This window comes from Oceaniovalibus sp. ACAM 378, from assembly GCF_008085915.1.
Taxonomy (GTDB): domain Bacteria; phylum Pseudomonadota; class Alphaproteobacteria; order Rhodobacterales; family Rhodobacteraceae; genus Oceaniglobus.
This window is the reverse complement of the sequence record NZ_VSJK01000018.1, coordinates 57,672-98,518: the sequence shown is the minus strand read 5'-3', so window position 1 is coordinate 98,518 and position 40,847 is coordinate 57,672. Positions and strand designations below refer to the sequence as shown.

The 40,847-nt window shown below is 61.5% G+C and carries 33 protein-coding genes; 19 read left to right on the top strand and 14 right to left on the bottom strand.

Annotated elements, in window-relative coordinates; all coding sequences use genetic code 11:
- Positions 1 to 75 precede the first annotated feature (75 nt).
- The 6 genes from FQ320_RS20375 to FQ320_RS20350 all read right to left on the bottom strand — a co-directional run bounded on the left by FQ320_RS20375 (position 76) and on the right by FQ320_RS20350 (position 7,480).
- Entirely contained in the window at positions 76 to 471 is a 396-nt protein-coding gene (locus FQ320_RS20375) for a hypothetical protein (RefSeq protein WP_187394004.1), read from the bottom strand.
- A gap of 113 nt (positions 472 to 584) precedes the next feature.
- Positions 585 to 1,391, bottom strand: coding sequence for an alpha/beta fold hydrolase (locus FQ320_RS20370; RefSeq protein ID WP_148475168.1), 807 nt, complete (start codon positions 1,389 to 1,391; stop codon positions 585 to 587).
- A 198-nt stretch (positions 1,392 to 1,589) separates the two neighbouring features.
- Positions 1,590 to 2,753, bottom strand: coding sequence for an integrase arm-type DNA-binding domain-containing protein (locus tag FQ320_RS20365; protein ID WP_148475167.1), 1,164 nt, complete (start codon positions 2,751 to 2,753; stop codon positions 1,590 to 1,592).
- A gap of 160 nt (positions 2,754 to 2,913) precedes the next feature.
- Positions 2,914 to 3,936, bottom strand: a complete 1,023-nt coding sequence (locus FQ320_RS20360) for a DUF2235 domain-containing protein (RefSeq protein ID WP_255509638.1) — start codon at positions 3,934 to 3,936, stop codon at positions 2,914 to 2,916.
- A complete protein-coding gene (locus FQ320_RS20355; RefSeq protein WP_148475166.1) occupies positions 3,923 to 6,229 on the bottom strand; it encodes a xanthine dehydrogenase family protein molybdopterin-binding subunit in 2,307 nt (768 codons plus the stop codon). The genes FQ320_RS20360 and FQ320_RS20355 overlap by 14 nt, the downstream gene beginning before the upstream one ends.
- Before the next feature lie 111 nt (positions 6,230 to 6,340).
- Positions 6,341 to 7,480 (bottom strand): type III PLP-dependent enzyme, encoded by a 1,140-nt coding sequence (locus tag FQ320_RS20350; protein ID WP_148475165.1) that lies wholly within the window; start codon positions 7,478 to 7,480, stop codon positions 6,341 to 6,343.
- A 237-nt stretch (positions 7,481 to 7,717) separates the two neighbouring features.
- Here FQ320_RS20350 and FQ320_RS20345 point away from each other — a divergent pair, with 237 nt between their 5' ends.
- From FQ320_RS20345 to FQ320_RS20320, 6 genes are all read left to right on the top strand, one after another.
- On the top strand, positions 7,718 to 8,149 hold the full coding sequence (locus FQ320_RS20345) for an Lrp/AsnC family transcriptional regulator (RefSeq protein ID WP_148475164.1): 432 nt from the start codon (positions 7,718 to 7,720) through the stop codon (positions 8,147 to 8,149).
- A gap of 105 nt (positions 8,150 to 8,254) precedes the next feature.
- Positions 8,255 to 11,386 (top strand): valine--tRNA ligase, encoded by a 3,132-nt coding sequence (locus FQ320_RS20340; protein WP_148475163.1) that lies wholly within the window; start codon positions 8,255 to 8,257, stop codon positions 11,384 to 11,386.
- Positions 11,387 to 11,469: 83 nt separating this feature from the next.
- Entirely contained in the window at positions 11,470 to 12,579 is a 1,110-nt protein-coding gene (locus tag FQ320_RS20335; protein ID WP_148475162.1) for a pyridoxal phosphate-dependent aminotransferase, read from the top strand.
- A gap of 130 nt (positions 12,580 to 12,709) precedes the next feature.
- The gene (locus FQ320_RS20330) at positions 12,710 to 13,708 is read left to right on the top strand and encodes a putative zinc-binding metallopeptidase (RefSeq protein ID WP_148475161.1); all 999 of its coding nucleotides are present in this window, start codon (positions 12,710 to 12,712) and stop codon (positions 13,706 to 13,708) included.
- 101 nt (positions 13,709 to 13,809) lie between these two features.
- Complete coding sequence (locus FQ320_RS20325) at positions 13,810 to 17,205, top strand: DUF2126 domain-containing protein (RefSeq protein WP_148475160.1); 3,396 nt, start codon at positions 13,810 to 13,812, stop codon at positions 17,203 to 17,205.
- 496 nt (positions 17,206 to 17,701) lie between these two features.
- Positions 17,702 to 19,021: a cytochrome-c peroxidase gene (locus tag FQ320_RS20320; protein ID WP_148475159.1), complete on the top strand. Its 1,320-nt coding sequence runs from the start codon at positions 17,702 to 17,704 to the stop codon at positions 19,019 to 19,021.
- A 6-nt stretch (positions 19,022 to 19,027) separates the two neighbouring features.
- Here FQ320_RS20320 and FQ320_RS20315 read toward each other — a convergent pair whose 3' ends face one another.
- Entirely contained in the window at positions 19,028 to 20,596 is a 1,569-nt protein-coding gene (locus tag FQ320_RS20315; protein WP_255509637.1) for a CRTAC1 family protein, read from the bottom strand.
- Between the two features lie 156 nt (positions 20,597 to 20,752).
- Here FQ320_RS20315 and FQ320_RS20310 point away from each other — a divergent pair, with 156 nt between their 5' ends.
- The 5 genes from FQ320_RS20310 to xylA all read left to right on the top strand — a co-directional run bounded on the left by FQ320_RS20310 (position 20,753) and on the right by xylA (position 26,751).
- A complete protein-coding gene (locus tag FQ320_RS20310) occupies positions 20,753 to 21,784 on the top strand; it encodes a substrate-binding domain-containing protein (protein ID WP_148475158.1) in 1,032 nt (343 codons plus the stop codon).
- Positions 21,785 to 21,906: 122 nt separating this feature from the next.
- Entirely contained in the window at positions 21,907 to 23,229 is a 1,323-nt protein-coding gene (locus FQ320_RS20305; protein ID WP_148475157.1) for a sugar ABC transporter permease, read from the top strand.
- 20 nt (positions 23,230 to 23,249) lie between these two features.
- Positions 23,250 to 24,011 (top strand): ATP-binding cassette domain-containing protein, encoded by a 762-nt coding sequence (locus FQ320_RS20300; protein ID WP_148475156.1) that lies wholly within the window; start codon positions 23,250 to 23,252, stop codon positions 24,009 to 24,011.
- The gene (gene xylB / locus FQ320_RS20295; protein WP_148475155.1) at positions 24,008 to 25,447 is read left to right on the top strand and encodes a xylulokinase; all 1,440 of its coding nucleotides are present in this window, start codon (positions 24,008 to 24,010) and stop codon (positions 25,445 to 25,447) included. Before FQ320_RS20300 ends, xylB begins: the two co-directional genes overlap by 4 nt.
- Before the next feature lie 2 nt (positions 25,448 to 25,449).
- Entirely contained in the window at positions 25,450 to 26,751 is a 1,302-nt protein-coding gene (xylA, locus tag FQ320_RS20290; RefSeq protein WP_148475154.1) for a xylose isomerase, read from the top strand.
- Positions 26,752 to 26,835: 84 nt separating this feature from the next.
- Here xylA and FQ320_RS20285 read toward each other — a convergent pair whose 3' ends face one another.
- Genes FQ320_RS20285 through FQ320_RS20275 form a run of 3 tightly spaced genes read right to left on the bottom strand, consistent with a single transcriptional unit; the run spans position 26,836 to position 28,825 of the window.
- The gene (locus FQ320_RS20285; protein ID WP_148475153.1) at positions 26,836 to 27,285 is read right to left on the bottom strand and encodes a carboxymuconolactone decarboxylase family protein; all 450 of its coding nucleotides are present in this window, start codon (positions 27,283 to 27,285) and stop codon (positions 26,836 to 26,838) included.
- On the bottom strand, positions 27,282 to 27,935 hold the full coding sequence (locus tag FQ320_RS20280) for a GntR family transcriptional regulator (RefSeq protein ID WP_148475152.1): 654 nt from the start codon (positions 27,933 to 27,935) through the stop codon (positions 27,282 to 27,284). Before FQ320_RS20280 ends, FQ320_RS20285 begins: the two co-directional genes overlap by 4 nt.
- Entirely contained in the window at positions 27,932 to 28,825 is an 894-nt protein-coding gene (locus FQ320_RS20275) for a hydroxymethylglutaryl-CoA lyase (RefSeq protein WP_148475151.1), read from the bottom strand. The genes FQ320_RS20280 and FQ320_RS20275 overlap by 4 nt, the downstream gene beginning before the upstream one ends.
- A gap of 110 nt (positions 28,826 to 28,935) precedes the next feature.
- Here FQ320_RS20275 and FQ320_RS20270 point away from each other — a divergent pair, with 110 nt between their 5' ends.
- The gene (locus FQ320_RS20270) at positions 28,936 to 30,165 is read left to right on the top strand and encodes a CaiB/BaiF CoA-transferase family protein (RefSeq protein WP_148475150.1); all 1,230 of its coding nucleotides are present in this window, start codon (positions 28,936 to 28,938) and stop codon (positions 30,163 to 30,165) included.
- A gap of 220 nt (positions 30,166 to 30,385) precedes the next feature.
- Here FQ320_RS20270 and FQ320_RS20265 read toward each other — a convergent pair whose 3' ends face one another.
- Complete coding sequence (locus FQ320_RS20265) at positions 30,386 to 31,279, bottom strand: UTP--glucose-1-phosphate uridylyltransferase (RefSeq protein WP_148475149.1); 894 nt, start codon at positions 31,277 to 31,279, stop codon at positions 30,386 to 30,388.
- A 319-nt stretch (positions 31,280 to 31,598) separates the two neighbouring features.
- Between FQ320_RS20265 and FQ320_RS20260 the strand changes: the two genes are divergently transcribed.
- The 3 genes from FQ320_RS20260 to ggpS are packed head-to-tail and all read left to right on the top strand — an operon-like array spanning position 31,599 to position 35,008.
- Positions 31,599 to 32,738, top strand: coding sequence for an NAD(P)H-dependent glycerol-3-phosphate dehydrogenase (locus tag FQ320_RS20260; protein WP_255509636.1), 1,140 nt, complete (start codon positions 31,599 to 31,601; stop codon positions 32,736 to 32,738).
- Entirely contained in the window at positions 32,735 to 33,499 is a 765-nt protein-coding gene (locus FQ320_RS20255) for an HAD family hydrolase (protein ID WP_148475147.1), read from the top strand. The genes FQ320_RS20260 and FQ320_RS20255 overlap by 4 nt, the downstream gene beginning before the upstream one ends.
- Before the next feature lie 9 nt (positions 33,500 to 33,508).
- Positions 33,509 to 35,008: a glucosylglycerol-phosphate synthase gene (gene ggpS, locus FQ320_RS20250; protein WP_148475146.1), complete on the top strand. Its 1,500-nt coding sequence runs from the start codon at positions 33,509 to 33,511 to the stop codon at positions 35,006 to 35,008.
- A gap of 3 nt (positions 35,009 to 35,011) precedes the next feature.
- Here the strand turns inward: ggpS and FQ320_RS20245 are convergent, their stop codons facing one another.
- A complete protein-coding gene (locus tag FQ320_RS20245; RefSeq protein WP_148475145.1) occupies positions 35,012 to 36,064 on the bottom strand; it encodes an AbrB family transcriptional regulator in 1,053 nt (350 codons plus the stop codon).
- A gap of 26 nt (positions 36,065 to 36,090) precedes the next feature.
- On the opposite strand from FQ320_RS20245, the gene FQ320_RS20240 reads away from it, so the two are divergent.
- Together FQ320_RS20240 and FQ320_RS20235 are read left to right on the top strand one after the other, a co-directional pair.
- Positions 36,091 to 36,471 (top strand): sulfite exporter TauE/SafE family protein, encoded by a 381-nt coding sequence (locus FQ320_RS20240; RefSeq protein WP_148475144.1) that lies wholly within the window; start codon positions 36,091 to 36,093, stop codon positions 36,469 to 36,471.
- A gap of 217 nt (positions 36,472 to 36,688) precedes the next feature.
- Entirely contained in the window at positions 36,689 to 37,495 is an 807-nt protein-coding gene (locus FQ320_RS20235; RefSeq protein WP_148475143.1) for a lytic transglycosylase domain-containing protein, read from the top strand.
- A gap of 51 nt (positions 37,496 to 37,546) precedes the next feature.
- Here FQ320_RS20235 and FQ320_RS20230 read toward each other — a convergent pair whose 3' ends face one another.
- Together FQ320_RS20230 and FQ320_RS20225 are read right to left on the bottom strand one after the other, a co-directional pair.
- The gene (locus tag FQ320_RS20230) at positions 37,547 to 38,248 is read right to left on the bottom strand and encodes an HAD family hydrolase (protein ID WP_148475142.1); all 702 of its coding nucleotides are present in this window, start codon (positions 38,246 to 38,248) and stop codon (positions 37,547 to 37,549) included.
- Positions 38,245 to 38,523, bottom strand: coding sequence for a DUF3572 domain-containing protein (locus FQ320_RS20225; RefSeq protein WP_148475141.1), 279 nt, complete (start codon positions 38,521 to 38,523; stop codon positions 38,245 to 38,247). The genes FQ320_RS20230 and FQ320_RS20225 overlap by 4 nt, the downstream gene beginning before the upstream one ends.
- Before the next feature lie 95 nt (positions 38,524 to 38,618).
- Between FQ320_RS20225 and FQ320_RS20220 the strand changes: the two genes are divergently transcribed.
- Together FQ320_RS20220 and FQ320_RS20215 are read left to right on the top strand one after the other, a co-directional pair.
- On the top strand, positions 38,619 to 40,088 hold the full coding sequence (locus FQ320_RS20220; protein WP_187394003.1) for a diguanylate cyclase: 1,470 nt from the start codon (positions 38,619 to 38,621) through the stop codon (positions 40,086 to 40,088).
- Between the two features lie 350 nt (positions 40,089 to 40,438).
- Positions 40,439 to 40,840, top strand: coding sequence for a DUF983 domain-containing protein (locus FQ320_RS20215; protein WP_148475139.1), 402 nt, complete (start codon positions 40,439 to 40,441; stop codon positions 40,838 to 40,840).
- Positions 40,841 to 40,847 lie beyond the last annotated feature (7 nt).

Sequence of the window (40,847 nt, the reverse complement as noted above, 5' to 3'; positions counted from 1 at the left end):
GAAGGCGGATAGAAAAATCTGCATGAGGATGAGGACTCCGTGAACGCAATCCCCAATTCAGAATCCATCTCGCCCTCACAGGCAAGAGCGACCGTTCACGCCTTCAGTTCCAAACGCGATTCCCCTGTCCATGCTCACAGACATAATGGCATAAGGTGAAGACCCGACAAGAACTTTGAACGCTTCACTTACGCGCCGCTTAGCTACCAGTTCATGTTCAAATGCTTGGCGGTGCTCGTTTTGGAACATGCTGAAATGGGCATTGACCATGCGACCGTCGGACAGGGTTGCACTACCATTCATATATACAGCAACACGTGTGCCGTCGGGTCGTTCAAGCTCTATGGAAATTTCCGAAAAGTAACCCTGCATGAGCAGAAGCGGCCGCAGATGAGTTTCGAAATAGATCCGGCCTGCTCTCGACAAAATATCGGCGAAACGAACGCTTTCGCCTTGCCCAGCAGCATCCATCGCCAGCCACCTTCTTAGCGTGACATTGGACTTTTGGATATGACCCGCCCCATCCATGACCACAAGACCACAAGGCCATAAATCAGGATGCATCAGGCCATCGAAGCCACTGCTCACGCGGCAATACGCGGCCGCACAAACTCAGCGAGCGCCTCTGTCGTTGCTTCAGGATAGCTGATATGTGGGCAGTGGCCCGTTGCTTCCAGTACTATCAACTCAGCGTTCTGCATATTGTCCGTCAGCCAAGTCCAGACAGATGGTGGCACCAAAACGTCGTCTTGACAGTGCAACACCAAGGTAGGCTGCGCAATAGCCTTCACGTCGCTGCGATGGTCGCTGAGAAACGTGACCCTTGCAAAATGTTTGGCGATGGCTGGATCAGTTTGGCAAAAGCTATCCGTCAATTCCTTGGCGAGTTCCGGGCGATCTGATGCCCCCATGATCTGCGGTGCCATCTCGTGCGCCCACCCCAGATAATTCACGTCAAGAACATCGAGCAGGCCAAGAAGATCGCGCTGCTCGAATCCGCCTACATAGGGGTTATCGTTGGCATAACTGGGCGACGGGCAAATCATAACCAGTCTCCCGATCAAATCCGGACGACGTGTCGCGGCCAGTCCAATAGTCATCGCGCTCACAGAGTGGCCGACCGCGACCACATCCTTCAACTGAAGTTCTTCCAATATTGCGATCAGGTCATCCGCATGGCCATCCAAGGTGGCATAGCGGACCATGTCATAATGCGTTGCTGCAGACTTCCCGTACCCCATGAGATCATAGGTAACGACGCGAAAATCCTTTTCAAAGGCTGGGGCTACTTTGCGCCACATGCCACTGTCACAACCGTAACCATGCAAAAATACGATAGCCTTATCGCCGGACCCGGTGATGTTGACTGCGCAACGTTCGACTGTAGACATCCTGCTCTCCATTCGGTCCCATGGAAAATATATACGGCGTCTCCATACCGCAAACATAATTAAGCGCCAAGAGTTATTCTTGTTGATGAAGTGAATTCAACAAACAGCCCGAATGCACATAATGCTATGTTGCAGCGAATGTCTCCTTCCCGCCCTTCCTTCCGGCGTCCTCAAAGCACCGGACACGGGGCGACCTTGTCACATCCTAACGATTAGATAATCTGCCCATGCGGACATGTAGGGTCTGCGCCGCTCCAAATAATCAGCACGGTTATAGGCATCCTCCACCTCATTGACGACAAAATGTCCCAAGCAGGCCTCAGCTACTTCCCGCGAACACTCTGTGCGGTCAGACAGCCAAGTCCGCATTGTGGCGCGGAACCCGTGTGGTCGGGCTTCAAGGCCACGGAAGACCATCAAGTTGCGCATCGCCATTTTGTTCAGTGATCCGTCTCGACTGTTGGGATAAAGATAACCACCCTGCTCGATCGCGCGCGCCAACTCGATCACTCGCAGCGCTTCCATGGACAACGGCACGCGGAAGGGTTTGCAGAATCCCTTCCGGCCTTTCACATGCTCGCTTGGGACCGTCCAGATATCGCCTTCAATCTGCTCGAGACGCATGTTGTTGATCGCGTCCGAGCGAACTCCGGTCAGCATCAACATACGGAGTGCCAGTTCGACAGGCACGAGATCGCTAAGCGATTGGTAGAACGAGGGCGCATCGGCCCAGTCGAGAGCCGCGATATGCGTGACTTGGTGCCGCGGTGCGCCAAGTAAGATCCGCGCCTGCTCGACGATACTGAGATTCACGTCGAAGCCCTCGGCGGTAGCATATGTCAGGATCAGCTTCAGTCGGGACAGCGCCTTCTTCGCTGTTACGGGCGAGGTCTCCCAAACATGGGAGAGGGCGTGCTTGATGTCATGTTGGTCAATCTTCACGACAGGAATCATACCCAGATGCGGCAGAAGATGATTCTTGATCGGACTAAACCACGAGCCATCCGCGCCATCATGTTTCAGAGTCGATCGATGAGCTTCAAACGCAGCTTGCGCCAAGATATGAAACCGGCCTGCCTCCGCGCTGGCCAGATTTCTTTGCCGTTGCTTGATCTTGACGGGATCATCGCCATTTACCACGATCCGCCGCATTTCCTCTGCTGCTTTCCTGGCGTCTGCGAGCGAGAGGAGTGGATAGGCGCCCAGTCCCATTTCACGCTGTCGCCCATACAATGAAAACCGAAAGCTCCACTGGGCGCCGCCGTCCTTCCTCTTGAACAGCCAAAGCCCCTGACCGTCGCAATGCTTTCCTGATGGCAGCGATCTCAACTGCGCCACCGTATAGAATTTTGATTTTGCCATATGCCTACCTCCGAAATATCTACAAACTCAACTGGCACTGCCCGGAAGCTACCGAGCCGCAGTGAGACGCTACCTCGCTAAAATTAAAGCCAGATTTAAAATCTCGGCCTTCTATGAGATCGCGTGATACGGAAGTGATACCCCTCCGGCGGGAGTATTTTTACAAAGAAGAAGACGACGGGATCGATACAGGCTGGGCGGTGGGATGTATCTGCTCGCTGGCATCAACCCCGAAGGGACGGCGTGCACGGTTCAGGAACAGTTTTGCCCAACCGCGGACCAATCCGGCCGAGGGTGCGTCTGGGTCGGTGGGGAACCGGCTGCGCCAATCGTCAGGCAGCGGGAGCTGGCATTCGGCGGCGTTTTCCAGCATCCAGACCAGAGGAATGTTGGCCAGCGGGCGACAGGCCGACAGGCAGTATTGATGGCCTCCGATGTCGCCATGGGTGCCACGAAACCACATCTGCACGCAGGTTGCTTTTTGCTCTGGCGTGGTTTGCCACAAGACCGGTTCATAGGCGCGGCGGGTTTCGTTCAGTGCCAAGGCATGAAACGCGTGGCGCGTGGTGCGGCCAAGGTCGTGATTGTGGAACGCATGGTGCGGCTGGGAATAGCGCCAGAGCAGGGGCGCGCGCAGGCCAAGCGCCTTGACCGTATCGAACACACCGATCATTTCGACCTGAACGCCTTCGTGGCAATAGGCGGCGGAAAAGGCGCGGGTCACCTCGGCCTCGGGCGCTTTGCGGTACAGGCGATAGGCGGCGGTGATCGTGCGCACTGTCGCCTGATCGCTGCGCACCAGCCCCACCCGGTCGATCACTCCGGCCAGCGAACGCACCGCATAGGCGCCACGGGAAAAGCCAAACAGGAATATCCGGTCGCCCGGCCGCCAGCGCGACGCGAGCGCGCCATAGGCCCGCTGAATCTGTGAGTTCAGACCGCGCCCGATGATCACGTTGCGAACCTGGCGCCAGCTGTCCCACTGCAGTCCCGGTTCGTATCGCACGGAAAGGTCGGTGCGTGGGGTCAGTTCATCCAGCAGTTTCCAGATCAGACCGGCATTGGTTTCGCACCCCGGCTCCAGCGATGACATGGTGCCGTCCAGTATGACCACATGATCGACCGGCCCACGCCAGGACGCAGGACCGGTCTGATGGATGCGGCGTTGTTTATTCCGCCGCAATCCTTGCCCCACCCGCTTGGTTCAGGACTTGCCAGACGCGATGTGGCGTGAACGGCATGTCGATCTGGCGGATGCCCCGGTCCCAGACCGCGTCCAGCACCCCGTTGGCCACCGCCGCAAGCGCGCCAACGGTTCCCGCCTCGCCGCAGCCCTTCATGCCAAGAATGTTGGCCGTCGAGGGTACCGGTTGGGTGGAAAACGCAATCATCGGCAGGTCGTCGGCCCGGGGCATGGCGTAATCCATGAAAGTGGCGGTGAGCAACTGCCCTTCGTCCGAAAACACCACCCGCTCGGTCAGCGCCTGTCCGATCCCTTGTGCCACCCCGCCGTGCACCTGACCTTCGGCCAGCATCGGATTGATCAGATTGCCGAAATCATCGACCACCGTGTATCTTTCAACCGTCACCACGCCGGTTTCCGGGTCGATCTCGACCTCGGCCACATGAGCGCCGTTGGGAAAGGACCGCCCGGGCAATTTGGCTGTTTCGGTGATTTTCAGCAGGTCGGCGCGCCCCTTGTTCCGGGCCATGGCCGCAACTTCGAGCATGTCGGGGGTTTCGTTGCGCCCCGTGGCACGGAAGCGTTCGTCGTCAAAGCTCACATCCTCGGGGGCGACACCCAATTCATCGGCCAGAAACGCGCCGAACTGGCTCACCATCTTTGCCACGGTGGACAGTGTGGCGTTGTTCTGCGTGGTGACTGATCGAGATCCACCGGTGCCACCGCCATGGGGAATACGATCGGAATCGCCCTGCACCACACTGATTGCATCCATCGGAATTCCGGTCTGATCGGACAGGAATTTGGCATAGACGGTTTCGTGGCCCTGTCCGTTGCTCTGGGTGCCGACAAAGATCAACACGGTGCCGTCGTCCTGAAATTCGACCGCTGCGGTTTCGGACGGATCGCCGAGAATCGATTCGATATAGTAACACAGCCCCTGCCCGCGCAACTGCCCCCGGGCTTCGCTGTCGGCGCGGCGCGCGGCAAACCCGGCGCGGTCGGAATGTTCCTCGGCGCTGGCCAGAAGCCGGTGGAAATCGCCCACGTCATAGGTTTCGCCGACCGGCGTGTCATGGGGGAAGGCATCGGCGGGAATAAAGTTTTTCCGCCGGATTTCCCAGGGATCGACGACCAACTCGCGGGCGGCGTAATCGATCATCCGTTCCAGTGCGAAAATCGCCTCGGGGCGGCCAGCGCCGCGATAGGCATCGACTTGGGTGGTGTTGGTGAACACGCCGGTGGCCTGCATCCAGATCGTCTGAACGTCATAAACACCGGTCAGGACGCGGGAAAACAGCTGTGTCTGGATGAATTGTGCGAAAGTGCTGGAATATGCGCCCATGTTGCACCGGGACGTGATGCGATAAGCAGTAATCTTGTTATCGTCGTCAAACGCCAGTTCCGCCTGACTGACCAGATCGCGACCCGCGTTGTCGGACAGCATCGATTCCGTCCGCTCGCCCATCCAGCGGACGGGGTGTTTCAACTGTATCGCCGCCGCCGCAAGCATCAGGTATTCGGGATATGCAAAGCCCTTCATCCCGAAACCGCCACCCACATCGGGGGTGGTAATGCGCACCTGTTCGGGCTTCAGATCGAACGTCTCGGACATGTCGGTTTTGAGCCCCCAGACGCCCTGCCCGTTGAAACAGACATGCAGCCGGTCATTGGCCCATTCGGCATAGGCTCCGCGTGGTTCCATCGAATTGCAGATCACCCGGTTGTCGTCAATCGACAGGCTGACGGTCTTCGCTGCGGCCTTGAATGCGGCTTCGGTTGCGGCCTCGTCGCCCATGCCCCAGTCGAAAACCACATTGTCGGGCGTGTCATCGTGAAGCGTCTGTCCGCCCGGTACGACGTCCAGTTTGACGGGCAGATCGGTATAGTCGAATTCGATCAGTTCGGCCGCATCCCGGGCCTGCGCAAGAGTTTCGGCGACAATGAATGCCACCGGCTCGCCCACGAACCGCACCCGGCCTTTGGCGAGGAACGGACGTTCGGCGCCCGAGCCCTTGGTGCCATCGCGATTCTCGACGCGCGAAAATGCCATCGCCAGTCTGGCACCCATGGTTTCGATATCTTCAGCCGTCAGCACAAGACGCACGCCGGGTGCCGCGCGGGCGTCGGCGACATCGATTCCGTCGATTTCGGCATGGGCCACAGGACTGCGAAAAACGAACCCGTACAACGCGCCTTCGGGTGCAATATCGTCGACATAACGCCCACCCCCGGTGAGGAAACGTACATCTTCGACCCGCTTGGCGGGCTGCGATTTGCCGAATGCGTCCATGGTGTTCTCCTGCGATCGTCGCGCTATTCTGTCGTCGCAGACACTAACGGCAGCCGGGGCCATGTCCAGCCCCGCCTGCCGCTGATTTCATTTCACGCGCGCGGACAGGCTTCAGTGCAGCGCCATGACGGTGACGATCTGGAAGTTGCCAAAACCGTTGAACCGGGTCACCGTGGCGGTGGAATAGGCGCCGAGCCCGTGAAATATTACATGATCGCCCTCGATCATATCCCCCGGCAGCACCAGCTCACCCGGCAGCCGGTCGACACTGTCACAGGTCGGGCCAAAGACGATGCGTCCGGTTCCTTCGCCGGTGCGATGCTCGCCCTCGGGCGAACGCACTTCGACGCGGTCGATGATGCCGATCAGCGGCAGTTCCGCCAGCCCACCATAGACTCCATCGTTCAGGAAAACATGCTCATCGTCGCGAATCGCACGCACCTGAGTCGAAAGGGAATAGGATTCGGCCACCAGACCGCGCCCCGGCTCGCACACCAGATCAGGGCGTTCTTCGCCAAAGGCTTCACCGGCCACCCGGTCGATCAGCGCAAAGATCGTCTCAAGCTCGGGTGCCACATCGTTCAGACGATGCGACGGAAAACCACCGCCCACGTTCAGCCGCGATATCCGGACACCGGCGTCATCCGCGATGCGCGCCGCCGTGCGGATATAGGCATCCCAAGCCATCGGATCGGTACACTGCGTGCCCGGATGGAAGGTCAGCGAGGCGACGAAACCCATGTCCTGCGCGGCCTTCAGCAACTCCGTCGCCTTTTCGGCGGTCGCGCCGAACTTGGCGCCAAAGTTATAGGCCGCACCGTTCACCGGCAGCTTGAACCGCACGGCGATTTCGGCCCCGGCAGGAACGATCTCGTGCAGTTTGGTCAGTTCAGAATGGCTGTCGACGCTGAACGATGTCACGCCCAACTCGACGGCGCGGGCAATTTCGCTGCGCGACCGGACGGGGTTGTTGTAATGCATGGCAGCCCCGGGCGCGATGCGGCGGATCAGGTCGATTTCAAAGATCGAGGCGACGTCATATCCCCGGATACCGGCAGCGGCCAGATTGGCCACCACCATCTCGTCGGGGTTGGATTTCACCGCATAGGTCACAAGCCCTGGAAAACCCGTCAGAAACCGTTTCGCCGTCGCCTGAAGAACCATCGGCGCAAAGAACAGCACCGGATCGTCCGGCTGTTCGCGGGTCAGAAATTCGGTCGGATTTGAAAAGATGGTTTTCGAAAGGCCCATGGTCCTGTCTCCTCAAGCATTTGGAGCCGCGTTTCTCTTGCCCTTCGGATCATTTTGACCCGTCAGTTGGGAGGTGCCTGCAAAGGTTCACCACACCAGGTCAGGTACGAAACGCGCGCCCTTAACTCCTGAGTTCTGTGGCGTCATATGCTGGTTGCTTTTACCGATGAACAGAGTTGAACTGTGCAGAAACGTCGTTAATATGCGCGGTCGGACGGGCGAATTGATGGGAATCTCATGGACGAACTCGATCAGCGCCTGTTGGCCGCCCTTGTGGGCAATTCCTCGACCTCCACATCGCAACTTGCGCGTCGATTCAAGGTTGCGCGTTCCACCGTTCAGGCGCGGATCGAACGGCTGGAAAGCACCGGAGTGATCGCCGGATACACGGTCAAACTGGGCCGTGCCCTTTCGCTGAAACGGGTGCGCGCCACCGTCCTTGTGCAGTTGGAACCGCGCACCGTGGCCGCCGTTATCGCGCGCCTGCGTGACATCACCGAGATCGAGACGGTGCACAGCACCACGGGACGGATAGATCTGATCCTGCAACTGGCCGCCGAGACAACCGAAGATCTGGACCAGACGCTGGACCGGATCGTGGCGATCCCCGGTGTGCGCGACACCGAAAGCCTGATCCATCTGTCCACAAAGGTCGACCGCCCGACCTGACTCCGCGGCTGATTCTTCACCGTGCAGGTCCGCCCGCCGCGAACCGCTCTTTCCCTTGCCGTCCCGCTTCGCTATTTCATTATTAACGCGAAAAGGGGACAGCAGATGCCGATGGAAAAGACATTCCAGCCAAATCAGGCCGAAGACCGGCTTTATGCCGCCTGGGAAAAGGCCGGCTGCTTCGTCGCCGGCGCAAATGCCTCGCGCGCCGAAACCTTCTCGATCATGATCCCGCCGCCGAACGTCACCGGCTCGTTGCACATGGGACATGCGTTCAACAACACACTTCAGGACATCCTGATCCGCTGGCACCGCATGCGCGGCTTCGACACGCTGTGGCAGCCGGGCACCGATCACGCAGGCATCGCCACCCAGATGGTGACCGAACGTGTCATGGCCGCAACTGGCGAGCCTGACCGGCAGACAATGGGCCGGGAAGCCTTTGTAAAGCGCGTCTGGCAGCAAAAGATTCTGTCGCGCGGCACAATCATCGGTCAGTTGAAAAGCCTCGGCGCCTCCTGCGACTGGTCGCGCGAGGCATTTACCATGTCCGGCGCACCGGGTGCCCCCAAGGGGGAAGAAGGCAATTTCCACGACGCGGTGATCAAGGTTTTTGTCGATCTGCACGAAAAAGGGCTGATCTATCGCGGCAAACGTCTGGTCAATTGGGATCCGCATTTCGAAACCGCGATTTCTGATCTCGAGGTGGAAAGCACCGAAGTCGACGGCCACATGTGGCACTTTAAATATCCGCTGGCGAATGGCGCAACCTATGAATACATCGAAAAAGACGCCGACGGGAACGAAATCCGGCGCGAAACCCGCGATTATATTGCAATCGCCACCACCCGGCCCGAAACCATGCTGGGCGACGGAGCGGTGGCGGTTCACCCCTCGGACGAACGCTATGCCTCCCTCGTCGGGCAGTTGTGCGAAATCCCCGTGGGGCCAAAGGCACACCGCCGGCTGATCCCGATCATCACCGATGAATATCCCGACCCCACCTTTGGCTCGGGCGCGGTCAAGATCACCGGGGCCCATGATTTCAACGACTATGCAGTGGCCCAGCGCGGCAACATCCCGATGTACCGCCTGATGGACACCCGCGCCCACATGCGCGCCGATGGTGCATCCTATGCCGAGTGCGCCGCCCGGGCGCAGGACATCGCCAGCGGTGCGGCGTTCACCGGAGCCGAGGTCGACACGCTCAACCTCGTTCCCGACGACCTGCGCGGCCTCGACCGGTTCGAGGCCCGAAAGCAGATCGTCGCGCAGATCATCGCCGATGATCTGGCCGTCATGGTGCGTGTCGAACCCCGCGACGACGATGGCGCGGTCTGCTTCGCCCCCGAAGGCGATGAATGGCTGCCCCTGATCGAGAACAAGAAGATCATGCAGCCCTTTGGTGACCGCTCGAAAGTGGTGATCGAGCCGATGCTCACCGACCAGTGGTTTGTGGACACCGCAAAGATCGTCCAGCCCGCCATCGATGCCGTCCGTTCGGGCGAGGTGACAATCCTGCCTGAACAGGACCGCAAGGTTTACTTCAACTGGCTCGAAAATATCGAGCCATGGTGCATCTCCCGTCAATTGTGGTGGGGGCACCAGATTCCGGTCTGGTACGGGCTGGATCTGCACACTTCCTCTTTCCACGACGACGGGGACAACGCACTCGACGAGGTCGAACTGCTGTCGCTGCTGACCCGCGACCATCTGATCCACTCGGGCCGCCGCCACCATTGTGCGGTCGACATCGCAGCCGTGGCCGACAAGTTCCGCGACGATCTGGCCGCGCTGCCCAGCCCGCTCTTTGCCGCCCGGGTGGTCGAAGTCGCCAACCGGGACGAGGCGGTGCACCGGCTTGCCGCATCTCTGGCCGAATACAACGTCAGCCAAGACCCCACAAAGCTGGCCTATCCGGTGTGGCGTGACCCAGACGTGCTTGACACATGGTTTTCCTCCGGCCTCTGGCCGATCGGCACACTCGGCTGGCCCGAAAACACCGAAGCGTTGCAAAAGTATTTTCCCACCTCCGTCCTGATCACCGGTTTCGACATCATCTTTTTCTGGGTCGCCCGGATGATGATGATGCAATACGCAGTCGTGGGGCAGAAACCTTTCGAAACGGTTTACGTCCACGCGCTGGTGCGCGACGAGAAGGGCAAGAAGATGTCGAAATCCCTCGGCAATGTGCTTGATCCGCTTGACCTGATCGAAGAATACGGCGCCGATGCGGTGCGTTTCACGCTCACCTCCATGGCGTCCATGGGCCGCGATCTAAAGCTGTCGACCTCGCGCATCGCGGGCAACCGCAATTTCGGCACCAAACTGTGGAACGCTTTCCGTTTTGCCGAAATGAACGAAGTGCCCTTCGGTTCTGTTCACACGCGGAGTCAGGACGACGCGAAAAAGACGGTCAACCGTTGGATTGTCGGAGAAACCGCCAAGGTCCGGGCCGAAGTCGACGCAGCCCTTGAATCCTATCGTTTCAACGATGCCGCCAACGCGCTGTATGTCTTCGTCTGGGGCAAGGTCTGTGACTGGTATCTCGAACTGTCCAAACCCCTGCTGCTTGACGGCACCGCAGAAGAGAAAACCGAGACCCGCAAGACCCTCGCCTGGGTGCTGGACCAATGCCTGATCCTGATGCACCCGATCATGCCCTTCATCACCGAAGAGCTCTGGGGACTGGCCGAGCGGCAGAAAATGCTGATCCATGGCGACTGGCCCACCTACGGCGCTGAATTGATCGATGAGAACGCTGATAGGGAAATGAACTGGGTGATCTCGCTGATCGAATCGATCCGTTCGGTTCGCGGTGAAATGAACGTTCCCGCCGCGCTCAAGATTGATTTGCTGCAACTTGATCTCGACGCGGCCGGGGCAACCGCCTGGCAGAACAACGCGCCGATGATCCTGAAACTGGCCCGGATCAACAGTCTGGCCAATGCGGCCGCTGCCCCCAAGGGCAGCGCGACGATCACCGTGGCAGGTGGCACCTTCGCCTTGCCTCTGGCCGATATCATCGACGTTTCAGCGGAAAAGGATCGGCTGGTCAAAGCATTGGGCAAGGTCGACAAAGAGCTGGCAGGGCTGAACGGTCGCCTGAAAAACCCGAAGTTCCGTGAAAACGCCGCCCCCGACGTCATCGTGGAAACCGAAGCTCAGGCTGCCAACCGGGCCGAAGAGCAGACCCGGCTGCAAACCGCACTGACGCGCCTTCAGGAAATCGGCTAACCCGGTTTCTTCTTTGTCCAAATACTCCCGCCGGAGGCATCCGCCCCCACCACCCGCGCCATCCATGTAAAAGGGCCACTGCCATGTCCGCTTTTCTGACGCCCCATGTGGCCAGCCTTCCGGCCACGGTCCCTTTCGTCGGCCCTGAAGCGCAGGAGCGGCAGCGTGGCCGCCGATTTGCCGCCCGTATTGGCGCGAATGAATCCGTGTTTGGTCCCTCTCCCCTCGCCCTTGCCGCGATGCAACGGGCGGCGGGCGAGGTCTGGCAATACCCTGACCCCGAGAATTATGACCTGCGGCAGGCGCTTGCCACACTCCACGCAATCGATCCGGGTCATATCCAGATCGGCGAAGGAATCGATACGCTGCTTGGGTATCTGTGCCGGATGACTGTGGCGCCGGGGGTGAACGTGGTCACCAGCGACGGCGCCTATCCGACCTTCAATTATCATGTCGCTGGCTATGGCGGCACGCTGCACAGGGTGCCCTACCGCGACGATCACGAAGACCTTGCGGGGCTGCTCGCCATGGTGCGCGAACACGATGCACGGGTGCTGTACCTCTCCAACCCCGACAACCCCATGGGCACCTGGCACAACGCGGAGCGGATTACCGATCTGGTGGCGAACCTGCCCGATACCTGCCTGTTGCTGCTTGACGAGGCCTATGTCGAATGTGCCCCGGCCGGGACCGCCCCGGACATCGCACCCGACACCCCGAATGTGATCCGTCTGCGCACTTTTTCAAAGGTTTACGGCATGGCGGGGGCACGGGTTGGCTATGCCATCGGGCCGCGCGACCTGATCGCCAGTTTCGACCGGATCCGCAACCATTTCGGCATGACCCGGATCGCGCAGGCGGGCGCTTTGGCCGCCCTGCAAGATCAGGAGTGGCTGGCCGGTGTCATTTCCGACATCGCCATCGCTCGCGACACCATTGCCGGTATTGCCCGCGCCCATGGCCTTACCCCCCTGCCCTCGGCGACGAATTTCGTCACTGTCGATTGTGGCCGCGACGGAGCCTTTGCCCGCCGGGTTCTGGCGGGGCTGATCGACCGTGACATCTTTGTCCGCATGCCGTTTGTTGCGCCGCAGGACAGGTGCATCCGCATCGGCTGTGGGACGTCGTGGGACATGGCGCTGCTCTCCGAGCATCTGAGCGGTGCGCTCGCCGACGCATCGTCCGAAGTCTGAATCGCGGGTGGGTCATGCAAGCCCTGTGCCAAGGCTTTGCCTTGCACCTGCGATCCAACCCTCCACCGCGCGCTTGCGCGCCTCGCTGCCGAACCCCATCTGATACAGACTCGATTTTGGGATCCAGAATATGAAACGCTTTTCCTGCCCAAGCTGTGGCAACGAAGTTCATTTTGACAACGCGGCCTGCGTCGTCTGCGGCAGCGCCTTGGGCTATCTGCCCTCTGCTTTTGACATGGTCACGCCGGTGCACCCCTGTGCCAACGCTGAACCCGCCGGGTGCAACTGGCTGGTCGAGGATGGCGAGCTGTTCTGCGCCGCTTGTCGTCACAACCGCACCGTTCCTGATCTGAGCAACGACGAGAACCGCACCCGCTGGGCCGCCATCGAACTGGCCAAGCGGCAGTTGTTCTATTCGCTGCACCGCTGGGGGCTGCCCACCCCGGTCGGTGATGCGCCCCCCGCACTCGTGTTCGATTTTCTGGCCGACGAAATCGCCAAGGACGGCAGCGCGAAACCAGTCCTGACCGGCCATGCCAATGGGTTGATCACGCTGAACATTGCCGAAGGCGACGATGCCGAGCGTGAGGCGCGGCGCGCCGCCATGGGCGAACCTTATCGCACGCTGGTCGGGCATCTGCGCCATGAGATTGGCCATTTCTATTGGGACAGGCTGGTGCGTGACAGTGCCCAAACGGACCGGTTTCGCGCCCTGTTCGGCGACGAACGCGCGGACTATGGCGAGGCTCTGAAACGTCACTATGAGAACGGCCCGCCCGCCGACTGGCGGCAGAACCACATCACCGCCTATGCCGCCGCCCACCCGTGGGAGGATTTCGCCGAAACCTGGGCGCATTGGACGCATATGGTGGACGGGCTGGAAACCGCCTGGGCCTATGACATGGGGCAGCCGGGCGTGCGGTTCGACCCTTACGGCGCGCCCGATGCGCAATCCGTGATCGACGCCTGGGTGCCTGTGTCGATTGCCGTCAACGCCATCAACCGGTCATTGGGGCAGCCTGACCTTTATCCCTTTGTCCTGTCGGCGCCGGTGATGGACAAGCTTGATTTCATCCGGGACCTGATCGCGCCCCACCGGTCCACAACAAACGGGCCCACAACAAACTGAGCGTTGACCATAGCCCGCAGGCCTGTGCCATACTGCGCACGACACGGGCTTGCACGCTCGATCCGCAAGACCAAATGCCACAGCGCAGCAAGGGGTAATTCATGGCGATTCATGCCAGCATCTATCACCTGACCCATTACCGATACGACCGCCCGGTCACTCTGGGGCCACAGGTGATCCGCCTGCGCCCCGCGCCCCATTCGCGCACCCGGGTGATCTCGCACTCGCTCAAGGTGTCTCCGGGCGGGCATTTCGTGAACCACCAGCAAGATCCCTATGGCAACTGGCTGGCGCGCTTCGTGTTTCCCGAACCGGTGCGCGAGTTGAAGATCGAAGTCGACGTGACCGCCGACATGTCGGTCTATAACCCGTTCGATTTCTTCGTCGAGGCCAGCGCCGAGTTCTGGCCGTTTGAATATCCCGAAGAAATTCGCCCCGATCTGTCGATCTATATGACGCCCGAACCTGCAGGGCCGCATCTGTCGGCATTTCTGGCCGGGGTGTCGCGCGAAAAGATCCATGTGAATGACTTCATCGTCGCACTGAACCGCCGTCTGGCTGATGAAATCGGCTATGTCATCCGGATGGAGCCCGGCGTGCAGACCCCCGAGGAGACATTTGAGTCTGGCAAGGGGTCGTGCCGCGATACGTCGTGGGTGTTGGTCCAGGCCCTGCGCCATCTCGGGTTGGCGGCGCGTTTCGTGTCGGGCTATCTGGTGCAGTTGAAACCCGATCTGGTGGCGCTGGACGGCCCGGTGGGCACCGACAAGGATTTCACCGACCTGCACGCCTGGGCCGAGGTTTATCTGCCCGGCGCGGGCTGGATTGGGCTGGACCCGACCAGCGGGCTTTTGGCCGGTGAATCGCATATTCCGCTGGCCGCCACACCGCATTATCGCAATGCAGCGCCAATTTCCGGCGTGGCCAGTTTTGCCGAGGTCGAATTTGACTTCGACATGTCAGTGACCCGGGTGGCCGAACATCCGCGCATCACCAAACCGTTCTCCGATGCGGCATGGGCCGACCTGAACGCGCTGGGGGCCAAGGTCGACCGCGCTCTGGCCGACGGCGACGTCCGGCTGACCATGGGCGGCGAACCAACCTTTGTCAGCATCGACGATTTCGAGGCCGAGGAATGGAACACCGGCGCCGTTGGCCCGACGAAACGGCAGTTCGCCGACGATCTGATCCGCCGGCTGCGCGAGCGTTTCGCGCCCGGAGGCTTTTTGCACTACGGTCAGGGCAAATGGTATCCCGGTGAAACCCTGCCGCGCTGGACGTTTTCGCTGTACTGGCGCACCGATGGCAAACCGATCTGGCAGAACCCCGACCTGATCGCGATCGAACCGCGTTCGGATACCGCCGATGAGGACGGAGCCGGAACGGCGACGCCCGAAGAGGCCGCGACGCTGCTGGCCGACATGGCCGAAACCCTTGGTGTCCCCGGTGAAAACGTCACCGCGGCTTACGAAGACCCCGGCACCTGGATCCTCAAGGAAAGCAACCTGCCCGACAACGTCACACCAGGCAATTCCATGCTGAGCGACCCTGAAGAGCGTCAGCGCATCGCGCGGGTGTTTGACCGTGGCCTGACCACACCATCGGGATATGTCCTGCCCGTCCAGAAACCGTCGATGAAACCGACACCAATCCAGCCATGGCAGGCGCAATCCTTTTCGGGTTGGCAATCGGAAAAGTGGAAGACGCGGCGCGGTCACCTGTTCCTCGTGCCGGGTGACAGCCCGGTCGGCTATCGGCTGCCGCTGAACGCCCTGCCCCATGTGCCTGAATCGCGCTATCCCCATGTCATCCCGCAGGATCCGTTCGATAGCCGCCCGCCGCTCCCTGATCATACCTCTTCCGCGCGATCACCCAGCGATGCGGAACGCGCGGAAACCCGACAGGCCCGCGCATCGTTCACCGCGTCCGAGCCGCATCAGGACCGCGTCGAACAGAAGATCAGCGAGCTTGAGGGAGAGGTCCGCACCGCCGTTTCCGTCGAACCGCGTGACGGGCGGCTGTGCGTCTTCATGCCGCCGGTCGAGCGGCTGGAGGATTATCTGGAACTGGTCGCGGCGGCCGAAGCAGCGGCGGCCCGACGGGGTGTCGCGGTTCATATCGAAGGCTATGGCCCGCCAGACGATCCACGTCTGAACGTGATCCGCGTCGCGCCAGACCCCGGCGTGGTCGAGGTCAACATCCATCCCGCCGCGAATTGGGACGAATGTGTCGCCACCACCGAAGCAGTATACGACGAGGCCCACAAGTGCCGCCTTGGCGCCGATAAATTCATGATCGACGGGCGTCACACCGGGACCGGCGGCGGCAACCATGTGGTCGTCGGCGGTGCAACTCCCGCCGACAGCCCGTTTCTGCGGCGTCCTGATCTGCTTGCCTCGCTGATCCTGTTCTGGAACCGGCATCCATCGCTGTCCTATCTTTTCTCGGGCATGTTCGTCGGACCGACGTCTCAGGCGCCCCGGATGGACGAGGCGCGGCAGGATGCGCTGTATGAACTTGAAATTGCGCTGGCGCAGGTGCCGCTGCCCGGGCAAGGCACAGCCCCTGCGCCCTGGCTGGTGGACCGGTTGTTCCGCAATCTGCTGGTCGATGTCACCGGCAACACCCACCGCGCCGAAATCTGCATCGACAAGCTGTATTCGCCCGACGGACCCACCGGGCGGCTGGGGCTTGTCGAATTTCGCGGCTTTGAAATGCCACCCGATCCGCGCATGTCTCTGGCGCAACAACTGTTGCTGCGCGCCATCATCGCGCGGATGTGGGCAGATCCGATCAAGGGCCCGCTGACCCGCTGGGGCACCACTCTGGCCGACCGGTTCATGCTGCCGCATTTCATCTGGACCGATTTCCTGGACGTGCTGCGCGACCTGTCCGATCACGGATTCGACCTGTCGCCGGACTGGTTTCAGGCGCAGGCCGAATTCCGTTTCCCGTTCTGCGGCCAGGTTGAATACGAAGGAGTGCATCTGGAAATCCGCCAGGCGCTGGAACCCTGGCACGTTCTTGGCGAAACCGGCGCCATCGGTGGCACCGTGCGTTATACCGACAGTTCGGTAGAGCGCATGCAGGCCAAACTGACCGCCGCCGACCCCGAGCGTTTTATCCTGACCTGCAACCGCCGCCCGGTTCCGATGACCGCCACGGGCATCGCCGGGCAAAGCGTCGGTGCGGTGCGGTTCAAGGCGTGGCAACCACCGCTGGCGCTGCATCCGGTCCTGCCCGTCGATGCGCCGCTGACCTTCGATATCTTCGACACCTGGACTGGAAAATCACTCGGCGGCTGCATCTGTCACGTCGCCCATCCGGGCGGTCGCAGCTATGATACCTTCCCGGTGAACGGCAACGAAGCCGAGGCCCGCCGCCTGTCCCGATTCGAACCGCACGGGCATACCGCCGGCAATTGGCAACCTCAGGTTGAACGCGCTCATCCTGAGTTTCCTATGACGCGAGATCTTCGCCGAATGCCAAATTATTAGGCGGTTTATTGACATTCAACATGGACAAGCCGTCTCGGTGACGCCAAAATTTTATGACCGGATCCAGAGATCTGGGGGCGTGCGTCGTGGGAGGAGACTCGACGCCGCCCAGCTGCCCCATTAGGTGCGCGGCTGGGCGAAATGTCGCCAGCGTCGCCCCCGGTCAGGGCTCGGAGAACGAGTTCGACCGGGGCGATGAACTTTTCAGAACGCATCGATGATCCGCCATCTTACAGTCTGACGCCGGGATCGAAGCGCTCGAGTTTGCCGCCCGAAACGGCGCGCCATCCGAACCACCGACCGGCAAACTACGGCGCCGAACATGTCACCCGAAATCCACGTCTCTGCTGTTGAACTGTGACGGGCAACCGTTCCGTGTAATGCTTGGCGACGCGGAACTTGTTTCGGCGCAGTCCGGCATGCAGAATGCGATCAATGCCCCTTTGCGGGTGACGGATCTGCCACGTTGCGCCTGTGCGCGCCTTGAAAGTGTGCCATGAGATTGCTTTGCCTTGCTCTTGCCGCCCTGCCCGCCGCCACCTTTGCGGGTGGCCCGAGCGATCACTGGCCTGCCCCCGTCACTGATGATCTTTATCTGCCGGTGGACCGGGCCGAGGCCGAGCTGGGCCGCCTGCTGTTCTGGGATCCAGTCTTGTCCGGCAATCGCAACATTTCTTGCGCCACCTGCCATCACCCCCGATTCGCCACCGCCGACGGTCTGGCGCTGGGTGTTGGTGAGGGTGGCATCGGGCTTGGCCCCGACCGCCGCGCCGACCCCGACAATCCGCCCGAAGAACGCATCCCGCGTAATTCGCCCGCGCTGTTCAATCTGGGTGCGCGGGAAATGACAGTTCTGTTCCACGATGGCCGGGTGCAGGCAGATGCATCGCGGCCTTCCGGCATGCGCACCCCGATGGAAGACGAAATGCTGACCGGGTTTTCGGGGGTTTTATCGGCACAGACAATGTTCCCCGTGCTCAGCGCCGACGAAATGGCCGGGCATTATTCCGAAAACGATGTGGCGCAAGCGGTTCGGCTGGGGATGATCACCGGGTCGCACGGCGCTTGGGATATCCTGTCGGCCCGGGTGGCCGCAATCCCCGAGTATCGTCAGCGGTTCGATCAAGTCTATCCGGAGATTGCAGCGGGGCGCGACATCGGGTTCACCGATATTTCCAACGCCATCGCGGCTTTTGTCGCATTTGAGTGGCGGTCGGACGGGTCACAGTTCGATGCTGTGCTGCGTGGCGAGCGACAGCTCGACGGCACTTCGGCCAAGGGTGCCGAACTGTTTTTCGGCGATGGAGGCTGTGCCGCCTGCCACTCCGGCCCCTTCCAGACCGATCAGGGATTTCATGCCATGGGCGTGCCGCAGTTCGGTCCGGGCAAGGCGGCGCGGTTCGAAAACCACACCCGTGACGAAGGCCGGATGGAGGTGACGGGCAATCCCGCGGACGCCTTTGCCTTTCGCACGCCATCGTTGCGCAATGTCGAATTCACCGGGCCCTATGGCCACACGGGAGCATTTGCAGAATTGTCGGATTTTGTACAGTTTCACGCTGATCCTGTGGCAAAAAGCAACGATATTGTCGTGAATGTCCATCTTCCGAAAGACATTGACCCCCGGGACACGCCGGTCGATCCGGTAATGCAGGCGGAAATCCTGAGCGCAGTCACCACCCGCCCTGTCACGCTGGACGACGCCGACATTGCCGCGCTGGTTGCGTTTTTGCGCACCCTTTCCGATCCGGTCGCGCTCGCAGGTCGGCTTGGCATCCCCGGTGCGGTGCCCAGCGGATCGCCCATCGACCGCTGAACCGGGTCAGCGCGACAGCGTGATCCGGCTGTTCGCCGCGACATCCTGCCATGGACCGGGAGCACCGTTCAGGATCAGCCGAACAGCCGCGCCGCGCAGCGTTCCCAGTCCGAAATGATGCAACCCCGCCTGACCGCTCGCATGGCCACCGCCCACGGTGATCTCGCGAGACTCAACCCGCCCATCCGGCAGGCGCAGTTCAAGAAAACCACCGACGCCATGGGTGTTGGGCGGCCCGGCAGAAACTTCAACCTGCAACCAGCCGCCCACCGGATCTGTGACGTTTTCATGGATCTCAAGCGGCGCACGGCGGTTCACCACCACAAGATCCAGCCGCCCGTCGAGGTTCAGATCATACAGCCCCGCCCCCCGGCTGCGATGCGGACTGGCCACGCCCGCCTCTGCGCCGCGATCGACAAACGGGCCGTCAGGCGTGCGGATCAACAGGTTGTTGGGGTCTTTCGCCGCATTGCCCGGCATCTGATCGACGTTGCCCTTTGCCACGAACAGATCGGACCAGCCGTCATTGTCCACATCGCCGAATTCGGCGTGCCACCCGGTCGAAGGCCGCCCGTCGTCTCCCGTTGACGGGCGCTGCACATAGCTGCCGAAACTGTAAGGCACGTTTTCATAGACCCCACCGGGGAGCGCGAATTGCAACAACTGATCGCCCATCGAAGTCAGCATCACTTCGGACAGACCGTTTCCGGTAATATCGCGGCTGGCAATGCCCATGCCCCACAGGAAAAGGTCCGGCCACCCGTCATCCGGTCCCAGAAAACGGCCCGCTGCCATGTCGTACATCTGTTCCGATCCGCCGCGCACGTAATAGTGTCGGTCATTGCTGATCCGCAGATCGGCGCGGCCCTGCCGTTTCCAGTCGGAAAACAGCATCGACAGCGCACAGAACCCGGGCGCAAGGGTGGTCGCGTCATATCCCCCTGCAATGGGCCGCATCAGCACATTGGTGTCGCAGGTCCCGAACGGCCCCTTCGGATTGCTGCGGTCGACGTAATTGCCAAAGACGAGCACCGGGCGATCCGCGCCCGCCTCCCATGTTGCGGAAAACGCTGTGGTCCAGCCTTGGCCCGGGTCGATGCCCCATGCCTTGGTCGCGTCCTCAAAAGTGCAGTCACCGCGTCCGCGCAGCATGACATTCGCCCCCGCCCGCAACACTGCCAGATCAAGCAGACCGTCGCCGTCAACGTCCAGCGGATAGGCCCCGGGGACGCCGGTAAGCGGAGTTAAATCGCCCAAACCAAAGCGGATCGCACCGCCAGCCAGCGACCGATTGATCAGCAGCGTCGCGGGATTTTCGCCGCCAGCGACAAACAGATCAGCGAAACCATCGCTGTTGCAATCGAATATCGCCACACCACCGCCGACGAAATGCTCCCATCCGCCGTCATAGATGTGCTGCACCGGCAGGTCCGCCGATCGGTCGATGAATCGCACCCCGGCCACAGCAGGCGCTGCGGCCGCAGAGAGCGCCAACAGACACAAGACCGCCGCGCGGACCACCGCACCAGGGGCCGCCTTTGGTTTCCCGGTACCCGCAACGTCTTTCTGTGTCACCGCAAATGCCCTTCTCCGCTCGCGGCACCGTCGCGCACTTTGGATCGCGCCGCAAACTATCTGTTTTGACAGGTGAAATGAATCTCGCCATGGTGAGTTGGCAAACACTGCAACTGACTGCCGCCCGAGAGCGGTGGCAGCATCCGGGAGGAAACCATGCGCCTTACGCTTATGGCAGCCGCTGCGCTGTCCACATCACTTACATCCATGGCCTTTGCCGACGCCCATTCGATGACCGTCGGCGTCAGCTGGTCGAACTTTCAGGAAGAGCGCTGGAAGACCGACGAAGCCGCGATCAAGGCCAAGCTTGAGGAATTGGGCGCAACCTATATCTCGTCCGACGCACAGGCCTCTGCCGCAAAACAATTGACCGATGTCGAGGCGCTGATCGCACAGGGTGCGGACGCGCTGATCATTCTGGCCATGGATAAAGACGCCATCGGCCCGGCGCTCGACCAGGCCGCCGCCGAGGAAATCCCGGTCGTCGGCTATGACCGTCTGATCGAAGATCCGCGCGCCTTTTACCTGACCTTTGACAACAAGGGTGTCGGCAGCATCATCGCCGAAACCGTGCAGGGTGTTGCGGGCGATGGCAATTATGCGATCATCAAGGGCGATCCGGGCGATCCCAACGCGCAGTTCCTGCTGGACGGAATGATGGAAGTCATCGGCGGCGCTGTCGATGGCGGCAGCATCAAGATCGTCGGCGAGGCGTTCAGCGACGGCTGGAAGCCGGAAAATGCCCAGAAAAACATGGAGCAGATCCTGACCGCCAACAACAATGATGTTGACGCGGTTCTGGTCGAGAACGACGGCATGGCCGGTGGCGTCATCGCCGCATTGGCCGCACAGGGTCTGACCATTCCGGTGGGCGGACAGGACGGCGACCTTGCCGCGCTGAACCGGGTTGCACGGGGCACACAGACCGTTTCGGTCTGGAAGAACAGTCGCGATCTGGGCGGTGCCGCTGCCGAAATCGCCGTGGCGATGGCAAAGGGTGCCGCACTTGGCGATATCGAGGGTGCCGAAAAGTGGTCGGGCGGGGAAAAGGGTGTTGAGATGAACGCGATCTTCCTCAAGCCGACGCCGATCACCAAAGAGACGCTAAATCTGGTCATTGATGCCGGTCACATCTCCAAGGAACAGGCCTGCGAAGGCGCGGCGGACGACGTCGCCGCCTGCAAGTAAGACGTGCGCGGCGCGGCGATCCCTTGTCGCCGCGCCACATCTGATTTCCCCGGACCGAACCTTGCGCGCCACCGCATTCAATCGCACGCACAGTCGATCCCCGCTATGCTGGACCCAACCTCATGAGCGATTCCGTCTCACCGCCCGCCGATCCGATAAAACCGCGGGATGGTCTGCTGACCCGTTTCCTGAAGGCGACCGAGCTTGACACCCGTCTGATCGGCATGGTCGGAGCGCTGGCGCTGATCTGGGTCGGGTTTCACCTCTATGGTGCGCTGGTCAATAATTTCGGCGCTTTCCTGACCCCCCGCAACCTGTGGAATCTTTCGGTTCAGACATCGTCCATCGGCATCATGGCGACCGGCATGGTTCTGGTCATCGTGACGCGGCACATCGACCTGTCTGTCGGGTCAATTCTGGGCTTCTGTGCCGTGGTGATGGGGATGTTGCAGGTGTATATCCTGCCACCGATCCTTGGCCTTGGGCATCCGATGATCTGGATCATTGCCGTCGTCGCCGGGATGGTCACCGGTGCCTGTGTCGGCGCGTTACAGGGCGCACTTATTGCCTATTTGAAAATTCCGGCCTTTATCGTCACCCTCGGCGGGCTGCTGGTCTGGCGTGGTACGGGGTTTCTGATCGCGCGGGGCGAAACGATTTCGCCGGTTGATCCCACATTCGCCCTGCTGGGCGGCGGGCCATATGGAGCGATCGGTGCGACCGGCAGTTGGATCGTCGGCGCGCTGGCCTGTATCGGCATCGTCGCGCTGAGCCTGAACGGGAGACGCCAGCGGCGCAAGTTCAAGTTCGCCCTGCGCCCGGTCTGGGCCGATGTGTTTCTGGCGGTTCTGGCCTGTGGTGTGGCCATTGGCGCAGTGCTTTTGGTGAATTCCTATCCCTGGCCAAAGGGAATCGTGCGCCAATATGCACAACGAGAGGGGATCAAGGTGCCCGAAGAGGGGATCTTCATCAGCCACGGTTTCGCCATTCCGGTGCTGATCCTGATCACGGTCGGCATTCTGATGACCATCCTGATGAACCGCACGCGTTTTGGCCGCTATGTGTTCGCCATCGGCGGCAACCCCGAGGCGGCGGAACTGGCCGGAATCAACACCCGGATGATGACGGTCAAGATCTTCGCGATGATGGGTTTTCTGGCCGGGCTGTCGGCGGTCGTCGCCAGTGCGCGGCTGAATTCGGCCACCAACGCCTTGGGCACGCTGGACGAACTTTATGTCATCGCCGCAGCGGTGATCGGTGGCACCTCGCTGGCCGGGGGGATCGGCACGATCTATGGTGCAATCCTTGGCGCACTGGTGATGCAATCGTTGCAGACCGGCATGGTGCTGATCGGCTTTGACGCCGCCATCCAGCAGGTTGTGGTCGGCTCGGTCCTGGTGCTGGCCGTGTATCTCGACATCCTGTATCGCGGCAAATCCAAGTGAGGCCGGAAATGGAAACTGAAATGACTGACAGATCCGGAACCCCGCTGGTCGAGTTGCGCGACATCTCGATTGCCTTTGGCGGCATCAAGGCGGTCGATCGTGTCTCTGTCGATCTGTATCCCGGCGAGGTCGTGGGCGTGCTGGGCCACAATGGCGCAGGCAAATCGACGCTGATCAAATGCCTCTCCGGTGCGTATCAGGCGGATTCGGGCGAGATTTTCGTCAACGGCGAAAAGGCGGTAATCAAAAATCCCCGCGATGCGCGATCCTATAACATCGAAACGATCTATCAGACGCTGGCCTTGGCCGACAATCTGGATGCCGCATCGAACCTGTTTCTGGGGCGCGAGCTGGTCACGCGGCTGGGGTTCGTGGACGATGCGCAGATGGAGGCCGAGACGCGCAAGATCATGTATCGACTGAACCCGAACTTTAAAAATTTCGCTTCACCCGTGTCGGCGCTGTCCGGCGGACAAAGGCAATCGGTGGCCATCGCGCGGGCGGTGTATTTCAACGCGCGTATCCTGATCATGGACGAACCCACCGCCGCTTTGGGACCGCAGGAAACCAAGATGGTGGGCGAGCTGATCGCCGAGTTGAAACGTCAGGGGCTTGGCATCTTCCTGATTTCCCATGATATCCATGACGTGATGGAGCTGTGCGACCGGATCTCCGTGATGAAGAACGGCCAATTGGTCGGCACCGAAAACGTAGCAGATGTGACCGACGACGATATCCTCGGGATGATCATTCTGGGCAAGAAACCTGAAAGAGTGGCATGAGCAGTTATATCGGACTCGACCTTGGCACCTCATCGCTCAAGGCGATCCTGATCGACGAAGATCAGCGCGTTCTTGCAGAACATACCGTGCCACTGACGGTGCAGCGGCCCCACGACGGCTGGTCGGAACAAGACCCGGCAAGCTGGTGCAGCGCGGCTGTCGAGGCCCTGCGCGCCCTGCGAGAACAGAACGATTGCCGCGATGTTGCGGGGCTGGGTCTGTCGGGGCATATGCACGGCGCGACGCTGATCGACGGCGACGATCAGGTGCTGCGCCCTTGCATGCTGTGGAACGACACACGCTCAGCCGAACAGGCGGCGGCAATGGACGCCGATCCGCAATTCCGCGCGATCACCGGCAATATCGTGTTCCCCGGATTTACCGCGCCCAAGGTCGATTGGGTCCGCGAAAACGAACCCGACACTTTCGCGCGCATCGCCAAAACACTGTTGCCCAAGGATTATCTGCGGCTATTCCTGACCGGCAACCATGTCTCCGAAATGTCCGACGCAGCCGGAACCGCATGGTTCGACACCGGCGCGCGGGATTGGTCCGACGAGCTGCTCACGGCTTGCCACCTGTCACGCGGACAGATGCCGGACCTTGTGGAAGGCTCGGCGCCATCAGGGAACCTGCGCGACAAGCTGGCCGTGGACCTTGATCTGCCCGCGATAACCGTCGCCGGGGGGGCGGGTGACAATGCCGCCGCTGCCATCGGTGCGGGCGTGGTGCAGGACGGCGGCGCGTTCCTATCGCTTGGCACATCGGGCGTCTTGTTCGCCGCCAACGCAGGATACCGCCCCGATCCGGCCAGCGCCGTGCACAGCTTTTGCCATGCGGTGCCGGACACATGGCATCAAATGGGCGTGATCCTTGCCGCGTCGGACGCGCTGCAATGGTTGTCACGCCTGACCGGGCAATCCGCCGCCAAACTCACCGGCGATCTGGGGCCGCTGACGGCACCGACGCGGACCTTGTTCCTGCCCTATCTCGGGGGCGAAAGGACGCCGCACAATGATGCGGCGATCCGTGGACAGTTTCTGCATCTGGACCACGCCACCGATGCCAAAGCGGCAACCCGCGCCGTGCTGGAAGGCGTCGCCTTTGCCTTCGCCGACTGCCGCGATGCACTGGCATCGACCGGCACGCGGATCGACCGGGCGCTGGCGCTGGGTGGCGGGGCCAGATCGGATTACTGGCTGAGCGCCATCGCCACGGCGCTTGATATCACGCTGGACGTTCCCGAGGCGGGGGATTTCGGCGCGGCCCTGGGCGCCGCACGGCTGGGCATGATGGCCGCAACCGGGGCCGGCGCCGAGATCGCGACCCCGCCCCCCATCGCCCACAGCATCGCGCCCGACCGCGCGCTGACACAGGCTTTCACCGATCAAAATGCGCGTTACCGCGCGGCCTATGACCTGCTTAAGGACCACTGAACATGAGCTTTTTCGACGGTATCGCCCCGGTTTCCTTTCAAGGTGCCGACAGCACCTCAGACCTTGCCTTCCGCCACTATGACCCGGACGAATTGGTCATGGGCAAACGGATGGAGGATCACCTGCGGTTCACCTGCGCCTGGTGGCATTCCTTTGCCTGGCCGGGTGGCGATCCGTTCGGTGGCCAGACATTTCAACGTCCGTGGTTCAAGGAGGACGACCTCGCAGCGGCCAAGGTAAAAGCCGATGCCGCCTTCGATCTGTTCGATATTCTCGGCGTGCCATTCTTTTGTTTCCATGACGCCGACATCCGCCCCGAGGCCGACAGTTTTGCCGCAACCGCCCGCAATCTGGCAGAAATGGTCGATTACATCGGCGAAAAGATGGAAACATCGAAAACAAAACTGCTCTGGGGCACGGCGAACCTGTTCACCCACCGGCGTTTCATGTCCGGGGCGGCCACCAACCCCGACCCGGATGTCTTTGCCTGGTCGGCGGCCACGGTAAAAACCTGCATGGACGCAACGATGAAACTGGGTGGGCAGAACTATGTCCTGTGGGGCGGGCGCGAAGGTTATGAAACCCTGCTGAACACCGACCTGACCCGTGAAGCGGAACAGGCCGGAGCGTTCCTGTCGAAGGTCGTGGAGTACAAGCACAAGATCGGTTTCAAGGGCGCAATCCTGATCGAGCCGAAACCTCAGGAACCGACCAAACACCAATACGACTATGACGTTGCCACCGTTTACGGCTTTCTGAAACGGTTCGGACTTGAGAATGAGGTGCAGGTGAACATCGAACAGGGTCATGCAATTCTGGCCGGGCATTCGTTCGAACACGAACTTGCCATGGCCGCGTCGCTTGGCATTTTCGGCTCCATCGATATGAACCGCAACGACTATCAGTCCGGCTGGGACACCGATCAGTTTCCCGACAACCCGCGCGAGGCGACGCTTGCTTATTACGAAGTGCTGCGCGCTGGTGGATTCACGACGGGGGGCACCAACTTTGATGCGAAACTGCGGCGCCAATCGCTGGACCCTATCGATCTGGTCGCAGCGCATGTGGGCGGCATGGACGTTTGCGCCCGCGGGCTGAAGGCAGCGGCGGCGATGCTGAGCGACGGCGTGCTGGAGGATGCGCGGGCGGCGCGCTATGCCGGATGGACCACCCCCGAGGCGCAGGCGATGCTGGGACAGTCGCTGGACCAGATTCACGACGCGGTCGTGACCGCCGACCCACGCCCTGAACCGCGTTCGGGACGACAGGAGAGTCTGGAAAACGTCGTGTCGCGATATATCTGACCAGCATCCTGACCGGAGGGGAGACGAATTTTCGAAGAAAATTTGGGCCTCCGGCGGGAGTATTTAGGCAAGGAGAAGCCGGGGTCAGTCTTTGTTCGACCGGTCCGGCCGTAATTGGAAGGCAACGCTTGCGCGATTCCAAGAATTGATCGTCGTCACGACGAAGGTCAACTCGCACAGCGCCCGATCATCGAAGGACGCGCTTACGGATTCGTAAATATCGTCAGAAACGCCATCCTTTGGCAGGTCGGTCAGAGTTTCGGCCCAGAGCAAGGCTGCCTTTTCGCGGGTGTCGAACAGCGGTGAGTCGCGCCAGACCGCAAGGTGATGCAGCCGCGTGTCGGTTTCGCCGAAACCCTTTGCGTGGCGGATGTGGGTATCGACGCAAAAGGCGCAGCGGTTCATCTGTGAGACGCGGACGTTGACCAGTTCGCGCGTGCGGTCGTCGATGCCGGTGTCGCGCAGCGTCCGGGTGAAGGCCATCAAACCGCGGGTCAGATCGGCGGCGACGCGGGTATAGTCTGGCCGGGTCATCCGCGGCCCCGGGCGGCGGTTTTGGCGGACATGATATGGGCCGACATGACGTGCTCGGCCCAGGTTTCCGAGCGCGCCGCAATCGCATCGGTCAGTTCGATATGGTGACGCAGCGACCGTTTCAGATCGTCGGCCGAGTATACCTCATAGGTTCGCGCCACCAGCCCCACATCCACGGCAAGACTGAGCAGCGCCTGCAATCGGGGCGCGCGGGCGGCCTCGGCCACTGTGCGGTGGAATCTTTCGTTGGCCCGAGCGATGATTTCGTAATCCATCGGTGATTTCGGCGGCAGCGCCGCCGCCATTTCGGTGCAGGTGTCGCGCAGCGCCGAGATCTGGTCGATTGTTGCAAAAGTAGCAGCACGACGGGCTGCATAGCCTTCCAAACGGCAGCGAATGTCGAAAACCTGCTCGATCTCGTCCTGCGGGAACTGCGCCACACGAGTGGTGTAGCCTTGCTGTTTCTCGACAAACCCCTCGAGAATCAGGCGGCTGATCGCCTCGCGGACCGGGGTGCGCGAGAGGCCCAGATCGGCTGCGAGACGTTGCTCGGTCAGGCGTTCGCCTTCTTCCAGTTCACCGGTCAGAATTGCACGGCGGATCGAGAGATATGCCTGCTCGGCCGCCGGTAGTTTGGGCGTTTCCGTCATGCAGCCGCATTCGGAAACCCGCCTGCCTTCATCACCATTCCCGGCACTTCATGCCCCAGTTGAGCCTGCAGCCATTCGGCGGTTTCGATCGCGAGGTCCAGATCCATGCCGGTTTTGACCCCCGACCTGTGGAGCATGTAAAGCAGATCTTCGGTCGCGATGTTGCCGGTGGCGCGCGGCGCGAATGGGCAACCGCCGACACCGCCAAAGGACGCATCCAGCGCCCGTGCTCCGGCCTCGATCCCGGCCCAGGCGTTTGCGATCCCGGTGTTGCGGGTGTTGTGCAGGTGCAGGCGGATTGGCATGTCGGGAAAGGCACGACGCACGGCCCCGACCCGTTCGGTTACGTCGCGCGGGGTGGCGACGCCGATCGTATCGGCCAGCGCGATTTCCACCGGGTTTGCGGCCACGCAGGATTCGACCACCTGCATCAGGCGGGCCAGCGGCACTTCGCCTTCGAACGGGCAACCGAAGGAGGCAGCGATGGTCACCGCAATGCGGATCGGCTGGGGTTCGGCAGCGATTTCGCGGAATGCCGCGATGCTGTCTTCGGTCCCGACACCTTGGTTCTTGCGGCTGAAGGTGTCCGAGGCGACGACGACAAAGTTCGCCTCGTCCAGCCCGGTCGCCAGCGCCCGGTCAAACCCGCGCCGGTTCAGCGTCAGGCCGATGTGTTTGCCAGTGCCCCGTGCCAGCGCATTTGCCACGGCCTCGGCATCGGCCATCTGCGGCACCCGTTTGGGATTTACGAAACTGGTCACCTCGATCCGCCCTGCCCCGGCCTCGGTCGCGCGGCGAATCAACTCAAGTTTTGTATCCGTAGACAGCAAAGTCTTTTCATTTTGTATGCCGTCACGCGGAGAAACCTCGATAATTTCGACATGATCCATAAAATTCGCCAAACCTGTTTGATTTTTGCATACAGTCTTTTACACCATATGGACAGGATTCGCGACGGGTCAATCCCGTGGATCAGACCGTGGTTCAGGAAGGAACGCCCATGACGGACAGCAGGAACGACGCCGGAAACGACAACAGGCAGGGGCCGTTAACGGATTTGCGGGTGATCGAGATGGGTCAGCTTTTGGCGGGGCCGTTCTGTGGTCAGCTTTTGGGCGATTTCGGTGCCGAGGTGATCAAATGCGAGCAACCCGGCGTCGGTGACCCGATGCGCCAGTGGGGTCGCGAAAAGCCCCATGGTAAATCCCTGTGGTGGCCGGTGGTCGCGCGCAACAAGAAGTCGGTCACGATCAACCTGCGTAGCCCTGAGGGGCAGGAGATGGTGAAGGCACTGATCAAGGACACCGACATCCTGATCGAGAATTTCCGCCCCGGAACCATGGAGCGCTGGGGGATGGGCTACGACGAACTGTCCGCCATCAATCCTCGCCTGATCATGGTGCGTGTCACCGGTTTCGGACAGACCGGCCCCTATTCCAAACGTGCCGGATACGGTGCCATAGGCGAGGCGATGGGCGGTCTGCGCTATGTCGTCGGCGATCCGTCGAACCAGCCATCGCGCATGGGCATTTCCATCGGTGACGAACTCGCCGCCGTCCATGCCTGTATGGGTGCGCTGATGGCGGTTCACGCCCGCGAACGCACTGGCCGGGGTCAGGTCGTCGATTCAGCGATCTATGAATCCGTGTTGAATATGATGGAAAGTCTGGTGACCGAATACGACGTGGCCGGATATGTCCGCGAAAGAACCGGCGCGATCCTGCCCAATGTTTCGCCCTCGAACGTGTTCGATACGGCCGATGACAAACTGCTGCTGATCGCTGCCAATCAGGACACCGTATTCAAACGTCTGGCCGAGGCGATGGGACAGCCCGATCTGGCGATAGATGCCCGTTACGCCACCCATTCCGCCCGTGGCGCGCACCAGCAGGAGTTGGATGACCTGATCAACGCCTGGACCAGAACGGTTGCGTTGGAGGATCTGCAAAAATTGCTGGACGATAACGGCGTGCCCTGCGGATTGATCTATAAAGCGGCGGACATGATGGAAGATCCGCACTTCAAAGCGCGCGAGGCGATAATCGACATCGAACATCCGGATTTCGGGATGATAAAGATGCAGAATGTAGCGCCCCGCCTGTCCGAAACTCCGGGCAAGGTGCGTCATGTCGGTCCGGAACTGGGCCAGCACAACGATTATGTCTATGGCGAATTGTTGGGGCTGTCGGCTGAAAGGCAGGCCGAACTGAAAGAAGCGGGGATCATCTGACACGTCAGCGCGGCGGCACAGACGGCGGCGCTTTTTACGCCAAGGTGCCCGCGCTGACCACCAAAGACGCCATGGCTTGATTTAACGCTATAAAACGGGGGATACGACATTAGGGATGCCTCCCGTTTTGGGACGGCGGATTGGCCGTTGCGACGGCGATTTCACAACAGACTCACGGCAGACGGCCCATGGAAACAACTGTCCCGGGCCGCCGGAGCCGTTATTCGGCGGCAATAAGCATTGCCGGCAGGTCGTATTCTGCGAACACCGCGTCGAACTGCGGATCCTGCCGCGCGCGGTGCAGGGTGGCGCGCAACATGCCCGCTTTTGATCCGCAATCAAACCGCGTGCCCGAGAAACCGAACCCCGCCAGACCGATACTGGCGACACCGTGGGCAATCGCATCGGTCAGCTGAATTTCACCCCCGGCACCCGCGGGCTGTTCGGCCAGACGGGCAAAAATTGCCGGATCGAGGATATAGCGCCCGACAACCGCCGTGCGCGACGGAGCGACCTCGGGTGCCGGCTTTTCGACGATGCCGTCGGCAAAGGCCATGGCGCCGCAGCGGGCGCGCACTGACAGCACACCATAAGACGACGTCTCGTGCGGCTCGACATCCATCGTCGCAATCAGATGCCCTGCCCGCGCGGGATCATAGGCGGCGATCATTTCCGACAGGCAACCGCGTTCACCCAAAATCAGGTCATCGGGCAGGATCACGGCGACCGGACCGGGCAACAGGTGGTCACGGGCGCAAAGCACCGCATGACCCAGACCAAGCGGCTGGTCCTGCATGACGAAAACGATGTCGTGGGTGTCTGCGTTCAGCGCACTGTCGCGCAGGCTATCGGCCAGCTTGGACTTGCCTTTGGCGCAGAGGTGTTCGCGCAGTCCGGTATCGTCGCGCACATAACGCTCGATCGCGGCTTTGGACGGGTGCGATACAAAGATCATCCGTTCGATCCCGGCATCCCGCGCCTCGTCGATGGCAAACTGGATCAGTGGAGTATCGATGACCGGCAGCAGCTCTTTCGGAGTTGCCTTGGTTGCTGGCAGGAACCGTGTCCCCAAGCCCGCCACCGGAAAGATTGCCGTTCTGACCCTGTTGCGCATTTCAATCTCCATCGATTACATCTGTATTTCTCGTTAATGCCGCACCGCCGCATTTGTTCCGTTAACCATCGGACAGTCCCTGTTCCAAAACCCCGGTGGTTTCGCTATGACAGGAATGCGGCATTTTGCGGAAAACTGTCCGGATCGCCGGAAACTGCGCTAACATGCCCCGGTGCAGACAGTCATGTCGGCGCGCAGGGCCACCTGTGGGTGTCCATTGACGGACCGGACGTCAACACCAGTTTAAGGGGCCAGCCCATTGCCCAGATCGGGGGCCAGCCCAATGCGCCCAACACCGGGCAAACCAGAGGATTTCGTCTTGAACGGTACAGCCGAACCGAAACTTCCCCAGTCCGACCGCGTACGCCCCTATGCCAGCATCGCGGTGCTGGGCGCGGGGGCATGGGGCAGCGCGCTGGCCACGGTTGCCCGTCGCGCCGGGCGCGAGGTGCGGTTGTGGGGGCGCGATGCCGCCGTCATCGATGACATCAACACAAACAACCGCAACGAGGCATATCTGCCCGGCATCGCTCTGGCCCCGGGCATCCGTGCGACCTCTGATCTGGCCGAGGCACTGGACGGCGCCGAGGCGGTGCTGCTTGTCACGCCGTCGCGGACCGTGCGCCAGTTATGTGCCGCAATCGCGCCGCTGATCGGTCCGGGCGTGCCCGTCGCTGTCTGCGCCAAGGGCATCGAAGAAGGCACCGGGTATCTTATGGGCCATATCGCCGCCGAAGTGCTGGGCCGTCGCCCGGTCGGCGTGATTTCGGGGCCGACCTTTGCCGATGAAACCGCCCGTGGCCATCTGACGGCGGCGACCGTGGCGTTCAATTTCACCTATCCCGACCGGCTGTCACCCTTGGAAAGCGCCGCTGCCCGGCTGGCCGTTTCGATGAGCACCGACAGTTTCCGCACCTATATCTCGGACGATCTGGTGGGGGTCGAAGTGGGCGGTGCGGTCAAGAACGTGATCGCCATTGCCTGTGGCATGATGACCGGCGCGGGCTTTGCCGAGAACACCCGCGCAGCACTTATCACCCGCGGCATGGACGAAATGAAACGTCTCGCCGAGGCATTGGGCGGGCAGCGTGAAACCGTTACCGGCCTGTCGGGTGCGGGCGACTTGACGCTGACCTGTTCATCCGAAAGTTCGCGCAACATGTCGCTTGGCGTGCAACTGGGCGCGGGCATTCCGCGTGCCCAGTGTTTTGATGGCAAACCCGTGGTGGTCGAGGGCGAATTCAACGCCGTCACCGTGACCGATCTGGCCCGCCGTGTGCGTGTTTCGATGCCAATTTGCGAGGCGGTGCGCGAGGTTCTGCACCACGGCGGCGATCTGAACGCAACCTTCCGCAAGCTGTGGTCCAGCCCGATCCAATCCGAACCACGGGCCATGGATATATTGCTCGACCATCCGTCGAGCTGGGCCCCGTTGCCAGCACAGGAGATCAAGCCATGACCGGCGATTTCATCGAAAAACCCATTTCAGCCAAACAGTTCGTGCTGGCGACCGATCTTGACGGCACGTTTCTGGGCGGCAGTGAAACCGACCGGCGCAAGCTCTATGACTGGATCGAGGCGAACCGCGACACTGTGGGCCTGATCTTTGTCACCGGCCGCGATCCGATGTTCATCGAGGATATGTGCGGCGACGGCCTGCCCTGGCCCGATTACGCCATCGGTGACGTGGGCACGACCATCGCGCAGATCGTGGATCGCAAGGTGACCCCCCTGCCCGGGCTTGAATCGGAGATCTCGCGCCGCTGGGCAGACAGTGGCGCACGTGTCCGCGCCGCGCTGACCGGCATGGCCGGTCTGACCGAGCAGCCGACGCCGTTCCGGTATCGCGTCAGCTTTGACCTTGATCCCGCAGCCCTCGATCCGCAGGCCGAATCGCTGATCAATGAGATGGGTCTTGACGTGCTGATCTCGGACAACCGGTTTTTCGATGTCCTGCCCGGCGGCATCAGCAAGGGTCCGTCGCTGCGTCTTCTGGCCGATCACCTGGGGATCGCCCATGGGCGGGTGCTGGCCGCCGGCGACACGATGAACGACCTGTCGATGTTGACGCTGGGCCTGCCCGCCGTTGCCGTGGGCGGATCGGAAGCCGAACTTCTGTCGCGGGTCGACGGGTTGCAGCATGTTCACAAGTCCGACGCCATCGGCGCGGCGGGCATTCTGGACGCGATCCGCGTTCTTGAATTACACCCAAGCCTGTAGGGGGAAAAGATGTCATCCGATCTGGTCATCGTCTATCACCGCCAACCCTATGAAGAGGTTGAGGAAAACGGAAAAATCGTGTTCCGCGAGAATTCCAGCCCAAACGGTATCGTGCCGACGCTGAAAAGCTTTTTCGGCACGGTCGATCACGGATCATGGGTGGCTTGGAAACTGGCCGAGGACACGTCGAATCCGGGCTTCGACCGGGTGGTCAAAATCTCGGACAGCTATGGCGATTATACCGTGTCGCGCCTGCCGCTGACCGCCGAACAGGTGCGCGGTTTCTATCACGTCACCAGCAAAGAGGCGTTCTGGCCGATCCTGCACAACTTCCGCGAACGCTATAACTATGACCCCGTCGACTGGCCGAATTTCCGCGCCGTCAACCGCGCCTTTGCCGAGGCGGCAGCGGCCGAGGCGGCACCGGGCGCCGTGGTCTGGGTACATGACTACAACCTGTGGCTGGTCCCCGGATATCTGCGTGAAATGCGCCCCGATGTGCGGATCAGCTTTTTCCACCACACACCATTTCCTGCCGCTGACATGTTCAACGTGCTGCCCTGGCGCAAGGAAATCGTCGAAAGCCTGCTGTCCTGCGATGTCGTCGGGTTTCACATTCCGCGCTATGCGTCGAATTTCGTGTCCGTCGCGCGGTCGCTGTTTGACGTCGATGATATCGAGCGGGTGCGGGTCGACGATGATTTCATCTCCGAGGACACCGGCCTGACCGAACGCACGGTGCCGGTGGTGGTGGTGCACAACGGGCGACGTGTGAACATCAGCACCGCAGGCGTAGGGGTGGATGTCGATTACATCCGCAAAATGGCCGCGCTGCCGGAAACCGACAAACATGTGCGCGAAATCCGCGCCGAGATGGACGGTCAGCAGCTGATCCTGTCGGTCGGGCGCACGGATTACACCAAGGGCGGTGTGGAACAGTTGGAAAGTTTCGGCCGGCTGCTGGAGGCGAATCCCGATCTTTGGGGTAAGGTGCGGTTGATGCATGTGTCGGTCAGTGCCAACCGCAGCATGGCCGCCTATGCCGAAATTCAGGACGCAATCGAACAGACCGCCGGGCGGATCAATGGCCGGTTCGGCAGCTTTGACTGGACACCGATCACCCTGATTTCCCGCGCCGTGCCCTTTGCCGAACTTGTCGCCTATTACCGCGCCGCGGATGTCGCATGGATCACGCCGCTGGCCGACGGGATGAATCTGGTCTGCAAAGAATTCGTAGCCGCGCGCGAAGATGAGGACGGCGTTCTGGTGCTGTCGGAATTTGCCGGGGCGGCGGTCGGGCTTGGATCGGCGGTCAGCACCAACCCCTATTCGCACCGCTCGATGGATCGCGCGATCCTGCTGGCGCTTCGCATGGAGCGCAACGAACGCCAGACCCGGATGCGGCATCTGCGCAAGGTGGTGGCGAAATACGACATCCGCGCCTGGGGCGAGGCGCAGCAACAGGCCTTTGCGCTGGCGGGCAAAGCCACCACAAGCGGCGCGGACTAGCAATCACTTTCGCAGCAACCGACGACCGACCACCGCCATTCCAAGCACCGTCAATGTGATCCGGAACAGGTGGTGGAACGCCACCATGGCCGGGTTTGCCGCCAGCGACAGCGCGACCAATCCCATTTCGGTCACGCCACCTGGGGCAAAGCTCAGCACTAGAACCTCGATGCTCTGGCCGGTCAGGGTATGCAAAAGCACGGCCAGCGCGACCGCCATCGCCATCATCGCGCCGACCGACAACAGCGACAGCCACAGCCCGCGCCGCAACATCGCACCGGTGATTCCGACAAACCGGATGCCCAGCGATACGCCGATCACCACCTGCGCCATCCCGATCACCCAGCCGGGCGGCGACAGTTCGATCAACCCGGTGACCCCGGCAACCGCCGACACGATCAGCGGCCCGGTCAACTGTCCTGCCGGCAGGCGCAACACATGGCCAACCACCAGCCCCACGGCTGCAACCACCAAAAGCACGGGAATTGACCGCAGGGTCGGCACACCGTCAACAAAGGACAGACCCGCCGCGCTGCCCAGAGCCGACCCATGCATCAGCGACAGCCCCAGTGGGACCAGCGACACCACCAGAATGATCCGCAGGAATTGCTGAATCGTCAGCACCCGCAGGTCGGCGCCCGCCTCTTCGCCCATCGCAAGGCTTTCCATCAGCCCGCCGGGCGTGCCGCAATAAAACGCCGTTGCCTTGTCATAGCCGCCGATCCGTCGAAACAGCCAGTAATTCATCCCATGGGCGGCCAACACGAAAACCGCGACCCCCGTCAGACTCGCCAGCATCGAGCGCCATTGCTGTATAAGGTCTGCGTCGACCTGCGCGCCGATCATCGCCCCGATCACGGCGATGAAAATCATCCGAACCCACATGGGAAACGCGTAGCCCGCCGGAAACCGCTCTGACGCCATCGCAACAAGCAGCGCCGTGGTCAGGATTGATCCAAGCATCCAGGGCAGCGGCAACCCGATCAGCAACGCGCCTGCTCCGCCCAAGGCGCCGACAAGCAACAGCAGAGCCGTGAACAGCCAAACGCGCGTCATGAAAGGGAAAGGTCGGATTGCCGCATATGTTCGACCTACGCAAAATAGACTGCCTTTGCCAGAGCGGTTTGCCGATCGAAGCGCCCGCATCCGGCTGTTGGGTCGGTGTCAGGATCTCTTTTGATCTTCACGCCCATCTGGCAGTCTTTGCGGCACTTGCCTTGGGCGGAGCGCTGAAAGGCGCGACCGGGATAGGTGCGCCGTTGATTGCCATTCTGGTGATGACCGCGCTGTTCGACGTCAGACACGCGGTTGTCGTGATGCTGCTGCCCAATCTTTATACCAATCTGTGGCAGCTCTTGTTCTTTCGCGCCCACCGCCCCGGCCCCTTGCCCTGGCGGGTGGGCTGTTGCCGCTGGGCGCATGGCTGGCCCTTTCGATCTCAGCCCGGACAGGTGACCGGCTGACACTGGCTGCGCTGATCATCCTGGTGGTCAAGCTGATCCTGTTTCCCTGACGGGGCACTGCCGGCATCGGAAAACTCCATCGCGTTCGGCCGGTTTCGCCACGCTGCCCTATAGGTCACGCCGAGCGGAAATTCCGAGGGTGCGGGCAAACGATACTGGATTGGATCGCAGGTTGCGCTAAAGTCAGTCAAATCCTTTTGTTTTACGGAGAGTTTTAATGTTCAAGACGATTGCACGCGCTGCCACTCTGGTTTCGGCACTTGCTTTGAGCGCGGGCGCTGTGCAAGCCGCGCAATGCGGGAACAACGCCGCTGGCTTCGAAGCCTGGAAAGCCGCATTCGCCAAAGAGGCTGCGGCACAGGGCGTGGGTCAAGGCGGGCTTCAGGCGTTGGCGGCCACAAGCTATGCCACCAAAACGATCGCGGCGGACCGCAATCAGAAAAGTTTCAAGTACACCCTTGAGAAATTCATGCAGATACGCGGCGCACCGACCATCGTCGCGCAGGGCAAGAAGAAACGCGCGCAGAACGCCGCGTTCTTCAACGGTCTGGAACAGCGGTATGGTGTGCCTGCCGGAGTGCTTCTGGCGATTCACGGGATGGAAACCGGCTTTGGCAACTTCATGGGTGACAGCAATGTCGTCTCGGCGATCTCGACTTTGGCCTATGATTGCCGCCGGTCGGCGTTCTTTTCGGAACATGCGATGGCGGCACTGATCCTTGTGGATCGCGGCAGCCTGTCACCGAACACGATTGGCGCGCGTCATGGCGAGGTGGGGCACACCCAGTTTCTGCCGGGCAACGTTCTGCGCTTTGGTGTTGATGGTGACGGCAACGGGCGGGTCGATCTGACGAACCAGACCGATGCTTTGGCCTCGACCGCGAATTTCCTGCGTCAGAAAGGCTGGCGCCCGGGTGCCGGCTATCAGCAGGGCCAGCCGAATTTCGAGGTGATTCAGGCATGGAATGCCGCCGGCGTCTATCAAAAGGCCATCGCGATCATGGCCGGACAGATCGACGGCTGACGCAATGATTTTCCGGGCGGCCCGACAGATGGCCGCCCGGCCCCCCTGACGTCAGGCCCGGCTGTCGATCCAGTCGGCCAGTGCGGATATATTGGGCAGGTTCGCGTCCGCCAGCGCCACCGCAGACGGAATACCCCCGACAGCGACACAGACCATCCCCGCGGCGCGCCCTGCGCGCATGTCATGGGCGCTGTCGCCCACCATGACGATCCGCGCCGGAGCCAGATTCACCGCTCTGGCAAAGGCCAGCAACGGGCCGGGATCGGGTTTTGCGCCATATCCGCTGTCGAAACCGGCGACAAAGTCGAAACGGTCGGCCACCCCTGCATGCGCCAGATGCGTGCGCGCCGGAGCCTCGCCGTCGTTGGTACACAGACCAAGCCGCAACCCGCGCGCCAGCAACCCGTCCAGCACTACTGCCAGAGGCACCACTGCCACCTGCACGGCACTTTTCGACAGGTCGTTCATATGTGCTGAAAGCCCCGCCTGCGTCCATTCCGGCAGATGCACCAACAGCCGCGCCGCAATCGCATCGGTTGGATCGGCAATCACCGGACTGTCAGGCGAAAATGTTGCGTCGCTGATCCGGAAGCCGATGGAAACTCCCATCCGTGCGGCCAGCGCCGGATCTCCGCCCGACAGCCCGCCCAGCAGACCCGCGCACCATCTGCCCCAGGTCGCCGCGAAATCAAACAGCGTGCCGTCCTTGTCAAACAGCACAGCTCCGGGTTTTCTGCGGCTCTCGCCAGTCATGTCCAGTGGATCTGACCACCCCCGGGCAGACCCTGCCGCGCCAGCAGCGGCTGATCGTAACCAAGCCCCGCATCATTGCAGAACCCGATCACCCACTTGTCGTCCATTGTCAGAAAATCCAGCACCGAGGCCAGAAACTCCGGATCATCCGCCCGATCGCTCAGATCGTCCCGGGCCGCGCCGGTCGCGCCCATGAAGATGTCCAGCAGATCTTCCTGCCCTGCCAGCCATCCCAATGCCTGCAAGGCGATAACCTCGGCTGTTTCCTGCCGCATGCTGCAATCCTTAACCAAACTGAAAGGGTTTCTTAATCATTCTCAGGGAAAGCTGGAACAGGCCAGAAGAATTTATGTTGAATTGTGGGGGCCATATGGCAGGCAGGCTTTTGATTGTCGACGATATTGCCACGAACCGGATCGTCCTTAAGGTGCGCCTGACCGAAGCGCGCTACCGCGTGGCCCAGTGCCGCACGGGGGCCGAGGCGTTTCGTATCGCCCATGAAGGCGATATTGATCTGGTGATCCTTCCCGCAACCCTCCCGGATATGGAGGTCGCGGCGCTGTGCCGACGGATCAAGGCCGACCCGGCAACCTCGGCTATCCCTTTGTTGATGCTCGCAGATCCCGGCGACAGTGCGCGGCGGCTGGCCGCGCTCAGGGCGGGGGTGGATGATCTGTTGTCGCCACCGTTCAGCGATGGCCGCCTGCTGGCCCGGGTGCGCAGCCTTCTGCGCGGCCACGAAGCCGACCGTGAATTGCAGCGGCGCGATCTGACCGCGCGGGCTTTGGGGTTTGGCGAGGCACCGGCGCCGCTGACACGCCCGGGTTCCGTCGCGCTGATCGGAACATCGCCCGAGCAGTCGCTCGGCTGGAAAACCGCCCTGCGCGGGCTGACGCCCCACCGCATCCATTTGATCGGCTGGAGCGCGGCGATGGAGTTGGACAATCCGCAGGACACGCCCGACCTGTTCATCGTTGCCGCAGGAAGTCTGGGTCAGCCCGACGGCCTGTCGCTGGTGTCCGAACTGCGCTCGCGCCCCGCGACGCGCCGGGCCGCCATTCTGACAGTACATCCCCGCAACACCGAAGACAGCCAGACGCGGGCGCTGGATATCGGCGTGGACGGGCTTTTGGAAGATCGGTTCGATCCACAGGAACTGGCCCTGCGCATCGACCGTCTGGTCACGCGCAAACGCAACGCGGACCGGTTGCGCGATTCGGTCGAGGATGGATTGCGCATGGCTGCCACCGACCCGCTGACCGGTCTGTATAATCGCCGTTACGGCGACCATCATCTGGCCTCGATGGCGCAACGCACCATGACCGCAGGTCGTTCAATGGCGCTGCTGATGATCGATATCGACCTGTTCAAGGCGATCAATGACAGCCACGGACACGCGGCGGGCGACTCGGTCTTGGTGGCCGTGGCCCGGGCGATCCGCGACAACCTGCGCGCACAGGATTTATTGATCCGTCTCGGGGGCGACGAATTTGTCGTTGCCCTGCCCGATATCGCCGCAGCCGATGCCCGGCTTGCGGCCGAGCGTCTGCGCGGTCTGGTGGCGGAACTGCACCCGCGCGTCGCCGCCGACCACCCTCTGAAGGTGTCCGTCAGCATCGGCCTTGCCTTCGGCGGGCCGGCGCCGTTTGGCATGGACCATCTGCTCGCCCAGGCTGACGCGGCGCTGTATCAGGCCAAATCGACAGGCCGCGACCGGGTTTGCCTCGCGGGGGCAGGACCTCGGGCGGCGATTGTTCCCGGCACCTCTGCCGGTCCCGTGCAGGGTCTCGGCGCATTCCCGGGCGCATCAGGCGGATATGAGGCCATTCGGTCGGCATAGATCGCACCCCGTCGACCACCGCGTCTCGCAAATCTGGAAGCACAGAGTCCGGGCTGCGGTCCCGCGTTCCACCAGGACGCCCGGTGCGATGCCGCCGCGACGTCCCATCCGGGCGTACCTTCGACGCGATGCCATCCACCCTCTTCCGTTGCCTCATCGGGGCCCCGCCGCCCGTTCGGCATTACAAACGATGCGGCGCGGGCAATAAATCGCCCGGAGTTCGGGATTTGCGACATCCCGACGCAATGACATCGCAATGCTTCATACCTATTGTCTTTATATCCGGTCGCCAGATCCGGAACCGACACTGAATTCACGGCCTCGCGCCGCTCCAACCCAAAGGTCACATCATGTACGACCAGGCGCACGACACCGCCCTGCACGCCATTGACGACACCCCCGGACGTGCCCTTCGTCCCGCCCTGTTCCGGGGATGGCGCCGTCGGTGCCCGCAATGCGGCTCGGGGCCGATGCTGAAAGGCTACCTCAAGGTGCGCGACCGCTGCCCCGTGTGTTCAGAGGCGTTCCATTTCCACCGTGCCGATGATGGGCCAGCCTATCTGACCATCCTGGTGGTGGGTCACATCATGGCGCCAATGCTGCATCTGACCTTCACGCGGCTGCGCCCCGAACCGTTGATCATGGCGACCGGATTCACCATAGGCGCGGTGGTGCTTTCGCTCTATCTTCTGCCCCGACTCAAAGGCGCGCTGGTTGCCTTTCAATGGGCGCGAAGAATGCACGGGTTCTGACACCCGC

Excerpts from the sequence above, each read along its gene's own strand:
- FQ320_RS20370 (WP_148475168.1), bottom strand. The coding sequence starts at position 1,391 with ATGTCTACAGTCGAACGTTGCGCAGTCAACATCACCGGGTCCGGCGAT.
- FQ320_RS20330 (WP_148475161.1), top strand. The coding sequence starts at position 12,710 with ATGAAACGCTTTTCCTGCCCAAGCTGTGGCAACGAAGTTCATTTTGAC.
- FQ320_RS20310 (WP_148475158.1), top strand. The coding sequence starts at position 20,753 with ATGCGCCTTACGCTTATGGCAGCCGCTGCGCTGTCCACATCACTTACA.
- FQ320_RS20305 (WP_148475157.1), top strand. The coding sequence starts at position 21,907 with ATGAGCGATTCCGTCTCACCGCCCGCCGATCCGATAAAACCGCGGGAT.
- FQ320_RS20215 (WP_148475139.1), top strand. The coding sequence starts at position 40,439 with ATGTACGACCAGGCGCACGACACCGCCCTGCACGCCATTGACGACACC.
- ggpS (WP_148475146.1), top strand. The coding sequence starts at position 33,509 with ATGTCATCCGATCTGGTCATCGTCTATCACCGCCAACCCTATGAAGAG.
- FQ320_RS20265 (WP_148475149.1), bottom strand. The coding sequence starts at position 31,279 with ATGCGCAACAGGGTCAGAACGGCAATCTTTCCGGTGGCGGGCTTGGGG.
- FQ320_RS20270 (WP_148475150.1), top strand. The coding sequence starts at position 28,936 with ATGACGGACAGCAGGAACGACGCCGGAAACGACAACAGGCAGGGGCCG.
- FQ320_RS20365 (WP_148475167.1), bottom strand. The coding sequence starts at position 2,753 with ATGGCAAAATCAAAATTCTATACGGTGGCGCAGTTGAGATCGCTGCCA.
- FQ320_RS20335 (WP_148475162.1), top strand. The coding sequence starts at position 11,470 with ATGTCCGCTTTTCTGACGCCCCATGTGGCCAGCCTTCCGGCCACGGTC.
- FQ320_RS20280 (WP_148475152.1), bottom strand. The coding sequence starts at position 27,935 with ATGACGGAAACGCCCAAACTACCGGCGGCCGAGCAGGCATATCTCTCG.
- xylB (WP_148475155.1), top strand. The coding sequence starts at position 24,008 with ATGAGCAGTTATATCGGACTCGACCTTGGCACCTCATCGCTCAAGGCG.
- FQ320_RS20275 (WP_148475151.1), bottom strand. The coding sequence starts at position 28,825 with ATGGATCATGTCGAAATTATCGAGGTTTCTCCGCGTGACGGCATACAA.
- FQ320_RS20225 (WP_148475141.1), bottom strand. The coding sequence starts at position 38,523 with ATGCGGCAGGAAACAGCCGAGGTTATCGCCTTGCAGGCATTGGGATGG.
- FQ320_RS20255 (WP_148475147.1), top strand. The coding sequence starts at position 32,735 with ATGACCGGCGATTTCATCGAAAAACCCATTTCAGCCAAACAGTTCGTG.
- FQ320_RS20300 (WP_148475156.1), top strand. The coding sequence starts at position 23,250 with ATGACTGACAGATCCGGAACCCCGCTGGTCGAGTTGCGCGACATCTCG.
- FQ320_RS20355 (WP_148475166.1), bottom strand. The coding sequence starts at position 6,229 with ATGGACGCATTCGGCAAATCGCAGCCCGCCAAGCGGGTCGAAGATGTA.
- FQ320_RS20245 (WP_148475145.1), bottom strand. The coding sequence starts at position 36,064 with ATGACGCGCGTTTGGCTGTTCACGGCTCTGCTGTTGCTTGTCGGCGCC.
- FQ320_RS20235 (WP_148475143.1), top strand. The coding sequence starts at position 36,689 with ATGTTCAAGACGATTGCACGCGCTGCCACTCTGGTTTCGGCACTTGCT.
- FQ320_RS20345 (WP_148475164.1), top strand. The coding sequence starts at position 7,718 with ATGGACGAACTCGATCAGCGCCTGTTGGCCGCCCTTGTGGGCAATTCC.
- FQ320_RS20285 (WP_148475153.1), bottom strand. The coding sequence starts at position 27,285 with ATGACCCGGCCAGACTATACCCGCGTCGCCGCCGATCTGACCCGCGGT.
- FQ320_RS20340 (WP_148475163.1), top strand. The coding sequence starts at position 8,255 with ATGCCGATGGAAAAGACATTCCAGCCAAATCAGGCCGAAGACCGGCTT.
- FQ320_RS20240 (WP_148475144.1), top strand. The coding sequence starts at position 36,091 with ATGTTCGACCTACGCAAAATAGACTGCCTTTGCCAGAGCGGTTTGCCG.
- xylA (WP_148475154.1), top strand. The coding sequence starts at position 25,450 with ATGAGCTTTTTCGACGGTATCGCCCCGGTTTCCTTTCAAGGTGCCGAC.
- FQ320_RS20220 (WP_187394003.1), top strand. The coding sequence starts at position 38,619 with ATGGCAGGCAGGCTTTTGATTGTCGACGATATTGCCACGAACCGGATC.
- FQ320_RS20320 (WP_148475159.1), top strand. The coding sequence starts at position 17,702 with ATGAGATTGCTTTGCCTTGCTCTTGCCGCCCTGCCCGCCGCCACCTTT.
- FQ320_RS20325 (WP_148475160.1), top strand. The coding sequence starts at position 13,810 with ATGGCGATTCATGCCAGCATCTATCACCTGACCCATTACCGATACGAC.
- FQ320_RS20350 (WP_148475165.1), bottom strand. The coding sequence starts at position 7,480 with ATGGGCCTTTCGAAAACCATCTTTTCAAATCCGACCGAATTTCTGACC.
- FQ320_RS20375 (WP_187394004.1), bottom strand. The coding sequence starts at position 471 with ATGGATGCTGCTGGGCAAGGCGAAAGCGTTCGTTTCGCCGATATTTTG.
- FQ320_RS20230 (WP_148475142.1), bottom strand. The coding sequence starts at position 38,248 with ATGACTGGCGAGAGCCGCAGAAAACCCGGAGCTGTGCTGTTTGACAAG.